Annotated in this window: 52 protein-coding genes and 2 rRNA genes (1 of these 54 only partly in view); 32 read left to right on the plus strand and 22 right to left on the minus strand. The window is 68.9% G+C overall.

From position 1 onward, the window contains the following. Positions 1 to 303: the start of a Scr1 family TA system antitoxin-like transcriptional regulator gene (locus tag ACFT9I_RS06875; protein ID WP_382561535.1), read on the minus strand. It extends 549 nt beyond the left edge of the window; the window shows 303 of its 852 coding nt (coding positions 1–303); its start codon is at positions 301 to 303; the stop codon falls past the left edge of the window. A gap of 198 nt (positions 304 to 501) precedes the next feature. On the opposite strand from ACFT9I_RS06875, the gene ACFT9I_RS06880 reads away from it, so the two are divergent. Beyond that, positions 502 to 963 (plus strand): ATP-binding protein, encoded by a 462-nt coding sequence (locus ACFT9I_RS06880; protein ID WP_382561537.1) that lies wholly within the window; start codon positions 502 to 504, stop codon positions 961 to 963. A 181-nt stretch (positions 964 to 1,144) separates the two neighbouring features. After that, on the plus strand, positions 1,145 to 1,582 hold the full coding sequence (locus ACFT9I_RS06885; protein ID WP_382561539.1) for a nuclear transport factor 2 family protein: 438 nt from the start codon (positions 1,145 to 1,147) through the stop codon (positions 1,580 to 1,582). Position 1,583: 1 nt separating this feature from the next. On the opposite strand, the gene ACFT9I_RS06890 is transcribed toward ACFT9I_RS06885, so the two are convergent. Further along, complete coding sequence (locus ACFT9I_RS06890) at positions 1,584 to 2,186, minus strand: TetR/AcrR family transcriptional regulator (protein WP_382561541.1); 603 nt, start codon at positions 2,184 to 2,186, stop codon at positions 1,584 to 1,586. A 113-nt stretch (positions 2,187 to 2,299) separates the two neighbouring features. Between ACFT9I_RS06890 and ACFT9I_RS06895 the strand changes: the two genes are divergently transcribed. Further along, entirely contained in the window at positions 2,300 to 2,677 is a 378-nt protein-coding gene (locus ACFT9I_RS06895; RefSeq protein WP_382561543.1) for a DUF4267 domain-containing protein, read from the plus strand. Positions 2,678 to 2,728: 51 nt separating this feature from the next. Here the strand turns inward: ACFT9I_RS06895 and ACFT9I_RS06900 are convergent, their stop codons facing one another. After that, complete coding sequence (locus ACFT9I_RS06900; protein ID WP_382561545.1) at positions 2,729 to 3,910, minus strand: epoxide hydrolase family protein; 1,182 nt, start codon at positions 3,908 to 3,910, stop codon at positions 2,729 to 2,731. Positions 3,911 to 3,991: 81 nt separating this feature from the next. Here ACFT9I_RS06900 and ACFT9I_RS06905 point away from each other — a divergent pair, with 81 nt between their 5' ends. From ACFT9I_RS06905 to ACFT9I_RS06925, 5 genes are all read left to right on the plus strand, one after another. Next, positions 3,992 to 4,567 (plus strand): CGNR zinc finger domain-containing protein, encoded by a 576-nt coding sequence (locus ACFT9I_RS06905; RefSeq protein ID WP_382561547.1) that lies wholly within the window; start codon positions 3,992 to 3,994, stop codon positions 4,565 to 4,567. 87 nt (positions 4,568 to 4,654) lie between these two features. Beyond that, the gene (locus ACFT9I_RS06910) at positions 4,655 to 5,143 is read left to right on the plus strand and encodes a helix-turn-helix domain-containing protein (protein WP_382561549.1); all 489 of its coding nucleotides are present in this window, start codon (positions 4,655 to 4,657) and stop codon (positions 5,141 to 5,143) included. Continuing rightward, positions 5,136 to 5,510: a DUF4180 domain-containing protein gene (locus tag ACFT9I_RS06915; protein ID WP_382561551.1), complete on the plus strand. Its 375-nt coding sequence runs from the start codon at positions 5,136 to 5,138 to the stop codon at positions 5,508 to 5,510. Before ACFT9I_RS06910 ends, ACFT9I_RS06915 begins: the two co-directional genes overlap by 8 nt. A gap of 346 nt (positions 5,511 to 5,856) precedes the next feature. Beyond that, positions 5,857 to 6,399 (plus strand): hypothetical protein, encoded by a 543-nt coding sequence (locus tag ACFT9I_RS06920; RefSeq protein WP_382561553.1) that lies wholly within the window; start codon positions 5,857 to 5,859, stop codon positions 6,397 to 6,399. 56 nt (positions 6,400 to 6,455) lie between these two features. Next, entirely contained in the window at positions 6,456 to 7,313 is an 858-nt protein-coding gene (locus ACFT9I_RS06925) for a DUF4097 domain-containing protein (protein ID WP_382561555.1), read from the plus strand. Positions 7,314 to 7,353: 40 nt separating this feature from the next. On the opposite strand, the gene ACFT9I_RS06930 is transcribed toward ACFT9I_RS06925, so the two are convergent. The 3 genes from ACFT9I_RS06930 to ACFT9I_RS06940 all read right to left on the minus strand — a co-directional run bounded on the left by ACFT9I_RS06930 (position 7,354) and on the right by ACFT9I_RS06940 (position 10,560). Next, the gene (locus ACFT9I_RS06930; protein WP_382561557.1) at positions 7,354 to 7,980 is read right to left on the minus strand and encodes a TetR family transcriptional regulator; all 627 of its coding nucleotides are present in this window, start codon (positions 7,978 to 7,980) and stop codon (positions 7,354 to 7,356) included. Next, a complete protein-coding gene (locus ACFT9I_RS06935) occupies positions 7,977 to 8,585 on the minus strand; it encodes a DUF7010 family protein (protein ID WP_382561559.1) in 609 nt (202 codons plus the stop codon). Before ACFT9I_RS06935 ends, ACFT9I_RS06930 begins: the two co-directional genes overlap by 4 nt. A 151-nt stretch (positions 8,586 to 8,736) precedes the next feature. Beyond that, positions 8,737 to 10,560: a bifunctional metallophosphatase/5'-nucleotidase gene (locus ACFT9I_RS06940; RefSeq protein WP_382561561.1), complete on the minus strand. Its 1,824-nt coding sequence runs from the start codon at positions 10,558 to 10,560 to the stop codon at positions 8,737 to 8,739. Positions 10,561 to 10,754: 194 nt separating this feature from the next. Here ACFT9I_RS06940 and mshD point away from each other — a divergent pair, with 194 nt between their 5' ends. From mshD to ACFT9I_RS06975, 7 genes are all read left to right on the plus strand, one after another. Continuing rightward, the gene (gene mshD, locus ACFT9I_RS06945; RefSeq protein WP_382561564.1) at positions 10,755 to 11,675 is read left to right on the plus strand and encodes a mycothiol synthase; all 921 of its coding nucleotides are present in this window, start codon (positions 10,755 to 10,757) and stop codon (positions 11,673 to 11,675) included. Between the two features lie 133 nt (positions 11,676 to 11,808). Beyond that, complete coding sequence (locus ACFT9I_RS06950) at positions 11,809 to 12,285, plus strand: GntR family transcriptional regulator (RefSeq protein WP_382561566.1); 477 nt, start codon at positions 11,809 to 11,811, stop codon at positions 12,283 to 12,285. Next, a complete protein-coding gene (locus ACFT9I_RS06955; protein WP_382561568.1) occupies positions 12,282 to 13,190 on the plus strand; it encodes an ABC transporter ATP-binding protein in 909 nt (302 codons plus the stop codon). Before ACFT9I_RS06950 ends, ACFT9I_RS06955 begins: the two co-directional genes overlap by 4 nt. After that, the gene (locus tag ACFT9I_RS06960; protein WP_382561569.1) at positions 13,187 to 14,140 is read left to right on the plus strand and encodes an ABC transporter permease; all 954 of its coding nucleotides are present in this window, start codon (positions 13,187 to 13,189) and stop codon (positions 14,138 to 14,140) included. The genes ACFT9I_RS06955 and ACFT9I_RS06960 overlap by 4 nt, the downstream gene beginning before the upstream one ends. Before the next feature lie 346 nt (positions 14,141 to 14,486). Beyond that, entirely contained in the window at positions 14,487 to 16,712 is a 2,226-nt protein-coding gene (locus tag ACFT9I_RS06965; protein ID WP_382561571.1) for an RNA degradosome polyphosphate kinase, read from the plus strand. Further along, positions 16,699 to 17,763, plus strand: coding sequence for a CHAD domain-containing protein (locus ACFT9I_RS06970; RefSeq protein WP_382561573.1), 1,065 nt, complete (start codon positions 16,699 to 16,701; stop codon positions 17,761 to 17,763). Before ACFT9I_RS06965 ends, ACFT9I_RS06970 begins: the two co-directional genes overlap by 14 nt. Further along, entirely contained in the window at positions 17,760 to 18,200 is a 441-nt protein-coding gene (locus ACFT9I_RS06975; protein ID WP_382561575.1) for an NUDIX hydrolase, read from the plus strand. Before ACFT9I_RS06970 ends, ACFT9I_RS06975 begins: the two co-directional genes overlap by 4 nt. A 214-nt stretch (positions 18,201 to 18,414) precedes the next feature. On the opposite strand, the gene ACFT9I_RS06980 is transcribed toward ACFT9I_RS06975, so the two are convergent. From ACFT9I_RS06980 to ACFT9I_RS06995, 4 genes are all read right to left on the minus strand, one after another. Continuing rightward, positions 18,415 to 19,866, minus strand: coding sequence for a recombinase family protein (locus tag ACFT9I_RS06980; protein ID WP_382561577.1), 1,452 nt, complete (start codon positions 19,864 to 19,866; stop codon positions 18,415 to 18,417). An 18-nt stretch (positions 19,867 to 19,884) separates the two neighbouring features. After that, positions 19,885 to 20,445 (minus strand): hypothetical protein, encoded by a 561-nt coding sequence (locus ACFT9I_RS06985; protein ID WP_382561578.1) that lies wholly within the window; start codon positions 20,443 to 20,445, stop codon positions 19,885 to 19,887. A gap of 32 nt (positions 20,446 to 20,477) precedes the next feature. Further along, the gene (locus ACFT9I_RS06990; RefSeq protein WP_382561579.1) at positions 20,478 to 20,924 is read right to left on the minus strand and encodes a hypothetical protein; all 447 of its coding nucleotides are present in this window, start codon (positions 20,922 to 20,924) and stop codon (positions 20,478 to 20,480) included. Positions 20,925 to 21,043: 119 nt separating this feature from the next. Further along, positions 21,044 to 21,934 carry a phosphotransferase family protein gene (locus ACFT9I_RS06995; protein ID WP_382561581.1) on the minus strand — a complete coding sequence of 297 codons (891 nt, stop codon included), beginning with the start codon at positions 21,932 to 21,934 and terminating at the stop codon, positions 21,044 to 21,046. A gap of 237 nt (positions 21,935 to 22,171) precedes the next feature. Here ACFT9I_RS06995 and pstS point away from each other — a divergent pair, with 237 nt between their 5' ends. The 4 genes from pstS (at position 22,172) to pstB (ending at position 26,304) form a co-directional block, all read left to right on the plus strand. Then, positions 22,172 to 23,308 (plus strand): phosphate ABC transporter substrate-binding protein PstS, encoded by a 1,137-nt coding sequence (pstS, locus tag ACFT9I_RS07000; protein ID WP_382561583.1) that lies wholly within the window; start codon positions 22,172 to 22,174, stop codon positions 23,306 to 23,308. 97 nt (positions 23,309 to 23,405) lie between these two features. Next, entirely contained in the window at positions 23,406 to 24,404 is a 999-nt protein-coding gene (pstC, locus tag ACFT9I_RS07005; protein ID WP_382561585.1) for a phosphate ABC transporter permease subunit PstC, read from the plus strand. Continuing rightward, the gene (gene pstA, locus ACFT9I_RS07010) at positions 24,401 to 25,474 is read left to right on the plus strand and encodes a phosphate ABC transporter permease PstA (protein WP_382561587.1); all 1,074 of its coding nucleotides are present in this window, start codon (positions 24,401 to 24,403) and stop codon (positions 25,472 to 25,474) included. The genes pstC and pstA overlap by 4 nt, the downstream gene beginning before the upstream one ends. A gap of 53 nt (positions 25,475 to 25,527) precedes the next feature. Then, complete coding sequence (gene pstB, locus ACFT9I_RS07015) at positions 25,528 to 26,304, plus strand: phosphate ABC transporter ATP-binding protein PstB (protein WP_382561589.1); 777 nt, start codon at positions 25,528 to 25,530, stop codon at positions 26,302 to 26,304. Between the two features lie 142 nt (positions 26,305 to 26,446). Here pstB and ACFT9I_RS07020 read toward each other — a convergent pair whose 3' ends face one another. Together ACFT9I_RS07020 and ACFT9I_RS07025 are read right to left on the minus strand one after the other, a co-directional pair. After that, positions 26,447 to 27,445 (minus strand): anion permease, encoded by a 999-nt coding sequence (locus ACFT9I_RS07020; RefSeq protein WP_382561591.1) that lies wholly within the window; start codon positions 27,443 to 27,445, stop codon positions 26,447 to 26,449. Positions 27,446 to 27,450: 5 nt separating this feature from the next. Continuing rightward, on the minus strand, positions 27,451 to 28,071 hold the full coding sequence (locus ACFT9I_RS07025) for a DUF47 domain-containing protein (RefSeq protein WP_382561593.1): 621 nt from the start codon (positions 28,069 to 28,071) through the stop codon (positions 27,451 to 27,453). Positions 28,072 to 28,282: 211 nt separating this feature from the next. Here ACFT9I_RS07025 and ACFT9I_RS07030 point away from each other — a divergent pair, with 211 nt between their 5' ends. Beyond that, the gene (locus tag ACFT9I_RS07030; RefSeq protein WP_382561595.1) at positions 28,283 to 28,681 is read left to right on the plus strand and encodes a metal-sensitive transcriptional regulator; all 399 of its coding nucleotides are present in this window, start codon (positions 28,283 to 28,285) and stop codon (positions 28,679 to 28,681) included. Between the two features lie 97 nt (positions 28,682 to 28,778). On the opposite strand, the gene ACFT9I_RS07035 is transcribed toward ACFT9I_RS07030, so the two are convergent. Further along, positions 28,779 to 28,961, minus strand: coding sequence for a hypothetical protein (locus ACFT9I_RS07035; protein ID WP_382561596.1), 183 nt, complete (start codon positions 28,959 to 28,961; stop codon positions 28,779 to 28,781). Between the two features lie 116 nt (positions 28,962 to 29,077). After that, positions 29,078 to 29,908 (minus strand): hypothetical protein, encoded by an 831-nt coding sequence (locus ACFT9I_RS07040; protein WP_382561598.1) that lies wholly within the window; start codon positions 29,906 to 29,908, stop codon positions 29,078 to 29,080. A gap of 377 nt (positions 29,909 to 30,285) precedes the next feature. On the opposite strand from ACFT9I_RS07040, the gene ACFT9I_RS07045 reads away from it, so the two are divergent. Next, positions 30,286 to 31,875 (plus strand): FAD-binding oxidoreductase, encoded by a 1,590-nt coding sequence (locus tag ACFT9I_RS07045; RefSeq protein ID WP_382561599.1) that lies wholly within the window; start codon positions 30,286 to 30,288, stop codon positions 31,873 to 31,875. A gap of 13 nt (positions 31,876 to 31,888) precedes the next feature. On the opposite strand, the gene ACFT9I_RS07050 is transcribed toward ACFT9I_RS07045, so the two are convergent. The 5 genes from ACFT9I_RS07050 to ACFT9I_RS07070 all read right to left on the minus strand — a co-directional run bounded on the left by ACFT9I_RS07050 (position 31,889) and on the right by ACFT9I_RS07070 (position 37,085). Beyond that, the gene (locus ACFT9I_RS07050) at positions 31,889 to 32,623 is read right to left on the minus strand and encodes a phosphatase PAP2 family protein (protein ID WP_382561601.1); all 735 of its coding nucleotides are present in this window, start codon (positions 32,621 to 32,623) and stop codon (positions 31,889 to 31,891) included. A 326-nt stretch (positions 32,624 to 32,949) separates the two neighbouring features. Then, the gene (locus ACFT9I_RS07055; RefSeq protein ID WP_382561603.1) at positions 32,950 to 33,963 is read right to left on the minus strand and encodes an NlpC/P60 family protein; all 1,014 of its coding nucleotides are present in this window, start codon (positions 33,961 to 33,963) and stop codon (positions 32,950 to 32,952) included. Positions 33,964 to 34,255: 292 nt separating this feature from the next. Continuing rightward, positions 34,256 to 34,843: a hypothetical protein gene (locus tag ACFT9I_RS07060; RefSeq protein WP_382561604.1), complete on the minus strand. Its 588-nt coding sequence runs from the start codon at positions 34,841 to 34,843 to the stop codon at positions 34,256 to 34,258. Beyond that, positions 34,840 to 36,699, minus strand: coding sequence for an alpha/beta hydrolase (locus tag ACFT9I_RS07065; protein ID WP_382561650.1), 1,860 nt, complete (start codon positions 36,697 to 36,699; stop codon positions 34,840 to 34,842). Before ACFT9I_RS07065 ends, ACFT9I_RS07060 begins: the two co-directional genes overlap by 4 nt. Positions 36,700 to 36,713: 14 nt before the next feature. Next, positions 36,714 to 37,085, minus strand: coding sequence for a hypothetical protein (locus ACFT9I_RS07070; RefSeq protein WP_382561606.1), 372 nt, complete (start codon positions 37,083 to 37,085; stop codon positions 36,714 to 36,716). 500 nt (positions 37,086 to 37,585) lie between these two features. Between ACFT9I_RS07070 and ACFT9I_RS07075 the strand changes: the two genes are divergently transcribed. The 7 genes from ACFT9I_RS07075 to ACFT9I_RS07105 all read left to right on the plus strand — a co-directional run bounded on the left by ACFT9I_RS07075 (position 37,586) and on the right by ACFT9I_RS07105 (position 44,958). After that, positions 37,586 to 37,894 (plus strand): hypothetical protein, encoded by a 309-nt coding sequence (locus ACFT9I_RS07075; RefSeq protein ID WP_382561608.1) that lies wholly within the window; start codon positions 37,586 to 37,588, stop codon positions 37,892 to 37,894. Between the two features lie 212 nt (positions 37,895 to 38,106). Beyond that, complete coding sequence (locus tag ACFT9I_RS07080) at positions 38,107 to 38,973, plus strand: hypothetical protein (protein WP_382561609.1); 867 nt, start codon at positions 38,107 to 38,109, stop codon at positions 38,971 to 38,973. After that, positions 38,963 to 40,327, plus strand: a complete 1,365-nt coding sequence (locus ACFT9I_RS07085) for a hypothetical protein (RefSeq protein WP_382561611.1) — start codon at positions 38,963 to 38,965, stop codon at positions 40,325 to 40,327. Before ACFT9I_RS07080 ends, ACFT9I_RS07085 begins: the two co-directional genes overlap by 11 nt. Then, complete coding sequence (locus tag ACFT9I_RS07090; RefSeq protein ID WP_382561613.1) at positions 40,324 to 41,889, plus strand: SCO6880 family protein; 1,566 nt, start codon at positions 40,324 to 40,326, stop codon at positions 41,887 to 41,889. The genes ACFT9I_RS07085 and ACFT9I_RS07090 overlap by 4 nt, the downstream gene beginning before the upstream one ends. Then, positions 41,886 to 42,011, plus strand: a complete 126-nt coding sequence (locus tag ACFT9I_RS07095; RefSeq protein WP_382561615.1) for a hypothetical protein — start codon at positions 41,886 to 41,888, stop codon at positions 42,009 to 42,011. Before ACFT9I_RS07090 ends, ACFT9I_RS07095 begins: the two co-directional genes overlap by 4 nt. Next, on the plus strand, positions 42,011 to 43,459 hold the full coding sequence (locus ACFT9I_RS07100) for an ATP-binding protein (protein ID WP_382561617.1): 1,449 nt from the start codon (positions 42,011 to 42,013) through the stop codon (positions 43,457 to 43,459). The genes ACFT9I_RS07095 and ACFT9I_RS07100 overlap by 1 nt, the downstream gene beginning before the upstream one ends. Before the next feature lie 5 nt (positions 43,460 to 43,464). Beyond that, a complete protein-coding gene (locus tag ACFT9I_RS07105; protein WP_382561651.1) occupies positions 43,465 to 44,958 on the plus strand; it encodes a type IV secretory system conjugative DNA transfer family protein in 1,494 nt (497 codons plus the stop codon). A 10-nt stretch (positions 44,959 to 44,968) separates the two neighbouring features. Here the strand turns inward: ACFT9I_RS07105 and ACFT9I_RS07110 are convergent, their stop codons facing one another. Continuing rightward, positions 44,969 to 45,601: a GNAT family N-acetyltransferase gene (locus ACFT9I_RS07110; protein WP_382561618.1), complete on the minus strand. Its 633-nt coding sequence runs from the start codon at positions 45,599 to 45,601 to the stop codon at positions 44,969 to 44,971. Positions 45,602 to 45,776: 175 nt separating this feature from the next. On the opposite strand from ACFT9I_RS07110, the gene ACFT9I_RS07115 reads away from it, so the two are divergent. The 4 genes from ACFT9I_RS07115 to ACFT9I_RS07130 are packed head-to-tail and all read left to right on the plus strand — an operon-like array spanning position 45,777 to position 49,588. Further along, the gene (locus ACFT9I_RS07115) at positions 45,777 to 46,739 is read left to right on the plus strand and encodes an ATP-binding cassette domain-containing protein (protein ID WP_382561620.1); all 963 of its coding nucleotides are present in this window, start codon (positions 45,777 to 45,779) and stop codon (positions 46,737 to 46,739) included. After that, the gene (locus ACFT9I_RS07120; RefSeq protein ID WP_382561622.1) at positions 46,736 to 47,572 is read left to right on the plus strand and encodes an ABC transporter permease; all 837 of its coding nucleotides are present in this window, start codon (positions 46,736 to 46,738) and stop codon (positions 47,570 to 47,572) included. The genes ACFT9I_RS07115 and ACFT9I_RS07120 overlap by 4 nt, the downstream gene beginning before the upstream one ends. Before the next feature lie 10 nt (positions 47,573 to 47,582). After that, positions 47,583 to 48,893 (plus strand): sensor histidine kinase, encoded by a 1,311-nt coding sequence (locus ACFT9I_RS07125; protein ID WP_382561624.1) that lies wholly within the window; start codon positions 47,583 to 47,585, stop codon positions 48,891 to 48,893. Beyond that, positions 48,890 to 49,588: a response regulator gene (locus ACFT9I_RS07130; RefSeq protein ID WP_382561626.1), complete on the plus strand. Its 699-nt coding sequence runs from the start codon at positions 48,890 to 48,892 to the stop codon at positions 49,586 to 49,588. Before ACFT9I_RS07125 ends, ACFT9I_RS07130 begins: the two co-directional genes overlap by 4 nt. A gap of 59 nt (positions 49,589 to 49,647) precedes the next feature. Here the strand turns inward: ACFT9I_RS07130 and rrf are convergent. Then, positions 49,648 to 49,764, minus strand: a 5S ribosomal RNA gene (rrf, locus tag ACFT9I_RS07135). Between the two features lie 80 nt (positions 49,765 to 49,844). Next, positions 49,845 to 51,689 (minus strand): 23S ribosomal RNA (locus ACFT9I_RS07140); the annotation flags it as partial.

The following is a 51,689-nucleotide window of genomic DNA, read 5'->3' on the forward strand; positions in this document are numbered from 1 at the left end:
GTCCAGCGCACCGCTGGCGAGGTCGCCGCGATAGTCCTCCCACCACCCGGTGATCCGCTCCGCCGCCATCGCGGCGAGTGCATCGACGTACGCGGCGTCGGGGCACGCGTAGTGGCCGGCCCAAGTGCGTACCCGCTCAGGGCTCACGCCGAAGCGGCCCGATTCGGTGTTGCTGATGGTGGTGCGGTCGGTGCCCAGCACCTCGGCGGCCTGGGTCATGGAAAGGCCGGTGTGCTCCCGGATCTTGCGTAGCTCGGTACCCAAGCGGCGCTGTCGTGCCGTGAGTGCCTTCCTCGGTGCCATCGGCCTCTCCTCTTGTCGGGTCTCAGTCTGGCCTGCCAGCCACATCACAATCCACTTGGTTACCCACTATATCGAGCTGGGTACAACACGTTATGGATACAGGCTACTGTCCTCTCAGCACCGCGCCACGCGTCAGCGGCTCGAAGTGCCGCTGCACAAGCGCGCCCAAGTCCGGACCCCACGTTGGGAGACGACGACATGACGCCCGCCACCCCCACCCCAACCCCCGCACCACCCCAACCCCCTCAGGGCGGCGAGACCTACCGCCTCGCCGTACCCAACACCGCCGCCGCCCCAAAAATCGCGCGGGAATTCCTCGACACGCTCCTCCGCGTCAGCCGGCACGACGCCCTCGCCGACGACGCCCGCCTCTGTGTAACCGAGCTGGTCACGAACGCTCACCGGCATACACAGACCCACCGGATCGGGGTGACGGTCGCCGTCAACCGGAAGCGGATCACGGTGTACGTGACGGACGACGCGCCCTGGTCCCTGCCCGTACCCAGCACCGTCCCCACCGAGCGCGAACTCGGCTGCGGGCAGGGCGTGTTCCTGTTGGACAGCGTCGCCGAGGCGTGGGGGTCGACCATCTACGGGGGCCTCTCCCCCAGCCACAAGGCCGTCTGGTTCACCCTCGCGCGAGCGGGGACGGCCGCGTAATGGTCACGGAACTCACCGGACCGTACGGGGACTTCGTCCTCATCGCCATCATCCTCGGCGTGATCGCCGCCGGGCTCTCGATCCATCTCGATTAATCAAGTTTGACTAGCTGACGGAACGGGCATACGCTTCGAGCGAGCGATCTAGTCAAGCTTGACCAATGAAGCACGGGAGACAGAGTATGCCCCTTCTGCCCGACACCGGTTACACCCCCACCCCGGACGAACTCGCCTCCATCGAGGCGTGGTTCGCCGCGTACGACGCCCACAGCGCCAAGCGGGACATCGCGCGGATGGCGGACGTCGCCGTCTTTCCGCTCAATCTCATCAGCGACAACTCGGCCGGCGACGGGGCCTCGGCCCAGTGGGACAGGGAACAGTTCGTCGCGACGATGACCCATGTGATGGGCGACGGCGGAGACGGGGACCTGACGTTCGACTCCGTACGTACGCCCGTCTTCCTCACGTCCGCGATGGTCGTCGTCTTCACCGACTCCACGATGACGACGGCCGGGGGCGAGACCCAACAGCTGCGCTACGCAGACGTGTTGATCAAGCGGAACGGCGAGTGGGCGTTCCAGACGATGATCCAGGGCGGCTGGGGCGACAACCTCAGCTGAGCTACAAGGATCCTCCGGCGGGCGCGCCCGCGAACCGGGTGATGAGGAAGTCGAGCCGTTCCTCCTGGACGTCCGGGGGGATACGGCCGCTGCCGGACAGGACGGCCATGCCGTGCAACGCGCTCCAGGTGACTTCGGCGACCAGTTCGCGCCGGTCGTCGTCCGGGCGGAAGCAGTTGACGAACTCGTCGAAGCAGGCCCGTAGCGCGGGCGGCGTCTCGGCGCTCGCGAACTTCAGGTCGGTGGGCAGGACGAACATGGCCTGGTACAGGGCGGGGCGCTCCGTCGCGAACTCCAGATAGGCGCCGCAGACGCCGCGCAGGGCCGGCCCCCGCCGGGATTCGGGCCCGGGGGCGGCCTGCCGTGCGCGGCGCAGCTGGGCGGCGAGTTCGGTGAAGCCGTCCATGGCGACGGCCCGCACGATGTCGTTTCTTCCGTTGAAGTGGCTGTACAGCACCGGCTGGCTGTACTCGACGCGTTCGGCCAGCCGTCGCGTCGTCACCGCCTCCCAGCCTTCGGCCTCCGCGAGTTCACGCGCGGCCGTGACGATCAGTTGGTGGCGGTGGGCGCGTTCGCGTTCGCGGCGCTCGCTGATGGCGGACATGACGACATTCTAGCAACGCTAGACATCCTGTCGAGGGCAGAGCTATCGTCGCTCCAGTTACTAGCGCCGCTAGGAATCGCTGCGGGCGCTGCCACCGGGAGGGGAATCAACCCATGCTCATCAACATCGCCAACGTGCTCGCCGGACTGATCGGCGCGGGCATCATCGTCATCGGCGTGCGCGCCTTCTGGGCACCGCAGGCCGCGGCCGGCTTCGGCATCCCCGACACGCCGACCGAGGACCGGAGCTTCCAGGCCTGGCTGACCGTCAAGGCCGTACGCGACATAGCCGCGGGCCTCTTCATCTTCATCCTGCTGGCCGGCGCGACACCTCACCTGCTGGGCTGGTTCATGCTGGCCGCCGCCTGCATACCGGTCGGCGACGCACTGATCGTGCTGCGCAGCAACGGGCCCAAGGCGACCGCGTACGGCGTCCACGGGGCAACCGCCGCGGTGATGCTGCTGATCAGCGTGCTGCTGCTCGTCGCGTAACGCGTAACCGCATCCCGCACGTGGCTCCCCGGGAGGCCGACGGCGACAGCGTCATGACCGACCACCGCCGGCGGCCAGCACCGCCTTGAGGCCTTCCCGCAGATCGTTGACGAAATACTCGGGGACCTCCAGCGACGGGAAATGTCCGCCGGATTCGGGCGACCTCCATCGGACGATCTGCCGGTACCGCTCCTGCGACCAGGCGCGCGGATACTTCTCGATGTCGCGGGGATAAATGGTGATCGCCGACGGGACGTCGACCCGGAGTTCGGGGTCGAGCGAGTTGTGGCTTTCGTAGTAGATGCGGGCCGACGACGCGCCGGTCCGGGTCAGCCAATACAGGGTGACGTCGTCAAGAACCCTGTCTCTGGAAATCGTCTCGAACGGGCTGTCCTCGGTATCCGTCCACTCGGCGAACTTGTCGAGGATCCAGGCGAGAAGCCCGACCGGTGAGTCGACGAGCGAGTAGCCGATGGTCTGCGGCCGGGTCGCCTGCTGCTTCGCGTACGCGGCGCGATGGCGCCAGAAATCGCGGGTCTCCTCGGTCCATCCGCGCTCGGCCGCCGTCAGCCCGTCCGTGGTCAACCCGGGTGGTGCCTCCGCGAACGTCGTGTGGATGCCGAGCACGTGCTCCGGGAACCTGCCGCCGAGAACGGTGGTGATATTGCCTCCCCAATCGCCGCCGTGGGCCAGGAACTTGCCGTAGCCGAGCCGTCCCATCAGTTCCACCCAGGCGGCCGCGATCTTTTCGGTTCCCCACCCGGTGGTGGCCGGCTTGTCGCTGTAACCGAAACCTGGCAGCGACGGGACCACGACGTGGAACGCCGGCGCGTCCGCGTCTTTCGGATCCGCCAACTCGTCCACCACATCGATGAATTCGGCGATGCTGCCCGGCCAGCCGTGCGTCAGGATCAGCGGAGTGGCATCCGCGCGCGCGGACCGGCGGTGCAGGAAGTGGATTCCCAGATCGTCGATGACCGTGCGGAACTGGCCGATCTGGTTGAGGCGCGTTTCGAACGACCGCCAGTCGTACCCGGTGCGCCAGTAGTGCACGACATCGACGAGGTCGGCGAGAGGAACGCCCTGGTCCCATCGGCGCGGGCCGGGCGCGGCGCGATGGACCGTCTCGGCTTCCGGCAGCCGCGCCGCGGCCAGTCGCGCGCGCAGATCGTCGAGATCGGTGTCAGTCGCGTGGGCTTCGAATGCTTGCACGTCGCTGGTCGGACGGGGCATGAGACCTCCTGGCATCGCGGAACCGTCTAAGACGGTTCTAACAGCTCTCGATGTCGGCGTGCAACCGGCTAAGGTGGTTCCATGCCTGCTCAGTTCCCGGAATTCCGTCTCGGTAAGGTGCTGGCGACCAGCTTCACGGGGACCCTGTCGGAGCGTCGCGGCAACGCCGTGGAGCGCATTCCCACGCCGAACCGACTGGTCGACTGGCTGACGGTGAGCGGCCTCGCCGTGGAGTCCTGCACCCCCGCCCAGCTCGAACGCGCCTGGGAGCTGAGGGAATCGATTCACGCCGCCGCGACAGCGGCCGCGGGCCGGGACCCCCTCCCCGCGTCTGCCGTCCAGGTCATCAATGACCGCAGCGCTCAGGGTCGGGCCGCGGCCGTCCTGACGCCCGAGGGCGATCGGCGATGGCGGCTTGGCCCGGCTTCCTCCGTGGAGGATGCCCTGGGCGTTGTCGCCGCCGACGCGATCAGCATCATCGCGGGCGAACGGGACGGAAAACTGGCCCTGTGCTCATCGCCGACGTGCCGAGCGGCCTTCTTCGACACCAGCCAGAGCCGCACCCGCAGATGGTGCGACATGAACACGTGCGGGAACCGCCAGAAGAAGGCGCGCTTCAATGCGCACAAGCAGGAGAGCCCCGGATCGGGTACGTAGTCGTTGCGCGTCATCTTGACTGCCGCATCACTCCCTATTTTCCTCAACGAGCATCGAGCAAGGTAGCTTGGGGTAATATTCGTACACATGGAGAGCGGTGAACGTGAGCTGTACTCGGTCGGCGAGGTCGCCGAGCGGCTGGGACTGCATGTGCGGACGGTGCGTAACTACGTCCGCGACGGGCGGCTGAAGGCCGTCCGGATCGGCAAGCAGTACCGCATCAGCCGGGCGGACTTCGAGGCCCTGACCAGCCTCCCGGAGACCGGGGAACCCGCCGCCGCCGACATTCCGCGCGTGCGGCACGTCGAGGTGTCGAGCATCGTGCAGATCGACTCGGTCGGACCGGAATCGGCGAGCCGGCTGAGCACTCTCGTCACGGCGAGCGCGCAGTCCGTACGGGACACGGCGGACTCCCTGCGTATCCAGGTGGTCTACGACAGCGAACGGGCCCGCATGAAGATCGTGATCCTGGGCGGCGCCGCCGACACCGCCGCTCTGCTGAACCTGATCGACGGAGTGCTCGGGCCGGGCAACGACCTGCTGCCCACCGAAGGATGGGAGACGGACCGTGCCTGATCTGCTCGTGGAGCACCACGGCGTACACGTGCTCGTGTGCGACGCCGACGGCGCGTCGATCGGCAGCGTCCAGGACGCCCTCGACCATCTGGTCGGCGCGGCCTACGAGGGCGCGGAACTGGTCGCGGTCCCGGCCGGGCGGTTCGACGACAGCTTCTACGATCTCAGCAGCGGCCTGGCCGGCGAGATTCTCCAGAAGTTCGCCAACTACCGGCTCCGGCTGGCCGTGGTGGGGGACATCTCGCACCATCTGCTGGCCAGCGCGGCCCTGCCCGATCTCGTACGGGAGGGGAACCGCGGCCGGGACATCTGGTTCGTGACCGACATCGACGAACTCACGGCGCGGCTCGGCAAGACCACCCCCTAGGAGCGGCGGTCCGCCTGGCGGGCACCGTCGGCGGGCGGCGAGTTCCGAGACGCTCAGCCGCGCCGGGCAGCCCGCTCGGCGGCCTCGCCGCGGGGATCGGTGCCACACCGGCCCAGGTCGCGCTCGCCTGGCTGCCGGTGTGACCCGATGAACGGCCCTGCCCCGTCACGACGGCGGCGGGTGACGGTGAGTTGGCGAGCTGGCAGCCGCGACCGCCGCCGCGGCGGTGTTACTCGCAGAACACCTGCACCACCCATCGACGTCTCAACCGAGGTGCATATCTGGCACCCCCAACATGGCACCCATGCACTTGCACATGACGCCACATTGGTGCCACTATGACGTCATGGACCTCACGCCGTATGTCGACAACCTCCGCCGCGAACTCGCGGTGGCCGCCGAAGCCGGCGGCGACGAAGCCCGCGCGCTGGCCGAGCGGCTCACCGCCCCCCTGGAGTCGGCGACCCGTCTGACGATGCTCAACGTGCTCTCCGCCGCGATGGACGAGATCACCCGTGAACTCGCCCCCGGCTCCGTCGACGTACGACTGCGCGGGCTCGACCCCGACTTCGTCGTGACACAGCCGGCGCGCGACGAGGCGTACGAGGCGTACGACAGGAGCGGGCCCGCCGAGCCGCTCAAGGCGCCGGCCCCGGCACCCGCCGACGGCGAGGACGGCGGCACCGCCCGCGTCAATCTGCGCCTGCCCGCCCATCTCAAGACGCGCGCCGAGGAGGCCGCGAGCCGCGAGGGACTGTCGGTCAACGCGTGGCTGGTACGAGCCGTATCGGCCGCGGTCGAAGGCGGTGGCGGCACCCCGCCACGTACGGCGGAGAAGCCCCGACCCACCCGCACCGTCGGACAGAGCTACACGGGCTGGGTGCGCTAGCCGCACCACGCCCCACCAGCAAGGACACCACCAAGACCCAAGAGGACGGGACAGCCATGCCTTCTTTCGACGCTCCTTTCGACACCCCCGAACCCATCTCCGCCACCACCCAGGTGGAGGCCGGATCCATCCGGTTCATCGCCGCCGACCGGCTCGACACCCTCGTGGAGGTGCAGCCCCGCGACCCGAAGAAGGACCAGGACGTCCGGACGGTCGAGCAGACCGAAGTGCGTTACGTGAACGGCCTGTTGACCATCAAGACACCCAAGCAGCGCTACCTCGTCGGCCGCACCGGCACCGTCGACGTGACGGTCCAGCTGCCCACCGGCTCACAGGTGGAGGTGACCGGCGCCTGGGCCCAGGTGCACGGCGAGGGCCGGCTCGGCAAGGTCCGTGTGAAGACCTCGTCGGGCGACGTCCGCCTCGACACCACCGGGCCGCTGGATGTGATCGCCTCGCACGGCAGCATCACCGTCGACCACGTCCAGGGGCCCGCCGAGATCACCACCAGCTCCGGCAGCCTGCGCGTCGGCACCGTCGACGGACCGGCCGTCCTGAAGAACTCGCACGGCACCACGACCGTCGGCGACGCCCTGGGCGATCTGCGCGTGAGCGGCGCCAACGGCGACATCCTCATCGAGCACGCCGAGGGCTCGGTCACCGCCACCACCGCGCACGGCGCCCTGCGCGTGGACGACGTCGCCCGCGGCACCGTTCAGCTGGAGACCTCCTACGGCGCCATCGAGATCGGCATCCGCCAGGGCACGGCCGCCTGGCTCGACGCCAGCTCACGCGCCGGACAGGTGCACAACGCGCTCACCGCCTCCGACAGCCCGGACAAGTCCGAGGACACGGTCGAGGTCAGGGCCCACACCCGCTACGGCAACATCGACATCCGCCGCGCCCGGTCCTGACCCGCCCAACTCCCCCTGCCGGCAGGACCACTTCACCCGGTCAGGATGGGCTCCCGGCGTCCAGCGCCGGGGCGAGCACCGCGAACGTCAGGTCCGTCAGGACCGCCGGGTCCTGCGTACCGTCGCTCTCGCTCCACCGTTGCAGCACCGTGTCGAACGCGGTGAGCGCCATCCCCGCCGCCAGCTGCGGATAGAGATCCGTCGCGGGATCGAGCCCCAGGCGGCGCCCCAGCTCAGCCGTCAGGTCGTCGCGCCACTGCGCCTCCCGCTCCAGCAGGCGTGCGCGCAGGGCGGGCGTACGGAGGATCAGCCGCACCACGCGCAGCGTCCGGTCGGCGTGGTCCGGGTGGTCGGCGGCGCACGCGGCCAGCGCGACCCAGACCGCGTGCCGCAGCGCGACGGAGGGCGGTTCCTCTGCGGGGCGGGCCGCCAGCTCCGCGTGGATGCCAGCGCCCAGGTCGGCCAGGAACTGGACGACCACGTCCTCCTTCGACGCGAAGTACCGGAAGAACGTCCGCTTGGACACTCCGGCGGTCGCCACGATCTCGTCGACAGTGACGACGTCGAACCCCTTCAGCGCCAGCAACTGCAGCGCCGCCTCGGTCAGCTCGTTCGAGACGAGCCGGCGCTTGCGCTCAGCCAGGGTGCCTTCGGATCGGGTACTCACCCGACAAGCGTAGCTCCGGCGGGTGTCCGCAGCAGGTACACGCTCGTCGCGTACAGCACCGCCGCCGAGCCGAAGCCCGGGAGTGCCGTCCACAGGGCGGGAGTTGACGTCAGCGGGGCCAGGACCGCGGCCGCCGACGCCGCCACGCACATCGCCGCGCCCGTCAGGTGGTACGCGCGGATTCCGAACAGACGGGCCAGCGGGAAGAAGTGGACGCCCACCACCACCGCGACGAACGCCGGGATCGCCTCCGTGTGGTCCGTCGCCACCAGCACGCGGGCGATGGCGTAGATGGCCACCCACTCCGCCACGACCACCAAGCCGAAGACCAGGCCCGCCTTCTTCTTGCGGTCGGCCGTCGGCTCGCCCTCCGTCGGGGCGTCGGCCGCCCTGCGGCCCATACGGAAGCCCAGTACGGCGAAGGTGACCGAGACGACCGCGCCGACCGCGAGCACCACGCGGCCCGCCGTGACGGGCATGTCGGTGACGCCGCAGGCCATCCAGCCGAGGCCGAAGAGGGCCATGACGCCGGCGCCGCTCGCGCGACCGCGCAGTTCGGCGCGGGATATGCCGGGGTGGGGGCCTGCGGCCGGGGCGGTGGTCATGGGGCGGTGTCCTTACGGGCGGAGAGGAATGCCTGCGCGATTGTGCCAGTAGTCCGGGCCGCCATGGTCCGGCCGCCGCGACGAAGAGCGGCGGGGCGTGAAATCCGCCCCGCCGCCCTCAGCCGTACCGGTAACTCCGTCGACTCGGTGCCTACTTGATGATCGTGATCCGGTCCGTCGCCGGCGGCGCCAGCGGCGCCTCGACCGTGGAGTTCGCCGCGAGGTAGGCGTTGAACAGGTCCAGGTCGGACGCGCCGACCAGCTTGTTCGTGCCCTGGCCCAGTGCCGCGAAGCCGTCGCCGCCGCCCGCGAGGAACTCGTTCATCGCGACGCGGTAGGTCTTGGCCGGGTCCAGCGCCTCACCGTTGAGCTTCACCGAGGAGGTGACGATCCGGTCGGCGCCGGTCTTGGTGTTGTCCAGCGTGTAGGCGAGGCTCTTCGAGATCTGGAGGATCTTGTTGGAGGTCGCGTTGGCGCCGCTGACCTGCTGCTGGAGCGCGGTGACGAGCTGCGCCCCGGTGAGGTCGACCACGTTCATCATGTTGGTGAACGGCTGGACGGTGAACGCCTCGCCGTACGTCACCACACCGTCGCCCTCGCTGCCCGACTGGGCGTACACGAGGTCGGCGCGGATACCGCCCGGGTTCATGAACGCGAGCTGGGCACCGCCCTTGTCGGCCGGGGCCAGACCCGCGAGCTGGGCGTCGGCGATGACGTTGCCGAGCGGCGTCTCGGGCGTGGTGGCACCGCGACCGTTGATGTCGGCGGAGATGAAGCCCTGCGGCGTACCGGCGATCGGCGCCGCGGTCTTGTTCCAGCGGGCGATCAGGTCGGTCATGTCCGTGGCCTTGGACTGCTCACGGGTGACCACGTGGTTGGCCGACTTCACCTTCGTACGGACGATGTCCTTGGTCCGCAGGTCGTAGGTGAGCGTGGTGTCCGTGTAGACCTTGCCGAACGACGAGGCCGACGTGACCATGCGGTCGTTGCCCGCCGGGTCGGGGAGCGTGCACGCGTACGCCTGGTGCGTGTGGCCCGTCACCAGCGCGTCGACCTTGGGCGTGATGCCCTTGGCGATGTCCACGATCGGACCCGAGATGCCGTCACCGGGGCCGGGGCTGTCGCAGTCGTAGTTGTACGAGGTCGAGGCCGGGGCCCCGCCCTCGTGGATCAGCGCGACGATCGACTTGACGCCCTGGCGGTCCAGTTCCTTGGCGTACTTGTTGACGGTCTCGATCTCGTCGTGGAACTTCAGGCCCTTGACGCCCTCGGCGGTGACGATGTTCGGGGTGCCCTCCAGGGTCACGCCGATGAAGCCGACCTTGACGCCGTTCTTCTTCCAGACCGTGTACGGCTTGAGGACCGGCTTCCCGGACTTCTCGTACGTGGCGTTGGCCGCCAGGTAGGGGAAGTCGGCGCCCTTGAACTTCTTGCCCTTCTCGAAGCAGCCCTCGACCGGGTGACAGCCGCCCTTCTGGAGGCGGGTCAGCTCGGCGGAGCCCTCGTCGAACTCGTGGTTGCCCACGGCCGAGACGTCCAGGTCGATCTTGTTGAGCGCCTCGACGGTGGGCTCGTCGTGGAACAGCCCGGACAGCAGCGGGCTCGCGCCGACCAGGTCACCGGCCGCGGCCGTGACGGAGTACGGGTTGCCCTTGCGCGCGGTGCGCAGCGAGGACGCCAGGTACTCGACACCACCGGCGGGGACGGCCTTGACCGTGCCGTCCGCCTGTATCTCGTTCACGTTGCCCGCGGAGCCGGCCGGCGGCTCCAGGTTCCCGTGCAGGTCGTTGAAGGACAGCAGCTGGACATCGACGGTGCGGGGCTTGGGGTGCCCGTGTCCGTCGCCGTGCCCGTGGCCGCGGTCCTGCGCCCCGGCGGCGGGCGCGGCGGCGGCGAGAGCGCCGAGTGTGGCAAGTCCGGCTACGGCGGCGAGCACCCGCCGTGCCGCGCGGTTTTTCTGCGGTGTCGCTGACATCGATCCCCTTGTTGCTTCCGCTTGTAAGTTCCGTGTGAGGGAGAACAGCTGCGAGCGGCAGCCTAGAGTCCACGCGCGTAGAGCAACAGGGGTGTTCTGGTTACGACCTGGTTGCCAATACCCGTCATAGGGGCATGAGCGAGTACCCGGGCACGTACCCGGGGGAACACGCGGGTGCGCCGTACCCTCGACGCATGACTGATACCGCAGCCGCCGATCCGGGTCGGCAGATCGAGACTCTCGACGAGATCACCCCCGAGCAGGCACGGGCCGTCCTCGAACTGCTCGACACGGCAGCCCGGTCGGACGGGGTGCAGGCCGTGTCCGAGCAGGGGCGGTTGCAGTTGCGCGGGGGCCCGAGGGCCGGGGTGCGGCACTTTCTGTTGACCGCCGGCGGGGAGCTGACGGGGTACGCCCAGCTGGAGGACACCGACCCCGTCGAGGCGCCGGCCGCCGAGTTGGTCGTACATCCGTCGCACCGGGGGCGCGGGCACGGGCGGGCGCTCGGGGCCGCGTTGCTCGCCGCGTCCGGGAAGCGGCTGCGGGTGTGGGCGCACGGCGGCAAGTCGGCCGCCCGGCATCTGGCACAGGTGCTCGGGCTGACCATGTTCCGTGAACTGCGCCAGCTGCGGCGGCCGTTGGAGCCCCTGGACATCGCGGAGCCGGTCCTGCCCGACGGGGTCACCGTCCGTACCTTCGTGCCGGGCCGGGACGACGCCGCCTGGCTCGCCGTCAACGCCGCCGCGTTCGCCCACCACCCCGAGCAGGGCGGACTCACGCAGCGCGATCTGGACGACCGCGTCGCCGAGCCGTGGTTCGACCCGAAGGGCTTCTTCCTGGCCGAGCGGGACGGCCGGCTCGTGGGCTTCCACTGGACCAAGGTGCACGCCGCCGAACACCTCGGCGAGGTGTACGTCGTCGGCATCAGCCCCGACGCGCAGGGCGGCGGCCTCGGCAAGGCGCTCACCGCGATCGGGCTGCGGCACCTGGCCGCGCAGGGCCTGCCGACGGCGATGCTCTACGTCGACGCGGACAACACGGCGGCGGTGACGGTGTACGAGCGGCTGGGCTTCGCGACGCACGAGGTGGACCTGATGTACCGCACGGAGACGTGAATGACCTGGTGAAGGACCCGGTGAAGCGCCTGGTCGGGCGACCGGCCAAGTAGGCGGAGGGGCGGTGGAGTTGACACCGCCCCTTCTTCGTTCCATGCTTTCACTACTTCCCTAGTGAAAGGGTGCTTGCGGCGTGATCGAATACCGCATCGACCGGCGCAGCGGTGTCGCCACCTACCTCCAGATCGTCCAGCAGACCAAACAGGCCCTCCGGCTCGGCCTGCTGGAACCCGGCGACAAACTGCCCACGGCACGCGAGGTCGTGGAAGCCACCGCCATCAATCCCAACACCGTCCTCAAGGCCTACCGCGAACTGGAGCGCGAAGGCCTGGCCGAAGGGCGGCGCGGACTGGGGACCTTCGTACGCGGCACGCTCGGCGGCGGCGCCGCCGACAGCCCGCTGCGGGCCGAACTCCGCGCCGAACTCGCCACATGGGCCGAACGGGCCCGGGACGGGGGGCTGGAGAGGGACGACCTGTCCGCTCTCTTCGACTCCGTCCTCGCAGAACACTTCACGACGAGCACCACGACCGGCACCACGACGAGCACCACGACCAGCACCACGACCGGCACCACGACGAGCACCACCATCAAGGGGGAACACTCATGACAGCCGCGGCGATCGAGGCCACCGGCCTCGGCAAGCGCTACGGGAAACGGCGCGGCTGGGCCCTGCGCGAGTGTTCCTTCCGGATCCCGGAGGGCCGTATCTGCGCCCTCGTCGGCCCCAACGGCGCCGGCAAGTCCACCCTCCTCGCCCAGGCGGCGGGAGTGCTCCCGGCCACCGAAGGCGGCATCCGTGTCCTCGGCGAGCGCCCGGCCGATGCCCGCGAACGAATCGCGTATGTCGCCCAGGACAAGCCCCTGTACGGGCAGTTGACGATCCGCGACACCCTGCGGATGGGGTACGAACTCAACCCCGGCCGCTGGGACGCCGAAGCCGCCGAGCGGATCGTCGCCGAGGGACGGCTCGACCCCGCCGTACGCGTCCGTACGCTCTCCGGCGGCCAGCGCACCCGCGTCGCACTCGCCCTCGCACTCGGCAAACGCCCCGAACTCATGCTGCTGGACGAGCCGATGGCCGACCTGGACCCGCTCGCCCGCCACCAGCTGATGGGCACGCTCATGGCCGAGGCCGCCGAGCGCGGCACCACCGTCATGATCTCGTCGCACATCCTCACCGAGCTGGAAGGCACCTGCGACTACCTGCTGCTCCTCGACGACGGCAAGATCCGTCTCGGCGGCGAGAGCGAGGACCTGCTGACCGCGCACCGGCTGGTCACCGGCCCCGTACGCGACCTGGCACCGCACACGGTCGTGGACACCCGCACCACCGGCCGCCAACTCACCGCCCTGATCCGCCCCGACGGACCGGTCGCGCACGACTGGCAGACCGTGGAACCTTCCCTGGAGGAACTGTTGCTCGCCCACCTGCGCTCCCCGGGCGCGCCCGTCCTGCTCACGCCGAGCGCCGAATCACGGAGCACCGAGCGGCCAGTGGCGGTGACGGCATGAGCACCCTGACACCACGTGGCCCGGCCTGGGTCGCGATACGGCAGAACCGCCCCGCGCTGTGGACGGCGCTGCTCATCACGGTGCTCGCCGTCGGCTGCTGGATCGCCGCCCGTGTCTGGGTCGGCTCGACGGGGTTCGTCGTGAGCTGCGGCAAGGGGTGCGACGCCTCCACGAACGCGGCCGGCTGGTTCCGCTGGGCGGAGAACTACGTCGCGGGCACGGCCATCCTGCTGCCACTGCTCGTCGCCGCCTTCACCGCCGGACCACTGATCGCCCGTGAACTGGCATCGGGCACATACCGGCTGGCCTGGACCCAGTCGGTGTCGCCCGCCCGCTGGCTCGCCGTCCGACTCGCCTGCGCCGCCGCGGTCGCCACCGCCGGCACCGTCCTCCTGGTCGTCACCTTCCGCTGGAGCAGGTCCTACACCCTGTCCGAGCCGTACGCCTCCATGTTCACGTCCCTGTCCTGGGACGACCGCGAGGCCTTTCCCGCCATGGGGTTGACCGCTGTCGGCTACGTCCTGCTGGCGGTCGCCGTCGGCGCGCTCGCGGCCGTACTCGTGCGGCGCACCCTGCCGGCGATGGCCGTCGGCCTGGTCGCCACGGGGGGAGTCGGGCTGCTCTTCGCCTGGGTGCGGCCCTACCTGTGGCCGACCCTCACGGCCGAGAGGAAGGGGATGGGCGCCGTGGCGGACTCGTCCCACCCCTGGATCGTGCAGCGGGGCGTCGTCCTGGCCGACGGCAGCCGGATGACCCAGGAGGAGTGCTGGGACATGGGCTACGCCAAGTCGCCGTGCGGCTCGGAATCCCCGGACCTCGTCAACTTCGCCGACTACCACCCCACCTCGCACCTCTGGCCCCTCCAGCTCGTCGAGACCGGCATCGTGCTGCTGCTCGCCGCGGCGTGCGTCTTCGCCGCTTTCAAGGTATTGCGCCGCATCCACGGCTGAACCCGACCGCGCACAGGGGCCCGTCCATCACAGGGGAGCGGACGGGCCCCTGTCCGTCGGGGCGGGGCCCTGTCCGTTGAGGCGAGGCCCCGCCCGTTCACCTCTCCGCTCACCTCGTACGATCCCGGGAACCGCCCCGCCACACCCCGCCCCGACCCCCCTGGCACCCCGCCGCGCCCCGCCCCGCTTCCCCTGCACGTCATGTCGCCGTTACCGGCCATTCAGACGCGCTTGCGACGCTCTCGGAATGCAGCCCGCTGTGCCCCCCACTCCGAACGGCAGGTTCCGTCTCGCCCCCGCCGGCTCCGACGCGCCTGTCATGCCTTCCGCGCGGAACAATGGAGGTATGAGCCAGCAGCCTGCCGAGACCCCGGTCCACCCGCAGCCGTCCGTCGGTTCCATCGCCGCGCACCGGCCGCACACGGTCAGCGCCGCCGTGTCCGATCTGGAGCCCGATCTCGACGCCGATCTCGACTCGTACGAGCAGGACAGCGACCACGAGGGCGGCGAGCTGCCCCAGGGCCGCTTCCTCGACCGTGAGCGCAGCTGGCTCGCCTTCAACGAACGCGTACTGGAACTGGCCGAGGACCCGGCCACCCCACTACTCGAACGGGCGAATTTCCTCGCGATCTTCGCGTCCAACCTGGACGAGTTCTTCATGGTCCGCGTCGCGGGCCTGAAACGGCGGATAGCGACCGGCGTAGCCACCCGTTCGGCCTCAGGGCTCCAGCCCCGCGAAGTGCTCGACCTGATCTGGACCCGGTCGCGGGAGATCATGGCCCGGCACGCCGCCTGCTTCCAGCAGGACGTCTCCCCCGCGCTGGCCGACGAGGGCATCCACCTGATCCGCTGGGGCGACCTCACGGAGAAGGAGCAGGCGCGCCTCTTCACCCTCTTCCGGCAGCAGATCTTCCCCGTCCTGACGCCGCTGGCCGTGGACCCGGCGCACCCCTTCCCGTACATCTCGGGGCTCTCCCTCAACCTCGCGGTCGTCGTCCGCAACCCCGTCAGCGGCCACCGGCACTTCGCCCGCGTCAAGGTCCCGCCACTGCTGACCCGCTTCCTGGAGGCGTCCCCGCAGCGGTACGTGCCGCTGGAGGACGTCATCGCGGCGCACCTGGAGGAGCTGTTCCCCGGGATGGAGGTCCTGGCGCACCACATGTTCCGGGTCACCCGCAACGAGGACCTGGAGGTGGAGGAGGACGACGCGGAGAACCTCCTCAAGGCGCTGGAGAAGGAACTGATGCGGCGCCGCTTCGGCCCGCCGGTGCGCCTGGAGGTCGAGGAGTCGATCGACCCGTACGTGCTCGACCTGCTGGTCCGCGAGTTGAAGGTGTCCGACGCCGAGGTCTATCCGCTGCCGGGGCCGCTGGATCTGACCGGGCTCTTCGGGATAGCCAAGCTCGACCGGCCGGAGCTGAAGTTCCCCAAGTTCATCGCCGGCACGCACCGCGATCTCGCGGAGGTGGAGTCGGCGTCGGCGCCGGACATCTTCGCGGCGCTGCGGGAGCGCGACGTACTGCTGCACCACCCGTACGACTCGTTCTCCACCTCCGTCCAGGCGTTCCTGGAGCAGGCGGCGGGCGACCCGGACGTGCTGGCGATCAAGCAGACGCTGTACCGGACGTCCGGCGACTCCCCGATAGTCGACGCGCTGATCGACGCCGCCGAATCGGGCAAGCAGGTCCTGGTCCTCGTCGAGATCAAGGCCCGCTTCGACGAACAGGCGAACATCAAGTGGGCGCGCAAGCTCGAAGAGGCCGGCTGCCATGTCGTGTACGGGCTGGTCGGGCTCAAGACGCACTGCAAGCTCTCGCTCGTGGTGCGGCAGGAGGGTGAGACCCTGCGCCGCTACAGCCATGTCGGCACCGGCAACTACCACCCGAAGACGGCACGGCTCTACGAGGACCTGGGCCTGCTCACGGCCGACCCGCACGTCGGGGCCGACCTGTCCGACCTCTTCAACCGGCTGTCGGGCTACTCGCGGCGCGAGACCTACCGCCGGCTGCTCGTCGCGCCCAAGTCGCTGCGCGACGGGCTGATCACCCGGATCAACAAGGAAGCGGCGCACCACCGTTCGGGCCGCCCCGCCTACGTACGCATCAAGGTCAACTCGATGGTCGACGAGGCCGTGATCGACGCGTGCTACCGCGCGGCGCAGGCGGGCGTGCCGGTCGACATCTGGGTGCGGGGCATCTGCGCCGTGCGCCCCGGAGTGCACGGCCTGTCGGAGAACATCCGGGTGCGCTCCATCCTCGGCCGCTTCCTCGAACACTCGCGGGTCTTCGCCTTCGGCAACGGCGGCGAGCCCGAAGTGTGGTTCGGCAGCGCCGACATGATGCACCGCAACCTCGATCGTCGTATCGAGGCTCTGGTACGGGTCACCGACCCGGCGCACCGCGCGGCCATCACCCGGCTTCTGGAGACCGGCATGGCGGACGACACCGCCTCCTGGCATCTGGGCGCGGACGGGAACTGGACCCGGCACTCCGTCGACGCGGACGGGCAGCCGTTGCGGCACGTACAGGAAATGCTCATTGACGCCCGGAGGCGCCGGCGTGCAGCACCATGAAACAGACACCGCCGGCTCGGTCGGTACGGCCCGGCCCTCCCACTCCAACGACGCCTTCGAGGCGACCGCGGGGCAGGTTCTCGCCGGGTATCTGAACACCCGGTGCGGGGACTTCCTGCGCAGCCTGCGGCTGTACGGGGAGAGCGGCTCGGACACGGCGGCGGCCGAGGAGGCGGCGTCGGCGCTGCGCTGCTCGGCGCGGCGGATCGCGGGCAGCCTGCACACGTTCCGGGTGCTGCTCGACCCGGTGTGGGCGGACCAGCTCCGTACGGAACTGGGCTGGCTGTCCGGCACCCTCGCGCAGGAGTACGCGTGCACGGCGCGGCTGCACCGGCTGGTGTCGGCGCTGGCACGGCTGTCGGGGGCGGGCACGGTACCGACCGCTCGTAACGGCGAAGGCGCCCCGGCTCCGGCGTCCGCCGGAGCGCTGACCGTCGGGGCGTCGCGCGCCGGAGCGCTGCTGGAGCGGCAGTTGACCCTCGCGCGTACGCGGTCGCACTCGGCGGCGCTCCAGGCGCTGGGCTCGTCCCGCTTCCACGCGGTGGCCGACGCCGTCGCCGTACTGGCCTCCGAGGTACCGCTGGCGCCGGTCGCGGGCGCGCCCGCCGCCGAGATCCTGGCCTCCCCGCAGGGCGCGGCCGAACGAAGACTCCTCGACGCGGTCTCCGCGCTGCCCCTGGCCCGCGCCGCGCACCCGTACAACGCGGAGGCCCTGGTCCACGGCCTCTCCACGCCCTCCGACGGCGAGGCCCAAGACGCACCGTGGCACCAGGTGCGGCTGCTGCTCAGACTGCACCGTTACGCCCAGGAGGTCCGGCACGCGGGCGGCGCCCCGGACCCGGTGCTCGCCGACGCGGGCCGCGCGCTGGACCGCCACCGCGACGCGGCCGAGGCGGCGGCCGCCGCGGCGAACGCGGCCCGCACACCGCGCATCGCCCCGGCGACGGCGTACGCGCTCGGGGTGCTGCACGCGGACCAGCGCCACGAGGTGGAGGCGGCGCGCTACGACTTCCAGCAGATCTGGGGTCGGCGGGCGGTGACCACGCCATGAGCGGTCCGGGCGGCACCGGCACCCGTACCGTCCTCGCGGCGGGCTGCGTGCTGTGGCGGAAGTCCCCGTACCGGGCGGACGGCACCGAGATCTGCCTGGTCCACCGGCCGAAGTGGGCGGATTGGTCACACCCGAAAGGCAAGCTCAAGCGTGGAGAAGCGTTCGCGGATGCGGCGATTCGTGAAGTGCACGAAGAGACAGGCATGACGTGCGCCTTGGGCTCCGCCCTACCCACAGCCCGGTACTTGGCGCTGGGCAGTCCAAAAGAGGTGCGCTACTGGGCGGCGGAAGCCACCGGTGGAGCGTTCGTGGCGAGCAAGGAAGTGGACCGGGTCCTCTGGCTGACTCCTGCGGCGGCGCGCGAGCGTCTCACCCACGAGAGAGACAAAGAGCTCGTCACTGTATTTCTCGATGTCCTTCGCTCTGTCGGCAAGTAGCTGTGGCGGTGAGGCAGGAAAGGCGCCGATGGAATGGCTGAGGACTACGCAGAGACTGGCTCTTTCTTCTTTCCCCGCCGTTGATTCCGATCTCGAGCCGGTTTGTTTTCATCTTTCCGCCATGTCACCTTGAGCAAAGCAGGATCGAATCGCGCCTTATCACTGACGCCAATAGGCACAGGCATCACCACGATCGAGGTGAAGATCCGCCCTATTACCTCTCGCCGTTCCGACAGGCCCATACCCTCCCACTTCGCTCGACTCCATCCGCGAAGCAGGTTCCTCGCCAGGGAATGACCTTGACTTCGATGTCGGCGAATTCCTCGTCCAAGTATGCGAGCGCAAGACCCTCCAGGTACTGGTCGACGGGAGCAACTCGACGACCGACGCCCTTGCAGTTGGGATCTCCGCATCGGTAGTAGTCTCCGTATTTCGCATTCCTCCCTGACGCCTTATTGCCGCTGAGCTTCGAGTAGTAGATCTCATCAAAATCATTGAGGCGCCCGCATCGGAGGAAACCAGAGAAAAGGTAGCCACGAGTCCGAGTCCGCATCCCCTCTGCGGCCGGCCGACCCGTCTCCTTCTTCTTCATCCCCCGGTGAAGGCGGTTCGCCTGGACCCCGACCATGATGGATCTCCACATTTCATAGGTGCATCCATCGGATTCCTCAGCATGGTCCCACTCACCGATGACGGGCTCACCGGTCTCGGCATTCATCAAGACCTCACCGCCGAGTACGCGCCCACCCCACCAGGCCGGGTTGGTGACGATGCCCTTCACGCCCTGCTCCGTCCAGGCGCCCCCTCTGGCCGTCGTGACCCGCTTCTTGTTGATCTCCCCCGTGATACTTCGCCACGACCGACCGGCGTAGCGCAGCTTGATCATGTCGGTCAGGTGCGGCCACTCTTCTTCGTTCCGAAACCTGTTGCCGACCCGGTACGGATCCCTGGACGCTCCGAGCCAGCCGAAGCGGCGCGGCGCACCGTAAGTCCTGCCCTCCTCTGCTCTGTCGGCAGCGTTCCGCATGGTGCGCTTACGGATCTTCCCTACCTCGGCTTCGCCCAGACCCGAGGTTTCGATGCCGGACATGATCGTTCCGTCGTCGTTGACCAAGTCCAAGAGAGTCGTGTCCTCGATGAAGACGCCTTCGCCGACTATGGCAAGGGCGTCTTGGAAGGCCACGAAGTCACGAGGCAGGCGATAGACACGCTCCTTCTCCACGGCGACGCAGCCGCGCACAGGGAACCCCGACTCCTCCTCCCGCCCGTGCGTGATGTCGGCACACATCTGCCGAAAAGCAGGCCTCAGGACCTCGCGTTTCGCGGCGGACAAGTTGTTGTCCTCGTAGTGCAGGACCACCGCGCACCCGTGCAGTTCGGCGTTCTTGGTGTTGTTCTTGTGCTGGCGTCCGACGCCGATGCCGTCGCCGTTCAGGCGGTCGGCGGAGATGCGAGCGTAAGAGATGACGGGGGTACGGCCGCTCAGCCACTCATCGAGCGTGTCTCCCTTGTCCAGCCACGTCTGGAGAGACGGGGCAACGAACGACCGGGAGAACGTCTTCGACGGGCGCGAGGGGTTCCGGGTGTCGATCGCCCGGACAGGGCCTAGGTGCACCGTGATCAGCGGTGTGACACCTTCCGTTGCATCCCAAGGGCAATCGGACACGCGTGAAACCCCTCCGGGTCAGTTCTTGACCTCCTTCACCGAGGTCGGACCCAGCTGCTTGGCGCTGGCGTACTCCGGCATCGTCATGGGCTTGTCGAACAGGAAGAACGACTGGTTCGTGCCGACCGTGAACTCGATGTACGCGCCGGTCGTGGCATCGAAGCCGTAGTACGCGTTGCACATCGACCCCGCCGAGTACACCCCGTCCATCCCCGGCAGCGAGACGACCACCTTGCCCTCGGCCGAGGAGTCCACCTTCTCGGTCGGCGTGAGCATCTCGCAGCGCGCGACGGGCAGGCCCTTCATGATGAAGTACCCGTACTCGCCGTTGGCGTTCTGGATGTAGACGTAGCTCAGCTTGCCCCGCTTGCCCCAGGTCTTCACCCACTGGTTGATGGCCTCGCGGGTCGGCGAGTACTCCATCTTCCCGGCGGGCTGGTTCGCCACGAGCTGGTCGTAGTTCCTCTCCTTGGCCTTGGTCTCCTTGCCCCGGCTGGAGTCGTCCTCGCACGCGGTCAGCCCCACCCCCAGGGTGAGCGCCACCATGGATGCCACGACGGCACGAGTGATCGTCTTCATGCTGTGCTGCCCCTTTCCCGGGCTGGTGGTGGTCACTTGGCGCAGACGGTGTCGTCGGTCCCGGCGGCCAGGCGGTACGGCAGATCCCGGTCGCGGAAGGGGGCGCGGTGCTCTTGGGCGGCCTTCGAGTTGTAGTCGTTGACCGACTCGATCCGCGACGCCTTCAGCGCCGTGACGGACTGGTCGATCTGGGCCTTACGGGCGTCCGAAGCGGCCCCGCGCTCCTCCTTGAGGGCCTTGATCGAACCCTCGGCGTTCTGCACGGCCTCGCACAGATCGAAGAACTCCTGATACGTCGACTGCCGGAAGGCACCCGACCCGACGGTGTCCTCCCGCTCCTCCGCCGCACCACGGAACGGCGCCGTGATCCACCCGGCGCCCCCGAAGACGAACGTGCCGATCAGGCCCAGCACCGCCAGCCCGACGATCCCGTAGGCAAGCCACGTGCCGACCCGTACTCCCTCTCGCACAACCCCCATCACATTCCCTCCTTCGCTCGACCGGCGACCCTCATCCGAGTGTGGGCGCCGCTGAACCGGCAGCCCATGGGAGGGAGTTGGGAGTTGGATGTAATGCGCCCGCGTGCCTGGGAATCGGGCTAGGCGAGCGCCGGCCACGGCTCCGGCGGCGAGGAGGCGAAGAACCGGAGGATGCCGAGGAGCCGGGCGGCCGGGGGCGCCGTCCAGTGGCGTTCACCCGCGACCGGGGTGGGGTTCTTCAGGCGGGCGAGCGCCCAGGTGAGGTGGTACCGCAGGACGCGGGCCTCCCAGGCGTACGAGCCACCCGGCCCGTTCGGGCCACCCGGCCCGTCGTCGTCCGCGGCGGCCCCGCCCTCCCGGTAGCCGTCGAGCATCGCCGGGATGCCCCACAGCGGTGTCTTGGCGAACTCGACCGCCGGGTCCGCCCACATCGCGTCACCCCAGTCGACAATCCCCGTGAGAGTGAGCGCGGGCGAGTCCGGCCCCGGGTTCACGAGCAGGTTCTGCGGAGCGATGTCACCGTGCACCAGCACGCTCGACGCCGGGCCGGGGATCCGCTCCGCGAGCCGGTCGAACCAGCCGCCCAGCCACCGCGCGGCATCGGCGTCGAGCATGCCGTCCGCCAGCAGACCCTCGACCAGCCGGCGCGGGGCGCCGACGTCGGGGTCGTACTCCACCGGAACACCGGTCAGCTCCCCCACACCTGCGGGCGTCACCCGGTGCAGCCGGGCCAGCTCCCGCCCCACCTCCCGGAAAACCCCCTCGGCCGGACCCTCCACCTCCGCGAGGTCCGCCCCCGGCGCCCGCTCCAGCACCATGTACGGCACGTCCGCGTCGTCACGGCTGTCGTCGAAGGTGACGAGCGCCGGCGTACGCACTCCGGCCCCCCGCGCGACGGGAATCACCGCCGCCTCCTTCACCAGGTCGGCGACGAACGCCTCCGTACGCGGCACGCGCAGTACGAGATCCCGCCCCAGGGACCAGGCCCGGTTCGCCACCCCTGAGGCCATGGGGCGCACTTTCTCGACCCCCACGCCGTGTCGAGCGGCGATCCGGGCCAGAGCCGCACCAGGCTGTCCGTCACGGTTCACCTTCCGTTCACTCCCATCCGTCAGCGGCTTCACCTGATCTGCCTAATTTCGGCCTTACACGGTGACCGGCATACCGCCGGCCCCACCACCTCGACGCACGCCGCCGTAGAAGTGCGTACACCCGCACACAGGCGGCTTCTGGAAGGAACACCCGAAGTGAAGCTTCAGCGCAAGAACCGGCTGCGCGCCACCGCGCTCGGTGCCCTCGCCGTCTCCGGCGCCCTGGTTCTCACGGCGTGCGGCTCGGACGACAACACGGAGGCCTCCGGCTCCGGCGACAAGAGCGCCAGCGCCTCCTCCGACATCAAGTGCGACGGCGCCAAGGGCCAGATCCTTGCCGCCGGATCGAGTGCCCAGAAGAACGCGATGGACCTCTGGGTCAAGAACTTCCAGCAGGCCTGTTCGGGCGTCGAGATCAACTACCAGCCGGTCGGTTCCGGCGGTGGCATCACCAAGTTCACGCAGGGCCAGGTCGCCTTCGCGGGCTCCGACTCCGCCCTGAAGCCCGAGGAAGTCACCGCTTCCGAGGAGATCTGCAAGGGCGGCAAGGGCATCAACCTCCCGATGGTCGGCGGCCCCGTCGCCATCGGTTTCAACGTGCCCGGCGTCGACAGCCTCGTCCTGGACGGCCCGACCCTCGCCAAGATCTTCGACTCGAAGATCAAGAAGTGGGACGACAAGGCGATCGCCACCCTCAACCCGGACGCCAAGCTGCCCAGCACCGCGATCCAGGCGTTCCACCGCTCGGACGAGTCGGGCACGACCCAGAACCTGAACAAGTACCTCAAGGCCGCGGCCCCGGCCGACTGGAAGTACGACGACAGCTCGAAGTCGTGGGAGGCCAAGGGCGGCCAGGCCGCCAGCGGTTCCTCCGGCGTCGCCTCCAGCGTCAAGGACACCGAAGGCGCCATCGGCTACTTCGAGCTCTCCTACGCGACCGCCAGCAACCTGACCACCGTCAAGGTGGACACGGGCGCCGGTGCGCCGGTCGAGGCCACCACGGAGAACGCCTCCAAGGCCATCGCCGCCGCCAAGGTCAAGGGCACCGGCAACGACCTGGCCCTGGAGCTGGACTACGCCACCAAGGCCGAGGGTGCCTACCCGATCATCCTGGTGACGTACGAGATCGCCTGCGACAAGGGCAACAAGGCCGAGACCCTGCCCAGCGTCAAGGCGTTCCTCAACTACACCGTCAGCGAAGAGGGCCAGAAGGTCCTGAGCGAGGCCGGCTACGCGCCGCTCCCGACGGAGATCGCGGCCAAGGTCCGCGAGATCGTCCCCACCCTGTCCTGACCCCCGGACGTGGCCGGTCCCGCCGAGCGGGGCCGGCCACGTCTTCCGGTGCACCGCCGCCAGGAGCCGCGACCCGGCTCCGCAGACCGGAGAAACGATGGATACAGCAGCCGCACCCAACGACGCACCGCCACCCCCCACCCTTGAGAACAAGGGCGCGAGCAAGGGGCCGAAGCAGCTCGGCGACCGGATCTTCCTGGGTCTGTCCCGTGGCTCCGGTATCACCCTGCTGGTCATCATGGCCGCCATCGCCGCGTTCCTGACCTACCGCGCGACGCTCGCGATCTCCAAGGACGAGACGAACTTCCTCACCACCTTCGAGTGGAACCCGCAGGGAGACCCGCCGTCCTTCGGTATCGCCGTACTCGTCTTCGGCACCATCATCAGCTCGATCATCGCCATGGTGATCGCTGTCCCGGTCGCCATAGGTATCGCGCTCTTCATCTCGCACTTCGCGCCCCGCAGACTCGCCTCGCCGATCGCGTACCTGGTCGACCTGCTGGCAGCCGTACCGAGCATCATCTACGGCCTCTGGGGCGCCGTCTTCCTCGTCCCGTACCTCGACGGCCTGAACAAGTGGCTCAACGAGTACTTCGCCTGGACGTACATCTTCGAGAAGACCAACGAAGGCATCGCCCGCAACCTGTTCACCGTGGGCATCCTGCTGGCGATCATGATCCTGCCGATCATCACCAACGTCATCCGTGAGGTCTTCCTCCAGTCGCCGAAGATGATCGAGGAGGCCGCGCTGGCCCTCGGTGCCACGCGCTGGGAAGTCATCCGGATGTCCGTGATTCCGTTCGGCCGCTCCGGCATCATCAGCGCCTCGATGCTGGGGCTCGGACGCGCGCTGGGCGAGACGATGGCCGTCGCCGTCGTCCTCTCGCCGAGCTTCCTGCTCTCGTTCCACATCCTCGACGCGGGCGGCGGCACCTTCGCGCAGAACATCGCCGCCAAGTTCAACGAGGCGGACGAGTTCGGCCGGGACGCGCTGATCGCCTCCGGCCTGATCCTCTTCATCATCACACTGCTGGTCAACGGCGCGGCCCGCGCGATCATCGCCCGCCGCAAGGAGTACTCGGGGGCCAACGCATGAGCCACACGCTTCAGGACAAGCGGCCCTCGGTCGCCGAACCCCACGGCTCGCTCTCCCACGCGCGTATGCCCGGCTGGGCACCCCTGGCCATCGCCGCCGGCTCCGCGGCGCTGGGCTGCCTGATCGGTGTGGTGGCCGGGCTGGACAGCAAGATCCAGTGGGGTCTGCTGGCCGCGCTGATCTTCATCGGCGCCACGTATCTGATCACCGCCAAGGTGGAAGGCCCCCGGCAGGGCAAGAACCAGGTCGCGACCAGCCTGGTCTGGGTCTGCTTCATCCTGGCCGTCATCCCGCTGCTCTCGCTCGCCTGGACCACCATCAGCAAGGGCGCGGGCGTCGTCGACGGGTACTTCCTGTCCCACTCGATGAGCGGACTCCTCGACACGGACGAGGGCGGCGGCATCTACCACGCGCTGCTCGGCACCATCGAGCAGGTCGCCATCGCCACGCTGATCGCCACGCCGATCGGTCTGCTGACCGCCGTCTACCTCGTCGAGTACGGACAGGGAAAGCTCTCCCGCGCCGTCACCTTCTTCGTGGACGTCATGACCGGCATCCCGTCCATCGTCGCCGGCCTGTTCATCCTCTCGACGTGGATCCTGATGTTCGACTTCGGATTCTCCGGATTCGCCGGCGCCCTGGCGCTCGCGATCCTGATGATGCCGGTGATCGTGCGCTCCACCGAGGAGATGCTGAAGCTCGTCCCGAACGAGCTGCGCGAGGCATCCTTGGCGCTGGGCGTGCCCCAGTGGCGCACCATCCTCAAGGTGGTCCTGCCCACGGCGATCGGTGGCATCACCACCGGCGTGATGCTCGCGGTGGCCCGTATCACCGGCGAGACCGCGCCCGTGCTGCTGCTCGTGTTCGGTACGAAGCTCATCAACTCGAACCCGTTCGAAGGCGCCCAGTCGTCGCTGCCGCTGTACGTGTTCGAGCAGTACTCGGTGGGCACCGACGCCGCGGTCGACCGCGCCTGGGGCGCGGCCCTCGTACTGATCGCGTTCGTCATGATCCTCAACCTGGTGGCCCGCGGCATCGCCCGCTGGAAGGCCCCCAAGACCGGCCGCTGAGGCCCCGAAATCCGGCTCCGCCGAGCGGGGTCACGCAGAAAGCAGTGATTCAGATGGCCAAGCGAATCGACGTCAGCGGCCTGACCGCGTACTACGGCACCCACCGGGCGATCGACGACATCTCCATGACCGTCGAGCCCCGCTCCGTGACGGCCTTCATCGGCCCGTCCGGCTGCGGCAAGTCCACCTTCCTCCGCACCCTCAACCGCATGCACGAGGTCACGCCCGGTGGCCGCGTCGAGGGCAAGGTCCTGCTGGACGACGAGAATCTGTACGGCGCCAACGTCGACCCGGTCTCGGTGCGCCGTACGGTCGGCATGGTCTTCCAGCGGCCCAACCCGTTCCCGACGATGTCGATCTTCGACAACGTCGCGGCCGGTCTGCGGCTCAACGGCAAGTACCGCAAGAACGAACTGGCGAACGTCGTCGAGAAGTCCCTCAAGGGCGCCAACCTCTGGAACGAGGTCAAGGACCGCCTCAACAAGCCCGGTTCCGGCCTCTCCGGCGGCCAGCAGCAGCGCCTGTGCATCGCCCGCGCGATCGCGGTCGAGCCGGAGGTGCTGCTGATGGACGAGCCGTGCTCGGCGCTCGACCCGATCTCCACGCTCGCGATCGAGGACCTGATCGGCCAGCTCAAGGAGCGCTTCACGATCGTCATCGTGACGCACAACATGCAGCAGGCGGCGCGGGTCTCGGACCGTACGGCCTTCTTCAACCTGTCGGCCGTGGGCCAGCCCGGCAAGCTCATCGAAATAGACGAGACGGAGCGCATCTTCGCCAACCCGTCCGTACAGGCCACGGAGGACTACATCTCCGGCCGCTTCGGATAGGCCCCGGCGCCGAAAGCCGTCCTTGCGGTGCTGCATGGCGGTGCCACCGCAAGGCGAAGGGCCCGCCCCCTCTCCCAGGGGGCGGGCCCACTCATGTTGTACGGCGTTACCGAACGCGACGGCGTCAGCCGAACGTCAGCGCTCAGCCGAAGGCCAGGTTCACGATCCAGAAGCTGACCGCCGCAACGAGCGCCGCCGCCGGCATCGTGATGAACCAGCCCAGGATGATGTTCTTCGCGACACCCCACCGCACCGCGTTCACCCGCTTCGTCGCGCCGACGCCCATGATCGCCGAGGTGATGACGTGCGTCGTCGAGATCGGCGCGTGGAAGATGAACGCCGAGCCGAACATGATCGACGCGCCCGTCGTCTCCGCCGCGAACCCCTGCGGCGGATCCAGCTCGATGATCTTGCGGCCCAGCGTCCGCATGATGCGCCAGCCGCCCGCGTACGTACCCAGCGAGAGCATCACCGCACAGGCGATCTTCACCCACACCGGGATCTCGTCGCCCTGGCCCTCGACATCGGCGATGACCAGCGCCATCACCACGATGCCCATCGTCTTCTGCGCGTCCTGCAGCCCGTGCCCGAGCGCCATGCCGGCCGCCGAGACCGTCTGCGCGATACGGAAACCGCGCTTGGCCTTGTGCGGGTTGGAGTGCCGGAACATCCACATGATGCCGACCATCACCAGATAGCCGATGACCAGCCCGACGATCGGCGACAGGAACATCGGGATGACGACCTTCTCCAGCACCCCGGTCCAGATCACCTCGGTCCCGCCGGCGAGCGCCGCGCCCACCATGCCGCCGAAGAGCGCGTGCGAGGAGGAGGACGGGAGGCCGTAGTACCAGGTGACCAGGTTCCAGACGATCGCCCCGACGAGCGCGGCGAAGAGGATCCCCATCCCTCGCTGCCCGTGCGGTGTGGCGATCAGCCCTTCGCTGACGGTCTTGGCGACCCCCTGGCCGAGAAACGCCCCCGCGAGGTTCATCACGGCGGCCATCGCGAGCGCCGCGCGCGGGGTCAGCGCACGCGTTGACACCGATGTCGCGATGGCGTTCGCGGAGTCGTGGAAGCCGTTGGTGTACGTGAAGCCGAGCGCGACACCGATGGTCACGATCAGGGCGAAGGTGTCCACGTGGTTCAGGACTCCTTGACCGCGATTGTCTCCACCGTGTTCGCGACGTGCTCGAACGCGTCGGCGGCCTCCTCGAGCACATCCACGATCTGCTTGAGCTTCAGGACTTCCATGGCGTCGTACTTACCGTTGAAGAGCTGGGCGAGCAGCTTGCGGTGGATCTGGTCGGCCTGGTTCTCCAGGCGGTTGACCTCGATCCAGTACTCGGTGAGGTTGTTCATCGTGCGCAGGTGGGGCATCGCCTCGGCGGTCAGCTCCGCCGCCCGCGCCAGCACCTCGATCTGCTGCTCGACGCCCTTGGGCAGCTCCTCGACCTGGTAGAGGACGACCAGGTCGACGGCCTCCTCCATGAAGTCCATGATGTCGTCGAGCTGCGAAGCCAGGTTGTAGATGTCCTCGCGGTCGAACGGCGTGATGAAGGAGGAGTTCAGCTGATGGAAGATCGCGTGTGTGGCGTCGTCCCCCGCGTGCTCCGCCGCCCGCATCCGTTCCGCGATCTCGGCTCTGGCGGAGGAATCCGCTCCGAGCAGTTCCATGAGGAGCTTGGAGCCCGTGACGATGTTGTCCGCGGACGCGGCGAACATGTCGTAGAAGCTCGTCTCCCTGGGGGTCAGACGAAAGCGCACGGGGGATCCTCGGGTTACATCGGATTCGGTCAGGCTGATGCTAAGCGCATCATCCGGCCACGGCTAACCGGCGTCCATCAGTGTGCTGCATAGGACACGACGATCATGACGTGCCCCTGCCCCTGCGCGCGCGACTGGGTATCATATACCTACCTGGGGTATTTACTCCCCTTTCGGACATCTCTCACGAACACCCCACCAGGAGGACGCGATGACGACCACCGAGGCGGCAGGCGCGGCGACCAGCGACGCGACCTCCGGTACGGGCACGGCAGCCGGCACGGCCACGACAGACGGCGACGAGATCGTCACCGACCACGATCGCGGTGTGCACGGCTACCACAAGCAGAAGGACGAGCACCTCAAGCGGCTGCGCCGGATCGAGGGCCAGATCCGCGGGCTCCAGCGGCTCGTCGACGAAGACGTCTACTGCATCGACATACTCACCCAGGTCTCCGCCTCGACGAAGGCGCTCCAGTCCTTCGCGCTCCAGTTGCTGGAGGAGCACCTGCGGCACTGCGTGGCGGACGCGGCGGTCAAGGGCGGCGACGAGATCGACGACAAGGTGCAGGAAGCGACGAAGGCGATCGCGCGGCTGCTGCGTACCTGAACCCTGCCGAGGATCAGCGGGCCGACTTGGCCGGTGGACCGGACTCGACCGGACCGGACCCGACCGGACCCGACCGGACCCGACCCGACCCGACCGGTCAGTGGCAGGGCGATCTCTCGCCGCGGTCCGCGCCCACCTTCAGCACCTCGTCGATACGGTCCGGGCTGAGCCGCTCACCGTCCGCGGCCGACGCCGCGATCATCAGCTCTCCGCAGAGTTCGATCTCGGCGAGGGCCACGTGGTCCTGGACGGTCGGCGTGCGCAACAGTGCCACGTGCATTCACCTCTTCCTGCCGGTGTCGTCTTCCTGCCGGTGTCGTCTTCCTGGCGGTGTCGACTGCCGACTTCCTAGAGTAAGGAGGGTGAGACGTGACGCGCATGGCACGTCCGGACCATTTACACCTTGATCTTCCCGGTGAAGATCTGGTCCTCAGGGGGGAGCCGCACCCCGACGGCGACCCCGAATTCGTACAGCAGGGTGGTTGAGGCCACAGCGACCGTACGCCCCTGATTCAGGTAGCTGAACTGGTGTCTGACCTTGCGGAGCCGCCCCGCGTCGTCCAGATAGGCATCGAACGGTACGACGTCCTCGGCGAAGCCCCGCGCCGCCGCGGCCAGCGCCTCGCGCGCGTACGGCGCCGCCTGCTTCGCGGCCCGCCCGATGTCGGTGACGCCCCGGTAGTGCGACACGCGGACGCCGGCCAGCTCCTGCTCGCCGACGAGGACCACGTCCTTCGCGGCGCGCAGCAGTTCGGCGGCGGTCAGCGGATCGGTCGCACCGCCGGTGACCAGATTGCCGTCGGCGAGGGTGGTCGAGTCGAGCATGACCCACTTGTCCTCGGGCACCCCGGCGCCCCGGTTCTTCATATAGAGGGCGGTCGGCGCCAGCAGTTCCGAGATCGGCCGGTGCTCGTCCGTGCCGGCCGGGTCCTTCGGCAGCACGACCGAGAGCTGCCCCATCCGCTTACGGAAGTCGTACCGGCCCTCGCCCCTGATGGTCACGCGTGTCCCGCCCGTCGCCATCACCAGTGACGTCTTGGCCTTGGAACTGCCCGCCCCGACCAGCGCGTCGGCCGCTCCGCGAACCGCGGCCGGATCACCGAGCGGCCGGTCCTCGGCCATGGCGCCCCCGCTCCCGGAACAACCGGCGGTCCCGGCCACGACACCCACCACCGTGACGGCAGCGGCGACGACCGCCACACCCCTGCGTCTGCGCTGCTGCACCATCGCCTGCCAACCCCCAACGCCCTACCGTTGCTTGCCGATGCCTGCCGTTGCCTGTCCGAGAGCCGCCCTGTCCCGATAACGACGCCCCGCGCGCCTCGTCACGCACCGCCCCTGGCCGGGAACGTACGCGCGAGTACGGTGGACGGGTGCGCGAGCAAGAAACCTCGGACCCGCCCACCGCCCCCCACACACCCCACTCCCCCCACTCCACATCTACTGTCGAGCGCGGCTCCTTCTCCCTGGCGCGCTGCACCTGCGGCTGGTCGGGACCCGCCAGGCGCTCCCGCGACCGGGCGAGAACGGACGCCGCGTCCCATGAGACGGCAGACTGACGTCGCAGACCGACGTGACATGACCGACACCGGGGAGGACGTCCGATGGAACGGCGCACACTGCTGACCGGCGCGCTGGCCGTGACGGCGGCCGGCGCGGTGAGCGCCTGCACGAGCGACGGCGGAAGCAGCTCGTCGAGCTCGTCAGGCTCCTCGGGCACACCGGGCTCCACCGCGAACAAGCCCCCTGCGCCGCGTACCTCCTCCCCCACCTGGGACGTGCTCGCCTCGGGGCTGGACGGTCAGCTCGTACGGCCGGGGGACAGCGAGTACGCGACGGCCCGCCAGCTCTACAACACGCGCTTCGACGGCCTGAAGCCCGCGGCCGTCGCGTACGTCGCCGACGAGGACGACATCCGGGAGTGCCTGGCCTTCGCCCGCGCGCACGACACACCCGTCTCGATCCGCAACGGCGGCCATTCCTACGCAGGTTGGTCCAGCGGCAACGGCCGGCTCGTCATCGACATCTCCTCGCTCGACGCCCTCGACGACGCCGCGTCGGACGGTGTGATCGGCGCGGGCGCCAAGCTCGTCGACATCTACGGCGCGCTCGCCCGGCGGGACCGTACGATCCCGGGCGGTTCCTGCGCCACCGTCGGCATCTCGGGTCTCACCCTGGGCGGCGGTCACGGGGTCGTCTCCCGCGCGTACGGTCTGACCTGCGACAGCCTCACCTCGGCGACGATCGTGACGGCCGACGGCAAGCGCCTGACCGCCGACGCCGAGCAGCACCAGGACCTCTTCTGGGCCCTGCGGGGCGCGGGCAACGGCAACTTCGGCGTCGTCACCGAGCTGCGCTTCCGCACCCACCCCGCCTCCACCGGCGTCGCGGCGAACCTCAACTGGCCGTGGTCAAAGGCCCGTTCGGTGTTCGCGGCCTGGCAGGAGTGGGGCCCCGACCAGCCGGACGAGATCTGGTCCTCGCTCCATCTCGCGGTCGGCGCGGGCGGCGGCGCCGACCCGACGCTCTCGGTCTCCGCCTTCACCCTCGGCGCCGAGTCCGACCTCAAGAACGCCCTCGACCGGCTCGCCGACCGCGTGGGCTCCTCGGCGAGCTTCGTCTCGCTGCGCCCGCGCGGCTACGAGGAGTCGATGCTCGCGTACGCCGGCTGCGCCGGATTCAGCGACGACCAGTGCCGACTGCCCGGCACCACACCGGGCCGGGGGAAGGACGGCGCGCTGTCACGGGAGACGTACGCCGCGACCTCGGACTTCTTCGACCGGTCGCTGTCGTCGGCGGGCATCGGCACCGTGCTGTCGGCCGTGGAGGACTTCAGCCGGATCAAGGTCGCCGACGGCGCGGGGTCGGGCACGGTCGCGCTGACCGCGCTCGGCGGCGCGATCAACCGGGTGGACCCACTCGCGACGGCCTTCGTACACCGGGGCTCCCGGATGCTCGCGCAGTACGTGGCGTCCTGGCGCCCCGGCACGCCCGGCACCTCGCAGCGGGCATGGCTGAAAACCAGCCAGGATTCGCTACGAAGTCACGCGTCGGGAGCGGCGTACCAGAACTACACCGACCCGGCGCTGACGGACTGGCGCAAGGCGTACTACGGCCCGGCGGCGGACCGGCTGAAGGAGTTGAAGGAGCGCTACGACCCGACGCGCCTGTTCGATTTCCCGCAAGCGCTCTAGGTCCTGATAGCGGCTACGCGGCGAGGTTGTTGTCGTCGGGCCGCGGCTCGGGGATGCCGAGCGGCCGGGTCCCCGGCGCCTCGGCGGCCTCGGCTGCCTCGGCACGGTCGGCGTCCCGCGCGGCACGCGACCGTACGAGCAGCCCCACGCGCGGCGACCGGCAGATCGCCGACACCAGGGGGGTGAGCAGCGCCATGGCGAGCGGCGCGAGGAGCAGCACCACGGCCGTACCGAGGGCGAAGCCGCCGATCACGTCGGTCGGGTAGTGCACGCCCATGTAGACGCGGCTGAAGCCCGCGACCAGCGCGAGCCCGATCGCGGCGAGGCCGAACTTGCGGTGGGCGACGAAGATGCCCGCACCGAGGGCCATGGCCATGGTCGAGTGGTCGCTGACGAAGGAGAAGTCGGTCTTGCCCGCCACCAGGACGTCCAGCCCCGTGTGATCGACGAAGGGCCGGTCGCGCCCGACGAACTCCCGGATCGGGATGTTGATCAGCAACGCGACACCGGCGGCGAGCGGCGCCCACAGCAGCCCGGCGACGGCGGCCACGGAATCCTCGGCCGCCCCACGCCGCCGCACGCTCCACCAGCACCAGAGCGCGACAAGGACAAGCCCGATCATGATCCCGTACTCGCCGACGAACTCCATGCCGCGGTCGAACCAGTCGGGGGCCGACTTGGCCAGCCCGTTGATGTCGTAGAGCAGGCTGACGTCGGGGTTCGACCCATCGATCGCGAGTCCAGCCATGTGCTGCGGCCCCTTGCCTTGTCGCCCACCACGCCACGCCTCCGGGCGTGTCGCTTCCACCAACCCCCGTGGTGCCTGCGGTCAGTGCTGCGCGATCAACGCCACAGCCCCAGTCCAGGGAACGGCCTGATACCCCTACAGGTTCCAGTCTTCACCGGACGATCTCCAGGACGTTATCGAAGAGTGACACATCGTCCCAGCTCAGAGGGGTGAACGAACGGATAATTCCGGCCACGCGCGCCCCGGACGGGGCCCGACTCCACCCTTCCGGGCGTCAACCCTTCGCCGCCCTTACGCCCCGTCGGACCGACGTCCCGTCAGCCGTTTTACGTACCGGACTTCCGCTCGGTGGGCAGATCGGTCGGCAACGATTTCGCGCCGTCTTCGGTGACCCTGGTCGCCCCGAAGTAGTCAGGCGTATCAATTTTGTCGAACCGGATCACGGCACCCGTGTACGGAGCGTTGATCATGTACCCGCCGCCGACATACATCCCCACGTGCCGGATGGCCCGCGAGTTGGTGAGGTCGTCGGAGAAGAAGACCAGATCGCCGGGCATCAGCTCGTCGCGCGAGGGATGCTCCCCGGCGTTGTACTGATCGTTGGCCACCCGCGGCAACTCGATCCCGACGGAACGGTAGGCGGCCTGCGTCAGCCCGGAACAGTCGAACCGCCCCTGCTGCTCGGGGGTGCCGTTGCCGCCCCACAGGTACTTCGTACCGAGCTTCTGCTGCGCGTAGTAGATGGCGGCGGCGGCCTGCTTGGAGGGTTCGACGCGGCCGACGGGGCGGGCGAAGCTCTGCTCGAGGGTGGTGATGATCTTCACGTAGTTCTGCGTCTCGGCGTACGGCGGGACGCCCCCGTACTTGATGACCGCGTACGCGCCCGCGTTGTACGCCGCGAGCATGTTCTTCGTCTGATCGCCCGGCACATCGTCCACGTACCCCGCGAGTTTGCAGTCGTACGTCGCGGCCGACGGAATCGCGTCCTGCGGGTCCCAGACGTCGCGGTCGCCGTCCTTGTCCCCGTCGACGCCGTGCGCCGCCCAGGTCCCCGGGATGAACTGCGCGATCCCCTGGGCCTGCGCCGGGCTCTCGACGCCGGGGTCCCAGCCGCTCTCCTGGTAGAGCTGCGCGGCGAGCAGCGCGGGATTGATCGCGGGGCACAGATTGCCCCACTCCTGCACCAGCCGCTGATACTTCGCGGGCACGGCCCCCTTGGCCAGCCCGACCGCCCCACCGCCTCCCGCACCACCGACGAGCCCGGCGGCGGCGGAGTACGTCCCGACGACGAGCAGCGCGATGAAGCCCAGGCTCAGCCCAAGCCCGACCGCGCCGGCCATCCAGAATTTCCGCACCCCTCAACCCTCCCCCATCCGGGACACGTTCACCGCCATTTTCCCGCCGCTCGTGTCGGTGCTATTCGGACAGGACGTCTGGCATGACCCGGGTGCAGACGACGCTCTTGTGGTCCTTGTCCGAAGTGACGTGGTGGCGGCCGACGGTTCACCGGCCTCGAGCCACGCGAGCAGCACGTAGGGGGCCGATCTACGCGGGGTCCTGGACTCTGAGGGCGTCCACGGGGACGACTCTGCCACAGGGGTGGGCCGGAGGGCGCGGGGAGCTGACTGTGGATCAGGTGCGGGGTGGGGGTGTAGGGGCGGACCAGAAGTCGTCGTGGATGTCGGGACGCTGGGGGTACCCACCTTCGCGGTGCGGGGTGTTCGGCCGGGTCTTGGGGTCGGCTACGTCCGACTCGGTGAAGCAGGGGGTGGTGATGGAGAAGAAGAACTGGCCTTCGCCGGCGACGGCGATCCTCATCCGAAAACCGTCAGGCGTCGATGCGTACATGGCGGGCAATTCTTCACTCGCTCGCACACTGGTGACCTGATACCCGCGACCCTTCCAGTTGCGCTCCACAACACCGAGCAGACTCCCGCGTCGCTCCTTTGAAACGATAGTCATGACCGCGATGCGACGCTTCACGGAACCGGTGTCGGGCGCATCGCCGCAACGACTGTCAATCGAAGGTCCGTGATTCCACCGCAGCTCCGGCCTGACCCCGTTCAGAGTTTTCAGCATGATGGAGTCGGCCTGGACGGCTGCCTCTTGCATATCCATACCCAACGCCTTCTTTTCTTCGCTTGCGCCACCAAGGGGAGACGTACATCCGGCCGCCAACCAGAGCAAGAGCAGAATGCCCGCTGATCGGAGTGTTCTCATCGGTGCTCCTGACCACTGACCAGATGACCACGTCCCGTAACGATCAGCGCGACGTTGTCGGCTGACTCCTCATCCTTCCTCGGGTCGAAATAGTTGGAATGCGCCTTCACCCCACCCATTTCCATAACCGGCCGCGGCCCGTCCTCCACCCGAAACCTCCTCGCCCCGAAATCCTCGTGCGCCGGATCCGTGCCGAACCAGATCTCGCTCTCCGGCGTCTGCGCGTCCTGCGCGAAGTACGCCATCGCCGCCCCGCCCGCCCCGCCGACCGCCGCCCCCACCGGCCCACCCAGCGCCGCTCCCACCGACGCACCCCCCAGCGCACCCATTCCCATGCCTTGGGCCTCCCCCTTCGCCGGCATTCTCGTCACCGGGTCGTTCTCCGCCGCGCCGACGTAGACATGGTCTTTGCCCACTCCCAGATCAGCCGCTGAATCCGCACCCGTTCCAGGGCTGCCCACCAGCACAATGTCGTCGACGCCCGGAATACCTCCCTCCCGCTGGGCGGCCTGGCCCACCGTGAGGGAGCCGTACGAGTGGCCCATTGCCGTCATGTGCGGGTCGGCGTTCTCGTTCGTCGCCGCGATTCCCGCCATGAAGTCGCCGTACGCCGACGCCCCCGCTTCCGCGTTGTCCGTGAACATGACGTCCGTATTCCCCGTGATGTCGTCCACCGAAAGCTGCGGCGCGTCATAACCCAGCCATACGATCGACGCCGTCGACGAGTCGTACTCGGCCGCACCGGTCATCGTGTCCTTCGCGCGCTTCAGGTCATTCTCCGCGAACGTCTCGTCCAACCCCGTCTCCAGCCCCGGCACATACGCCGACACATTCCTCGCCGTATCCGGATTCCCGTACGACACGATCGCCCGCCCATTCCCCTCGTCCCCGATGCCCAGCAGAAACATCGGCGGATACCCGCCCTCCCGCAACTGCCCGTCGATGGATCTCAGCCCCGCCAGCATCGTCCGTGACCTGTCGTCGTCCACGGCCTCCAACTTGCCCATCAGTAGCGCCAGGTTGTCGCGGTTGGCCGCGTCGCGGACCGTCGCCGGGATGCCGTCCAGGTTGCCGATGGCGTCCGGGTGGACCGCCAGGTACTCCTCCCGCTGTTCCACCGTCAGGCCCTGCCACCACGTCAGGCGTTCCGCCGGCGTCGCGTCGTGGGGGATCGCGGCCCTCAGGTAGTCCGCCGTCAGCGCGCGCACCGCCGTCGCGTCCGCGTTCGCGTCCGCCCACATCGCGTCCGTGACCTTCAGACCGTCCTGCGCGGTCAGCTTCCGTAGCGTCCGCGCGTACCGCGCGTCGACCTCCGCCGCCTCGCTCAGCGCGCGGGCGATCCGGTCCGCGATGGCCTGCGCCTTCGCCGCGAGCGGGTTCGGGCTCGTGAACCCCGGCGGCGGCGGGGCGGACTGCAGGTACGCGTGGCCCGACGCCGTACCGCCCCGCAGCTTCTCCTTCGTGAGCGGGTCCTCCCCGGCCTCGGGATAGCTCACCGACCCGTCCGCCTGCACCGTGAACTTCAGGCCCGCCGCCTCCTCCAGCGCGTCCCGAAGCTGCCGCTGCGAGCCGCGCAGGTCCTGGGCGAGGCTGTTCAACGTCGTACGGACCAGCCCGCACTCCGTGTAGATGTACTGGAAGTTCCGCCCCAGCGCCCGCAGCCGCCCAACCGCCGCCCGCGCCGCCTCGCCCTCCTGGGACGGCGTCAGCCCCGCGAGCAGCTGTTTGTCGATCCGGTCGCGGGCCGCGTCCGCGCGGTTGCTCGCCTTGCCCCAGCCGTCCGCCGCGCCCTCCAACTCGGCGCATCTCACGTCCCGTAACTGCGCCCACGTCAGCCCGCCACTCACCGGCGTCACCGAACTCACCGGGCTCACCGCCCCGCCCCCGCGTCGACCCCCGCCAGCCCCGACCTGACCGCGGCGTCGTGCTCACCCTGCGTCTTCGCCACCGCGCGCAGTCGGCCCCCCAGGCTTCCGCACTCGTCGCGGGCTGCCTCGATGCGCCGTTCCCATGACGTACGTACGGTCCCCAGGACCGCGACGACGCTCAGCCCGTCCCCGCAGCCGGCCACGCCCTCGTGCGCCGTTTCGAATTCGGCCTTCAGATACGACATCTGCGTACGCATCACCTCGGCCCCGCCCGCCGCCCGGGTCCACGGCCCGTCGCCGTGCCTCAGCCGCTCCCCCGACGCAGCGCCCGCCTCGTCGGCCAACGCCTGCAAACCGCCCGAATAGCCCGCCATGCCACCCGCCCCTGTCCTCTGTTGTCCGGGATGTCGGGTGGCACTGTCCCAACCCGGGGAGGGGTCGATGAGGCGCGGAGGGGAGGGGAACGAACCGGCCGCGCGGCTACGGGAGGGCGGTAGGCCCGTCCCCCGTTGGCCTCGGACGCCTTCGGCAACAGCGCGGCACCCCGCGCAGGTTCACCCGTACGGTTGGCCCGCCTCTCGCCCGCGAGCGGCGCACGGATGGCGCACGGACGCAAAACCGCGGCGGGCTCAAGAGTGCACAACGCCAATCATTGCCCGGAGTCACCCTCCGTGATACACAGAGTGACCATACGCGTACCCGCATACTCCGGTTCACGACGCAGGTCAGGGCAGTCGGATCGGTCAAACGTGCGGGGATCGGGTAAAGAGACCCGCCAAGTCGGCATACGAGGCCGGTTCCATCAGCGAAGATAGAAGGCGATCCGTGCCGCCCGGCGCGGGTACTTAACAACCCAACAGGGGCGGTGAGTTGCATGGACGTGGACGCCGAGAAGGGCGACATCAACACCATCATCGGTGGTATCGCTCCGAGCTGGGGGCCCTTCGGGAACCTTGGCGCCGAGGCTCGCGTGATTGTCCAGGTGGTGATGGCCGTCGCCATCCTGCTCTGTCTCGCCATCGCGATCTGGGGCGCCGCCAAGCAGCGTATCGGCGCGACCGCGCTGCGGGACACCTTCAGCGCGGAGCAGGGCAAGGGTCTGATCGTGGCCGGCCTGACCGGCGTCTTCATCATCGGGTCCCTCGGGACAGTCTTCACGATTGTGTACGGGATGGCTGTTTAGCGCCATATCGGCCATGTCCGATCCGCACCGGGTACGCCCGTACGCCGGTCCACTCTCAACACCATCCGTCCGTCGCGCCCATCCGCCCGAGGTTGCGTCTCCCTGATGTCGAGTCACCACACCGCGCCCGCGCGGAAACCAGCGCTACCGTCGTACGCGGTGGCGCTAGCGGAACTGCACACGGTTGAACCGGTCGAGGGGGCAGACGCGGCATGAGCTTCGGCGATGAGCACGGCCACGGGGGCGACCCGGGCCGTACGACGGACGACAGCTTCGGCGGAATGGGCCAGACGCGGACGCGCCTGCCGGACGGCGGGAGCGGCGACGGGTACGGGGGCGGCCGCCGCCCCCAGCGCAGCTCACGCTCGCTCATCGCGGTGGTGGGTGTGGTGGTGCTGCTGATCGCGGCTATCGCGTTCGCGAACCGCGGGGGCGGCGGCGACTCCGGGGCGTCGGGCGCCGGGGGCGGCGACGACAGAGCGTCGGGCTCGGAACCGACGGCGGCGTCGGGGGTGAAGCCCGTGACGGGGAAGAACGGGGGGATTCCTTCGGGGTTCGCGAAGGATGAGCAGGGGGCGGAGAGTGCGGCGGCGAACTACGCGGCGGTGCTCGGATCCGACGGCATGTTCAACCAGGAACGGCGCCGCGACATCGTGCAGGCCATCGCGCACGCCGGCTCGGCGACCAAACTCCAGTCAGGGTTCGACGCCGACTACTCGCCCGCGTTCCTGTCCAACATCGGCCTGGAGCCCGACGGTACGGCTCCGGCTGGTTCCACCTTCGTCAACCGCACGCTCCCGGCAGGCACGAAGGTCGCGAAGTTCGCGACCGACACCGCCGACATCAACGTCTGGTGCATGGGCCTGTTCGGGCTGACCGGGGATTCGTCGACCAAGCCGGTGACGAACGGCTGGTTCACGGTGAACGTGAAGCTCAAGTGGGACGGATCCGACTGGAAGGTCGTAGAGACGAGCCAGAAGACGGGTCCGACACCCGTCACCGGGGACAACCCCGTGTCAGGATCCGACGAAATCGCCGACGCGGTGAATGAATTCGGAGGGTTCACCTATGCCCGGTAGCCCTCGACAGCTTCTCCGTTCGGCCGCCGTCACTCTCGCGGCCGCCCAGGCTGGCGTGTTCCTGTTCGCCACTCGTGCGGTCGCGGCGCCGACCCCGTCGCCGACACCGAGCGCGAGTGACGACCCGTGTGAGCTGATCGCCGGCCCCGCCCGCGACTTCTGCGACAACGGCGAACCCGGCAGCAGCAGCAACAACTCCCCCCTCAACGACCCCACCAGCGCCCTCGACCCCCTCACCTCCCTCGCCCGCGGCTGCGCCGACGCCGCCGCGTGGACCGTGGACACCCTCTCCAAGGCCGTGAAGGAGACCGCCACGGTCGACTTCACCAACACCGCCTTCCTCTCCCAGTACGCCGTCGTCTTCGCCGCCGCCACCATCCTCACCCTCATCCTCTGGCTCCTCGCCGTCGCCAAGCGCGCCATCCGCGGCGTCCCCCTCACCACCGCCATCTCCGAGGCCATCGGGTTCCTCTGGCTCACCGTCCTCGCCTCCGCCTTCACGCCGCTCATCCTCTACACCCTCGTCTCCGCCACCGACGGCGTCACCGAAGTCATCGCCGGCGGGACCAGTGGGCAGACCGATGTCTTCTTCGGGACGTTCTCCGAGGCGCTGAAGAAGGACACCGAGATCGGCGGCGGGCCGATCATGCTGATCGTCGTGTCCCTCGTGACGATCCTCGCGGCCGGCATCCTCTATCTGGAGCTGTTCATCCGGGCGATCCTGCTCTACGTCGGCGCCCTCCTCGGCGTCGTCGTCTACGCCGGGCTCGTCGACAAGAACATGTGGGGCCATGTACGCCGCTGGGCCGGGCTCATGATCGCGGTCATCATGGTGAAACCCGTGATCGTCATCGTCCTGGGCCTCGCCGGCGCGCTGACGTCGTCCGACGACGGGCCCGACTCCTTCTCGGCCGTCGTGTCCGGGCTCGCCATCATCCTCCTCGCGATCTTCGCCTCCGCCATGATCTACCGCTTCGTCCCCGGCTTCGGCGACGAGATCGCGAGCGCCCGCAGCAACGCCAAGCTGTCCACCGACGGCGGCCGGGCCGCCGCCGTGATCAGTTCGCCCGCCGGTGTCGTCTCGCAGGGCATCAAGACCCACAGCGGCCGGGGCGGTGGCGGCGAAAGCAGCAGCAGTAGCGGGGCCCGCCCGTCCAACCCCGTCTCCGGCGGCGTCGCCGCCCACAGCAGCCGGCCCTCATCAAGCGGCAGCGGCGGCGGAGGTGGCGGCGTCCCCTCGCCCGCCTCCGCGCCCCGCCCCAGCAGCCCCACCAGCGGCACCCCCCACAGCAGCCGCACCAGCCACGGCAATCGCGGAACCGGTAACAACAGCACAGGAGGTGGAGGGCGTTGACGATTCAGTCCCATCCCATCGCGCCCCGCCGTACGTATCTCATCGGCCGCGCGCGGCCGAACGCGATCGTCGGCAAGAACCGTGAGACGGGCGAGATCGCGCTGATCATCGTCGGCGCGTTCCTCGGCATGATGAGCGGGCTCATCGTCCCCGTCCTGTCCCTGCGGATCGTGACGCTGCTCGGGTTCCCGCTCCTCGCGCTGGCCGCGGTGTACGTCCCGTACAAGCACCGCACCGTCTACAAGTGGTTCGAGATCAACCGCAGTTTCAAACGGACCCTGCGCAACGGCACCACCTACCGCTCCGCCGCCATGGAGTCCGGCACCGCGGCCGACGGCCGTGAGGTCGAGGTCGGCCCGCCGCCCGGTATCGGGCGGATCAACTGGCTGGCCGCGCCCTTCGGTCCGGACGAGATCGCCGTACTGCTCCACGCCGACCGCCGCACCGTCACCGCCGCCATCGAGATCGAGGGCCCCGGCGTCGGCCTGCGCGACAGCGAGGACCAGGAAGCGCTCGTCGACCGCTTCGGCACGCTCCTCAAGCACGTCGCCAACGGCGACGGCTTCGTCACCCGCCTCCAGATGCTCGCCCGTACGCTCCCCGCCGACCCCGACGCGCACGCCAAGGACGTCGCCCAGCGCGGCGACTCCGCCTCCCCGGGCTGGCTCCAGGAGTCGTACGAGCAACTCCAGTCCATGGTCTCGACCTCCAGCGAGCAGCACCGCGCCTACCTCGTGGCCTGCATGCACTACACCCGTGAACTGGCCTCCGAGGGCCAGGCCATGGCCCGCGCCACCCGCCAGGCCGCCGGCGGCAAGGGCCGCGGCCGCAGGCTCGACAAGGACGCCGGTCTCGCCGTCGTCATGGCCCGCGAACTCACCGACATCTGCGCCCGCCTCGCCGAGGCCGACATCCGGGTCCGGCAGCCGCTCGGGCAGGCCCGGCTGGCCTCGCTCGTGCACTCCATGTACGACCCGGACCACCCCATAGACCACATCCAGGCCATGACGAAGAGGAACGCCTGGCCCGCCGAGCTGGACGCCATGGAGCCCACGTACCTCCAGGCCAAGACCCGCGAGTCGTCCACCCGCGCGCCCTGGTGCCACTCCACGGCCTGGGTGAAGGAGTGGCCGATGACCCCGGTCGGCGTCAACTTCCTCGCCCCGCTGCTCGTCCACACGCCCGACGTGATCCGTACGGTCGCGGTCTGCATGGACCTGGAGCCCACCGAGGTCGCCATCGAGCGGATGCTCACGGAGAAGACGAACGACGAGGCCGACGCGAGCCGCGCCGCCAAGATGAACCGCACCGTCGACCCGCGCGACATCGCGGCACACGGCCGGCTCGACCAGCGGGGTGAAGACCTCGCCAGCGGTGCGGCGGGGGTCAACATCGTCGGGTACATCACGGTGTCGAGCCGTTCGCCCGAGGCCCTGGCCAGGGACAAGCGGACGATCCGGGCGTCGGCCGGCAAGTCGTATCTGAAGCTGGAGTGGTGCGACCGCGAGCACCACCGGGCGTTCGTGAACACCCTGCCGTTCGCCACCGGCATCCGCCGATGACCGTCAAGCCGATGACCGTCAAGCCGATGAGCACCCTCCGCCAACCGACGAACGCCGAGTCGACGAACGTCGAGCCGACGACCGTCGATCAGAAGCCGACCGCCGCTGATAGGGGCCTGTGATGCGAGATCCCATGTCCGCCTTCACGGACGCCTTCACCAGCTTCCTCTTCGGGAAGGTGGAGACCACCCGGCTCCCGGTCCGTACGTCGACCGGCCAGGCGCAGGCCGTCTATCTGCCGACCGCGGCCCCCGGCCTCGGCGACTCGGGCGTCATCATCGGCCGCGAGGTCTACAGCGGCAAGGGCTACATCTACGACCCCTTCCAGCTGTACGGGCAGCAACTCCCCGCCCCCCACTGGCTGGTCCTCGGCGAGTCCGGCAACGGCAAGTCGGCGCTGGAGAAGACGTACGTCCTGCGGCAGCTGCGCTTCCGCGACCGCCAGGTCGTCGTCCTCGACGCCCAGGGCGAGGACGGCGCCGGCGAGTGGAACCTCATCGCGCAGGAGCTGGGCATAACCCCCATCCGGCTCGACCCGATGGCGGCCCTGGACGGCGGCATCAAGCTCAACCCGCTCGACCCGGCGATCACCACGACCGGGCAGCTCGCCCTGCTCCGCACGATCATCGAAGTCGCCATGGGGCACGGCCTGGACGAACGCTCCGGCTTCGCCCTCAAGGTCGCGCACGCCTATGTGCACGGCACGATCGTCGAGCGCCAGCCCGTCCTGATGGACATCGTGGAGCAACTGCGGCACCCGGAGCCGGAGTCGGCCGAGGCGATGAACGTGGACATAGACGACGTACGGGCCTGGGGCCTGGACGTCGCCCTGGTCCTGGACCGGCTCGTCGACGGTGACCTGCGCGGCATGTTCGACGGCCCGACGACCGTCGGCATCGACCTGGACTCGCCGCTCATCGTCTTCGACCTCTCGCACATCGACCGCAACTCGATCGCGATGCCGATCCTGATGGCGATCGTCGGCGTCTGGCTGGAGCACACCTGGATCCGCCCCGACCGGAAGAAGCGCATCTTCCTGGTCGAGGAGGCCTGGCACATCATCAACTCCCCCTTCGTCGCACAGCTGTTCCAGCGGCTCCTCAAGTTCGGCCGCCGGCTGGGTCTTTCGTTCGTGGCGGTCGTCCACCACCTCTCCGACGTGGTCGACGGCGCCGCCGCGAAGGAAGCCGCCGCCATCCTCAAGATGGCGTCGACCCGGACCATCTACGCGCAGAAGGCGGACGAGGCACGAGCCACCGGCCAGGTCCTCGGCCTGCCACGCTGGGCGGTCGAGATCATCCCGAGCCTCACGCCCGGTATCGCGGTGTGGGACGTCAACGGCAATGTCCAGGTGGTCAAACACCTGGTCACCGAGGCGGAACGGCCACTGGTCTTCACCGACCGCGCCATGACCGAGAACAGCCAGGCATCCGACGCCTCGGACGCCGCCGACGCCATGACCGGCGGGCTGCCCGACCACGTACGGGCCGCCGAGTGGGAGGCGGAACAGCGCGCGATCCTCATGGAGCAGCAGCGGCTGAACGCGTCCTCCGAGTCCACGGTGGCGTGAGCGGCATGGCGGCGGGAGGCGGGGGCGGGCCCCGGCCGGGCGATCAGCGCGGGATTCCGGACGGGCTGATCCTGGGCGTGCTGGGCTTTCTGCTCGGCGTCACGCTGTTCGCGTGGCTGGCGACCGGCCTCGCCGCCGTCTTCGCGCACGGTTCGTGGCCGGACTCGGTGACCTTCATGCGTACGCCGATGGCGGTACGGCAGTTGGTCTCGGCCCCGGACGACCTCCCGGCTGCCTGGCCGGACACCCCGCCGGGCGAGCTGTCCGGATACGGCCTGTTCTGGGGCCTGTTCATCGGCGAGCTGATGGTGGCGGCCGTGCTGGCGGTGTTCGTGCTGGGCGTGGTGACCCGCCGGCGCGCGCTGCGTACGGTACGGCTCCGGGAACGGGAGCGGGCGCACGAGTTGGCGGAGGAACGGGCGGATGAGCGCGTACGGGAAGCACCGGCGCAGCCGACCCCAACTCCGGTAGCCCCCGCCCCGGTCGAGCAAGCACCCGCACCCACCGAACCCACCCAACCCACCGCTGTCCCTCTCCCCGTACCCGCTCCCCGTACCGCCCCCTACGCCCACGTCCGCTACGGCGCCCCCCACACCCGCCGCCCCGCCGCCGTGCAGGCCATCCGGGACGCCGAAGGCCCCGCGCTCGTCGTCACGTCCGACCCCACCGTCTGGTCGGAGACCAAGGACGCCCGCGCCAAGCTCGGCCCCGTCCTCGTCTACGACCCCGGCCACCTCTGCGACACCCCGGCCCGCCTCCACTGGTCCCCCACCACCGGTTGCGAGGACGCCGACACCGCCGCCGCGCGTGCCGTCACCCTGCTCGCCCCCGTACGCCCGCTGGCCCGGCTCGACGCCGCCATGGCAGACACGGCGGAGACCCTGCTGCGCTGCTGGCTGCACGCCGCCGCCGTGGACGCGCGGCCCTTCAAGCAGGTGCACCGGTGGACGCAGGGTGGCGGCGCCAACGAGGCCGTACGGCTCCTGCGTACGCACCCCAAGGCCGCCTCCGGACTCGCGGGTCTGCTGGAGTCCGCGCTCACCTCGCACCCCGAACGCCGGGAGATCGCCCAGCAGTTGACGACCCGCGCGCTGGCCTCCCTGTCGTCCGTCCATATCCGTGAGGCGTGCACACCCAATCGTGCCGACTCGCTCGCGCTGGATTCTTTTGCGGCCGAGGGGGGCACGCTCTATGTGGTGGGTGAGCCGATCGAAGATCCGCGCACTCGTCCGGGAGCGATGCCCCTGCTGACCGCTCTCGCCTCAAGCGTGGTCGAGCACGGCCGCCGCATGGCCGCACGGTCATCCGCCGGTCGGCTCGACCCACCAATGACGCTGGTCCTCGACGACGTGGCGGCGGTGGCGCCACTGCCCGCGCTGCCCGAGCTGCTGGCCGACGGCGACGAGCAGGGATTGCCCGCGCTGGTCCTGCTGCGCTCGCGCGAACAGGGCAGGGACCGCTGGCCGGACCGCTGGCCGCACCAGGAACTGCCCGCCTGAGCAGCCCTGTTCAGCCGCGTTCATCCCCTTGCGACCCTGCGGCCCCCGGCCGCGCCACCGCAAGCTCGAACTCCTGGGCAGAGGGGTCACTCTCCACGGGGACGGTCCGCCCGGTCGGTTCGAACCCGAGCTTGCGGTACGCGCCCCGCGCCCGCCCGTTCCGCTCGTCCACATACAGCCGCACCCGCTCGACACGGGGCTCCTCCAGCGACCACGCCCAGGCGGTGGCCGCGTCGAACAGCTCCTTCAGCAGACCGGCGCCCCGGTGCTCGGGCCGTACGTACACGGCGACGAGATGCACCTGGTCGTACGCGCTCACGCCGCCGAGGGCATCGGTCGTGCCCCGCCGCTCGACCAGCGCCACCACCGACCCGGCCCACCCACCACCGTCCGCCGGCTCGGCCACGAACTGCCGCACCGACGTGCCCCCGGCCGAGCGCTCGGTCCGCTCGCGCCAGAAGGAATCCGGGCGCTGAACGGCGTCCTCGTACGTTTCGAGGTACGCGATCGGCGCGGCCGGATCCCGCAGGGCCTCCAGCCGAAGCGCCTTCGCCCGAACCCATTCGTCGGCGCGCACGACACGTACCGCCCATCCGGCATTTCCAAGATTTACGGCGCGCTCCGCGCGATTCGTCCGGTCCATTCCACGATCCTCCGCGCCCACCGCCGCCCCGCACAAACAGGTTTCGTCGTGGACCGAGTCCTGCCGAGTCCCGCCGAGTCGTACCGGGTGCGTCGTACCGGGGTAGTACGCCCCGTACGCGATGCCCGCCCCCGGTCCGACGTTCCGAACCCGCCCGCTGCCTACCGTCGAAGCCATGATCAAGGCCAACGGACTCACGAAACGCTACGGCGGCAGAACCGACAAGACCGGCAAGACCGTCGTCGACGACCTCACCTTCACCGTCGAGCCGGGCGCCGTCACCGGCTTCCTCGGCCCCAACGGAGCCGGCAAATCCACGACCATGCGCATGATCCTGGGCCTCGACGCCCCCACCGCCGGCCACGTCACCGTCGGCGACCGTGACCGCGCCTACGCCGCGCACCCCGCCCCGCTGCACGAGGTCGGCGCCCTCCTGGAAGCCCGCGCCGTGCATCCGGGCCGCACCGCCCACCACCATCTGATGGCACTCGCCCACACCCATGGCATCCCCCGCTCCCGCGTCGAACACGTCCTGGACCTGGCCGGCCTCAGCGACGTCGCGGGAAGCCGCGTGAAGGGCTTCTCCCTCGGCATGGGCCAGCGTCTCGGCATCGCGGCGGCCCTGCTCGGCGACCCGGCCACGCTCATCCTCGACGAGCCGGTCAACGGCCTCGACCCGGAGGGCGTCCTGTGGATCCGTAACCTCCTCAAGTCCCTTGCCGCGGAAGGCCGTACGGTCCTCGTCTCCTCCCACCTGATGAGCGAAATGGCCCTGACCGCCGAACGGCTCATCATCATCGGCCGCGGCCGGCTGCTCGCCGAGACGACGGTCGCCGACTTCGTACGGGACTCGGGCGTCGCGGCCATGAAGGTCGTCTCGCCGGAAGCCCGGACGCTGGCGGCGCTGCTCGCGGGCCCCGGCATCGAGATCGCACCCGGCGCGGGCCCCGACGAGCTGGACGTACGGGGCGTCGACGGCGAGTACATCGGCCGTGTCGCCGCCGCCCACGCCGTCCCCGTGTACGAGCTGACGCCGCGCACCACGTCGCTGGAGCAGGCCTTCATGGACCTGACGCGCGACGAGGTCGAGTACCAGGCCGGCACCGCCCACGAGGCACTGACAGAAGCGACGGCATGAGCGACGGTACGAGCACCGCGCGAACCGCACGACCCGTGCAACCCCCGCGAACCGTCCCAGCCCGAGCGGGCATCACTCCCGCCCGCGTCCTCCGCTCCGAATGGCACAAGTTCTGGACCCTGCGCTCCACCTGGGTCACGCTCTCGGCGGCGTCGGTCCTCATCCTCGCCACCGGCCTGGTCATGGCGATCGGCCACGAGCCGGCGGGCGGTGGACTCGGCGAGGTCAGCGACCCCGTCGTCCTGACCCTGATCGGCGTCCAGTTCGGGCAGATCATCCTCCCCGTGCTCGGCATCCTGTTCAGCGCGGGCGAGTACTCGACCGGCATGATCCGCGCCTCGCTCTCCGCCGTCCCCCGGCGCCTCCCCGTCCTGTGGGCCAAGGCTGCGGTCTTCGCCGCGGTGACGCTCGCCATCACCGCGGCCACCGTCTTCACGACCTTCCTGCTCGCCCAACTCTTCCTCGCGGACACGGACATGGGCGCCTCGCTGACCGATCCGGGAATCGCCCGTGCCGTCGTGGGCACGGCGGTCGCGCTCACGCTCCTCGGCGTGCTCGGCCTCGGCCTCGGCGCGCTGATCCGCTCAGTGCCGGGAGCCATCGGCGCGTTCTTCGTGGGAATGGTGATCCTGCCGGAGGTGCTGTTGGCGGTGTCTTCAGAGGCCGTGAAGAACACCGTCGCGTACTTCCCGGCCCGCGCCTCCGAATCCCTCGGCGCGGTCCAGCAGCACGACGGTGCGCTGTCGGACGGGACGGCCCTGGTCACTCTGTGCCTGTGGGCGGTGGCGGCGCTGGGGGCGGCGGGATGGCTGCTCAAGCGGCGCGATGTATGACGATGGACGTATGAACGGGGCAGAGGCAGAGGTGAGCGGGCCGGAACCGCACAGCGCGCGCGGAGACGGATCGCTCACCCAGCTCATCAACCGCGCGACCCAACGGATCGGCGCCTTCGACAAGTCGCGCCCGCTCGTCTGGGACCTGCTGCTGACGGGCTGCCTGCTGCTCGGCGGCGTGGTCGACCTGACCGCCGGCGGCTGGCGATCGTTCGCGCCCAACCCCGATGTGCCGATGTGGGCGGCGACGATCTGCACTGTGGGCTTCCCGCTGACCGTACTGCGCCGCCGTACGCGTCCCCTGGAGACGCTGCTCGCGGCGCTGCCGTTCGCCCTGCTCCAGGCCTGGTCGGGCGCCGAGCTGCAGATCGCCGTGTTCTGCCAGCTGATCGTCGTCTTCAACATCGCGCTACGACTGCCGCTGCGCCAACTCGGCCACACCGCAGTGCTGTTGGGCGTCCCCCTCGTCGTGGGCGCGGTCCGCTTCCCGGAGGGCGGCTGGATCATCCCCCTCCAGTCATCGCTGACGAGCTTCGCGGCGGTGGCACTGCTGGGGATCGCGGTCCGTACGAGGCAGGAGTACACGGCCTCGTTGAGAGAACGGGCGAAGCAGTTGGAGATCGAACGCGACCAGCAGGCCCAACTCGCCGCAGCCGCTGAACGCACCAGAATCGCCCGCGAGATGCACGACATCCTCGGCCACAACCTCTCGGTCATCACGGGCCTCGCGGACGGCGGCTCTTACGCGGCCAAGAAGAACCCGCAGCGCGCCACCGAGGCCCTGGACGCGATCGCCACCACCAGCCGCCAGGCCCTCACAGAACTGCGCCGCCTCCTCGGCATCCTCCAGAACGACGCCCAGACCGCCACCCCCGCCGAACTGACACCCCAGCCCGGCCTCGGTGAACTGGAGCAACTGATCGACGGCGTACGGGCGGCGGGCCTGCCGGTGCAGGTCACGGTCACCGGCGACCTCCAACTCGAAGGACTGGGAGAACTGGGAGGATTCGAAACCGCGCCGAAGGGCCGCCAACTCACGGTCTACCGCGTCGTCCAGGAAGCCCTCACGAACACCCTCAAGCACGCCGGCCCGGACGCCACGGCGACGGTCACGCTCAGCCGCACACCCGAGTCCATCACCGCGGAGATCATCGACACGGGCCGACCGACCCCAACGCGGCCAGGGGGACGCGGAATCACGGGCATGCGAGAGCGAACCGCCCTGTACGCGGGCACACTTGACGTCGGACCGCTGCCGCCACCCGACAGCGGCTGGCGGGTCCATCTGTATCTGCCGAACGACGAGGACAACCGGCTGTGACGACCGTACTGATCGCCGACGACCAGCCCTTGCAGCGCCTGGGCTTCCGGATGCTGCTGGAGAGCCAGGACGACATGAGCCTGGTGGGCGAGGCGAGCGGCGGCGCCGAAGCCGTACGCCTGATCGCCCGACTCCACCCGGACGTCGTCCTGATGGACGTACGGATGCCGGGCCTCGACGGCATCGAGGCAACCCGCCGTATCGTCGCGGCCGGCAGCCGTACGAGGGTGCTCATCCTGACCACCTTCGACCTGGACGAGTACGCGTACGCCAGCCTCCGGGCCGGCGCCAGCGGCTTCCTCGTCAAGGACGCGCTCCCCGAGGAGCTGCTGTCCGGCATCCGCGCGGTCGCGAGCGGCGACGCGGTGGTGGCACCGAGCCTCACCCGCCGCCTGCTGGACGCGTATGCCCACCGCCTCCCGAGCACGAACGCGGAGGCGGGGACAGAGGCGGAGGCGGAGGCCGGTGCACCCGAGACACCCCACCCAGGAATCGCACTGCTCACGGACCGGGAACGGGAAATCCTCACCGTCATCGGCCAGGGTTGGACGAACGCCGAGATCGCCACCCGATTCCATCTCGCGGAATCGACGGTGAAGACGCACGTGGGCCGCGTTCTGGCAAAGACAGGCTCCCGCGACCGCGTCCAGGCGGTGATCCTGGCGTACGAGGCGAAGCTGGTCCGCCCGTCGTGAAAGGGTTTTGAACGCAGAAATGCCCCGCACCAAAAGGTGCGGGGCATTCCCCAAAAATTGTTCGGCGGCGTCCTACTCTCCCACAGGGTCCCCCCTGCAGTACCATCGGCGCTGAAAGGCTTAGCTTCCGGGTTCGGAATGTAACCGGGCGTTTCCCTAACGCAATGACCACCGAAACACAATGAAACACATGAACAACCGGGTGAAATCACAATTGTTCGTTGTCTCAGAACTAACACAGTGGACGCGAGCAACTGAGGACAAGCCCTCGGCCTATTAGTACCGGTCAACTCCACACCTCACGGTGCTTCCATATCCGGCCTATCAACCCAGTCGTCTACTGGGAGCCTTACCCCATCAAGTGGGTGGGAGTCCTCATCTCGAAGCAGGCTTCCCGCTTAGATGCTTTCAGCGGTTATCCCTCCCGAACGTAGCCAACCAGCCATGCCCTTGGCAGGACAACTGGCACACCAGAGGTTCGTCCGTCCCGGTCCTCTCGTACTAGGGACAGCCCTTCTCAAGACTCCTGCGCGCGCAGCGGATAGGGACCGAACTGTCTCACGACGTTCTAAACCCAGCTCGCGTACCGCTTTAATGGGCGAACAGCCCAACCCTTGGGACCGACTCCAGCCCCAGGATGCGACGAGCCGACATCGAGGTGCCAAACCATCCCGTCGATATGGACTCTTGGGGAAGATCAGCCTGTTATCCCCGGGGTACCTTTTATCCGTTGAGCGACGGCGCTTCCACAAGCCACCGCCGGATCACTAGTCCCGACTTTCGTCCCTGCTCGACCCGTCGGTCTCACAGTCAAGCTCCCTTGTGCACTTACACTCAACACCTGATTACCAACCAGGCTGAGGGAACCTTTGGGCGCCTCCGTTACTCTTTAGGAGGCAACCGCCCCAGTTAAACTACCCATCAGACACTGTCCCTGATCCGGATCACGGACCCAGGTTAGACATCCAGCACGACCAGAGTGGTATTTCAACGGCGACTCCACCTGAACTGGCGTCCAAGCTTCACAGTCTCCCACCTATCCTACACAAGCCGAACCGAACACCAATATCAAACTGTAGTAAAGGTCCCGGGGTCTTTCCGTCCTGCTGCGCGAAACGAGCATCTTTACTCGTAGTGCAATTTCACCGGGCCTATGGTTGAGACAGTCGAGAAGTCGTTACGCCATTCGTGCAGGTCGGAACTTACCCGACAAGGAATTTCGCTACCTTAGGATGGTTATAGTTACCACCGCCGTTTACTGGCGCTTAAGTTCTCAGCCTCGCCACACCGAAATGTGACTAACCGGTCCCCTTAACGTTCCAGCACCGGGCAGGCGTCAGTCCGTATACATCGCCTTACGGCTTCGCACGGACCTGTGTTTTTAGTAAACAGTCGCTTCTCGCTGGTCTCTGCGGCCACCCCCAGCTCACACTGCAAGAGTGATCACCGGAAATGGCCCCCCTTCTCCCGAAGTTACGGGGGCATTTTGCCGAGTTCCTTAACCATAGTTCACCCGAACGCCTCGGTATTCTCTACCTGACCACCTGAGTCGGTTTAGGGTACGGGCCGCCATGAAACTCGCTAGAGGCTTTTCTCGACAGCATAGGATCATCCACTTCACCACAATCGGCTCGGCATCAGGTCTCACCCTTAATAAGAGACGGATTTGCCTATCTCTCGGGCTACACCCTTACCCCGGGACAACCACCGCCCGGGCTGGACTACCTTCCTGCGTCACCCCATCGCTTGCCTACTACCACCTTGGACCGACGGCTCCACCACTTCCCTTTGCCCGAAGGCTCCAGGACGGCTTCACGGTCTTAGCATTAATGGATTCAACACTGGGCGTTTCAAAGCGGGTACCGGAATATCAACCGGTTGTCCATCGACTACGCCTGTCGGCCTCGCCTTAGGTCCCGACTTACCCTGGGCAGATCAGCTTGACCCAGGAACCCTTAGTCAATCGGCGCACACGTTTCCCACGTGTGTATCGCTACTCATGCCTGCATTCTCACTCGTGAACCGTCCACCCCTCGCTTCCGCGGAGGCTTCACCCGGCACACGACGCTCCCCTACCCATCCGCACGCCCGTTGGGGCTAT

The organism is Streptomyces sp. NPDC057137 (genome assembly GCF_042670825.1).
Lineage (GTDB): Bacteria > Actinomycetota > Actinomycetes > Streptomycetales > Streptomycetaceae > Streptomyces.

Excerpts from the sequence above, each read along its gene's own strand:
- ACFT9I_RS07045 (WP_382561599.1), top strand. The coding sequence starts at position 30,286 with ATGGAACGGCGCACACTGCTGACCGGCGCGCTGGCCGTGACGGCGGCC.
- ACFT9I_RS06990 (WP_382561579.1), bottom strand. The coding sequence starts at position 20,924 with ATGGGGGTTGTGCGAGAGGGAGTACGGGTCGGCACGTGGCTTGCCTAC.
- pstB (WP_382561589.1), top strand. The coding sequence starts at position 25,528 with ATGGCCAAGCGAATCGACGTCAGCGGCCTGACCGCGTACTACGGCACC.
- ACFT9I_RS07110 (WP_382561618.1), bottom strand. The coding sequence starts at position 45,601 with ATGGACCGGACGAATCGCGCGGAGCGCGCCGTAAATCTTGGAAATGCC.
- ACFT9I_RS07075 (WP_382561608.1), top strand. The coding sequence starts at position 37,586 with ATGGACGTGGACGCCGAGAAGGGCGACATCAACACCATCATCGGTGGT.
- ACFT9I_RS06960 (WP_382561569.1), top strand. The coding sequence starts at position 13,187 with ATGAGCACCCTGACACCACGTGGCCCGGCCTGGGTCGCGATACGGCAG.
- ACFT9I_RS06895 (WP_382561543.1), top strand. The coding sequence starts at position 2,300 with ATGCTCATCAACATCGCCAACGTGCTCGCCGGACTGATCGGCGCGGGC.
- ACFT9I_RS06955 (WP_382561568.1), top strand. The coding sequence starts at position 12,282 with ATGACAGCCGCGGCGATCGAGGCCACCGGCCTCGGCAAGCGCTACGGG.
- ACFT9I_RS07095 (WP_382561615.1), top strand. The coding sequence starts at position 41,886 with ATGACCGTCAAGCCGATGACCGTCAAGCCGATGAGCACCCTCCGCCAA.
- ACFT9I_RS07030 (WP_382561595.1), top strand. The coding sequence starts at position 28,283 with ATGACGACCACCGAGGCGGCAGGCGCGGCGACCAGCGACGCGACCTCC.
- ACFT9I_RS07035 (WP_382561596.1), bottom strand. The coding sequence starts at position 28,961 with ATGCACGTGGCACTGTTGCGCACGCCGACCGTCCAGGACCACGTGGCC.
- pstC (WP_382561585.1), top strand. The coding sequence starts at position 23,406 with ATGGATACAGCAGCCGCACCCAACGACGCACCGCCACCCCCCACCCTT.
- ACFT9I_RS07040 (WP_382561598.1), bottom strand. The coding sequence starts at position 29,908 with ATGGTGCAGCAGCGCAGACGCAGGGGTGTGGCGGTCGTCGCCGCTGCC.
- ACFT9I_RS06880 (WP_382561537.1), top strand. The coding sequence starts at position 502 with ATGACGCCCGCCACCCCCACCCCAACCCCCGCACCACCCCAACCCCCT.
- ACFT9I_RS06905 (WP_382561547.1), top strand. The coding sequence starts at position 3,992 with ATGCCTGCTCAGTTCCCGGAATTCCGTCTCGGTAAGGTGCTGGCGACC.
- ACFT9I_RS06935 (WP_382561559.1), bottom strand. The coding sequence starts at position 8,585 with ATGACCACCGCCCCGGCCGCAGGCCCCCACCCCGGCATATCCCGCGCC.
- ACFT9I_RS07055 (WP_382561603.1), bottom strand. The coding sequence starts at position 33,963 with ATGGCCGGCGCGGTCGGGCTTGGGCTGAGCCTGGGCTTCATCGCGCTG.
- ACFT9I_RS06940 (WP_382561561.1), bottom strand. The coding sequence starts at position 10,560 with ATGTCAGCGACACCGCAGAAAAACCGCGCGGCACGGCGGGTGCTCGCC.
- ACFT9I_RS07070 (WP_382561606.1), bottom strand. The coding sequence starts at position 37,085 with ATGGCGGGCTATTCGGGCGGTTTGCAGGCGTTGGCCGACGAGGCGGGC.
- ACFT9I_RS06900 (WP_382561545.1), bottom strand. The coding sequence starts at position 3,910 with ATGCCCCGTCCGACCAGCGACGTGCAAGCATTCGAAGCCCACGCGACT.
- ACFT9I_RS07100 (WP_382561617.1), top strand. The coding sequence starts at position 42,011 with ATGCGAGATCCCATGTCCGCCTTCACGGACGCCTTCACCAGCTTCCTC.
- ACFT9I_RS07050 (WP_382561601.1), bottom strand. The coding sequence starts at position 32,623 with ATGGCTGGACTCGCGATCGATGGGTCGAACCCCGACGTCAGCCTGCTC.
- ACFT9I_RS07115 (WP_382561620.1), top strand. The coding sequence starts at position 45,777 with ATGATCAAGGCCAACGGACTCACGAAACGCTACGGCGGCAGAACCGAC.
- ACFT9I_RS06975 (WP_382561575.1), top strand. The coding sequence starts at position 17,760 with ATGAGCGGTCCGGGCGGCACCGGCACCCGTACCGTCCTCGCGGCGGGC.
- ACFT9I_RS06920 (WP_382561553.1), top strand. The coding sequence starts at position 5,857 with ATGGACCTCACGCCGTATGTCGACAACCTCCGCCGCGAACTCGCGGTG.
- pstA (WP_382561587.1), top strand. The coding sequence starts at position 24,401 with ATGAGCCACACGCTTCAGGACAAGCGGCCCTCGGTCGCCGAACCCCAC.
- mshD (WP_382561564.1), top strand. The coding sequence starts at position 10,755 with ATGACTGATACCGCAGCCGCCGATCCGGGTCGGCAGATCGAGACTCTC.
- ACFT9I_RS07105 (WP_382561651.1), top strand. The coding sequence starts at position 43,465 with ATGGCGGCGGGAGGCGGGGGCGGGCCCCGGCCGGGCGATCAGCGCGGG.
- ACFT9I_RS07125 (WP_382561624.1), top strand. The coding sequence starts at position 47,583 with ATGAACGGGGCAGAGGCAGAGGTGAGCGGGCCGGAACCGCACAGCGCG.
- ACFT9I_RS06910 (WP_382561549.1), top strand. The coding sequence starts at position 4,655 with ATGGAGAGCGGTGAACGTGAGCTGTACTCGGTCGGCGAGGTCGCCGAG.
- ACFT9I_RS06985 (WP_382561578.1), bottom strand. The coding sequence starts at position 20,445 with ATGAAGACGATCACTCGTGCCGTCGTGGCATCCATGGTGGCGCTCACC.
- ACFT9I_RS06925 (WP_382561555.1), top strand. The coding sequence starts at position 6,456 with ATGCCTTCTTTCGACGCTCCTTTCGACACCCCCGAACCCATCTCCGCC.
- ACFT9I_RS06885 (WP_382561539.1), top strand. The coding sequence starts at position 1,145 with ATGCCCCTTCTGCCCGACACCGGTTACACCCCCACCCCGGACGAACTC.
- ACFT9I_RS06965 (WP_382561571.1), top strand. The coding sequence starts at position 14,487 with ATGAGCCAGCAGCCTGCCGAGACCCCGGTCCACCCGCAGCCGTCCGTC.
- ACFT9I_RS06890 (WP_382561541.1), bottom strand. The coding sequence starts at position 2,186 with ATGTCCGCCATCAGCGAGCGCCGCGAACGCGAACGCGCCCACCGCCAC.
- ACFT9I_RS07085 (WP_382561611.1), top strand. The coding sequence starts at position 38,963 with ATGCCCGGTAGCCCTCGACAGCTTCTCCGTTCGGCCGCCGTCACTCTC.
- ACFT9I_RS07080 (WP_382561609.1), top strand. The coding sequence starts at position 38,107 with ATGAGCTTCGGCGATGAGCACGGCCACGGGGGCGACCCGGGCCGTACG.
- ACFT9I_RS06995 (WP_382561581.1), bottom strand. The coding sequence starts at position 21,934 with ATGGCCTCAGGGGTGGCGAACCGGGCCTGGTCCCTGGGGCGGGATCTC.
- ACFT9I_RS07120 (WP_382561622.1), top strand. The coding sequence starts at position 46,736 with ATGAGCGACGGTACGAGCACCGCGCGAACCGCACGACCCGTGCAACCC.
- ACFT9I_RS07060 (WP_382561604.1), bottom strand. The coding sequence starts at position 34,843 with ATGAGAACACTCCGATCAGCGGGCATTCTGCTCTTGCTCTGGTTGGCG.